This window comes from Barrientosiimonas humi, from assembly GCF_006716095.1.
GTDB lineage: Bacteria > Actinomycetota > Actinomycetes > Actinomycetales > Dermatophilaceae > Barrientosiimonas > Barrientosiimonas humi.
On the sequence record NZ_VFOK01000002.1, the window covers coordinates 56,186 to 113,856 of the forward strand.

At 72.3% G+C, this 57,671-nt stretch carries 51 protein-coding genes and 1 tRNA gene (2 of these 52 running past the window's edge); 35 read left to right on the top strand and 17 right to left on the bottom strand.

Annotation, left to right across the window (positions count from 1 at the left end; translation table 11 throughout):
• Together FB554_RS16020 and FB554_RS16025 are read left to right on the top strand one after the other, a co-directional pair.
• Positions 1-301: the 3' end of an alpha-ketoacid dehydrogenase subunit beta gene (locus FB554_RS16020; protein WP_142007684.1), read on the top strand. Its footprint begins 692 nt before the window's first position; the window shows 301 of its 993 coding nt (coding positions 693-993); the start codon falls outside the window, past its left edge; it ends in the stop codon at positions 299-301.
• A gap of 136 nt (positions 302-437) precedes the next feature.
• The gene (locus tag FB554_RS16025) at positions 438-1,844 is read left to right on the top strand and encodes a dihydrolipoamide acetyltransferase family protein (RefSeq protein ID WP_142007685.1); all 1,407 of its coding nucleotides are present in this window, start codon (positions 438-440) and stop codon (positions 1,842-1,844) included.
• 145 nt (positions 1,845-1,989) lie between these two features.
• On the opposite strand, the gene FB554_RS16030 is transcribed toward FB554_RS16025, so the two are convergent.
• The 3 genes from FB554_RS16030 to FB554_RS16040 all read right to left on the bottom strand — a co-directional run bounded on the left by FB554_RS16030 (position 1,990) and on the right by FB554_RS16040 (position 5,455).
• The gene (locus tag FB554_RS16030) at positions 1,990-3,990 is read right to left on the bottom strand and encodes an MDR family MFS transporter (RefSeq protein WP_142007686.1); all 2,001 of its coding nucleotides are present in this window, start codon (positions 3,988-3,990) and stop codon (positions 1,990-1,992) included.
• On the bottom strand, positions 3,987-4,484 hold the full coding sequence (locus FB554_RS16035; RefSeq protein WP_170206950.1) for a MarR family winged helix-turn-helix transcriptional regulator: 498 nt from the start codon (positions 4,482-4,484) through the stop codon (positions 3,987-3,989). The genes FB554_RS16030 and FB554_RS16035 overlap by 4 nt, the downstream gene beginning before the upstream one ends.
• Positions 4,485-4,597: 113 nt before the next feature.
• A complete protein-coding gene (locus FB554_RS16040; protein ID WP_142007688.1) occupies positions 4,598-5,455 on the bottom strand; it encodes a maleylpyruvate isomerase family mycothiol-dependent enzyme in 858 nt (285 codons plus the stop codon).
• Positions 5,456-5,559: 104 nt separating this feature from the next.
• Here FB554_RS16040 and FB554_RS16045 point away from each other — a divergent pair, with 104 nt between their 5' ends.
• The 3 genes from FB554_RS16045 to aroQ all read left to right on the top strand — a co-directional run bounded on the left by FB554_RS16045 (position 5,560) and on the right by aroQ (position 8,833).
• Positions 5,560-7,524 carry a bifunctional copper resistance protein CopD/cytochrome c oxidase assembly protein gene (locus FB554_RS16045; RefSeq protein WP_236022178.1) on the top strand — a complete coding sequence of 655 codons (1,965 nt, stop codon included), beginning with the start codon at positions 5,560-5,562 and terminating at the stop codon, positions 7,522-7,524.
• A gap of 2 nt (positions 7,525-7,526) precedes the next feature.
• The gene (locus tag FB554_RS16050) at positions 7,527-8,321 is read left to right on the top strand and encodes a carbon-nitrogen family hydrolase (protein WP_142007689.1); all 795 of its coding nucleotides are present in this window, start codon (positions 7,527-7,529) and stop codon (positions 8,319-8,321) included.
• Positions 8,322-8,398: 77 nt separating this feature from the next.
• On the top strand, positions 8,399-8,833 hold the full coding sequence (gene aroQ / locus FB554_RS16055; RefSeq protein WP_142007690.1) for a type II 3-dehydroquinate dehydratase: 435 nt from the start codon (positions 8,399-8,401) through the stop codon (positions 8,831-8,833).
• A 131-nt stretch (positions 8,834-8,964) separates the two neighbouring features.
• Here aroQ and FB554_RS16060 read toward each other — a convergent pair whose 3' ends face one another.
• The 3 genes from FB554_RS16060 to FB554_RS16070 form a co-directional block, all read right to left on the bottom strand.
• The gene (locus FB554_RS16060) at positions 8,965-10,818 is read right to left on the bottom strand and encodes an acyl-CoA dehydrogenase (protein WP_142007691.1); all 1,854 of its coding nucleotides are present in this window, start codon (positions 10,816-10,818) and stop codon (positions 8,965-8,967) included.
• Positions 10,819-10,949: 131 nt separating this feature from the next.
• On the bottom strand, positions 10,950-12,437 hold the full coding sequence (locus FB554_RS16065) for a hypothetical protein (protein ID WP_142007692.1): 1,488 nt from the start codon (positions 12,435-12,437) through the stop codon (positions 10,950-10,952).
• A gap of 93 nt (positions 12,438-12,530) precedes the next feature.
• Positions 12,531-13,904: an amidase gene (locus FB554_RS16070; protein WP_211344688.1), complete on the bottom strand. Its 1,374-nt coding sequence runs from the start codon at positions 13,902-13,904 to the stop codon at positions 12,531-12,533.
• A gap of 91 nt (positions 13,905-13,995) precedes the next feature.
• Between FB554_RS16070 and FB554_RS16075 the strand changes: the two genes are divergently transcribed.
• From FB554_RS16075 to FB554_RS16110, 8 genes are all read left to right on the top strand, one after another.
• Positions 13,996-15,531, top strand: coding sequence for an ABC transporter substrate-binding protein (locus FB554_RS16075; RefSeq protein ID WP_338070579.1), 1,536 nt, complete (start codon positions 13,996-13,998; stop codon positions 15,529-15,531).
• 1 nt (position 15,532) lies between these two features.
• On the top strand, positions 15,533-16,480 hold the full coding sequence (locus FB554_RS16080; protein ID WP_142007694.1) for an ABC transporter permease: 948 nt from the start codon (positions 15,533-15,535) through the stop codon (positions 16,478-16,480).
• Complete coding sequence (locus tag FB554_RS16085; protein ID WP_142007695.1) at positions 16,477-17,352, top strand: ABC transporter permease; 876 nt, start codon at positions 16,477-16,479, stop codon at positions 17,350-17,352. The genes FB554_RS16080 and FB554_RS16085 overlap by 4 nt, the downstream gene beginning before the upstream one ends.
• Positions 17,353-17,528: 176 nt before the next feature.
• Positions 17,529-18,491 (top strand): ABC transporter ATP-binding protein, encoded by a 963-nt coding sequence (locus FB554_RS16090; protein ID WP_142007696.1) that lies wholly within the window; start codon positions 17,529-17,531, stop codon positions 18,489-18,491.
• A complete protein-coding gene (locus tag FB554_RS16095; protein ID WP_142007697.1) occupies positions 18,488-19,330 on the top strand; it encodes an ATP-binding cassette domain-containing protein in 843 nt (280 codons plus the stop codon). Before FB554_RS16090 ends, FB554_RS16095 begins: the two co-directional genes overlap by 4 nt.
• A complete protein-coding gene (locus tag FB554_RS16100; RefSeq protein WP_236022179.1) occupies positions 19,330-20,430 on the top strand; it encodes a P1 family peptidase in 1,101 nt (366 codons plus the stop codon). The genes FB554_RS16095 and FB554_RS16100 overlap by 1 nt, the downstream gene beginning before the upstream one ends.
• Positions 20,427-21,893 carry an aldehyde dehydrogenase family protein gene (locus FB554_RS16105; RefSeq protein WP_142007698.1) on the top strand — a complete coding sequence of 489 codons (1,467 nt, stop codon included), beginning with the start codon at positions 20,427-20,429 and terminating at the stop codon, positions 21,891-21,893. The genes FB554_RS16100 and FB554_RS16105 overlap by 4 nt, the downstream gene beginning before the upstream one ends.
• A gap of 36 nt (positions 21,894-21,929) precedes the next feature.
• Positions 21,930-22,721: an SDR family NAD(P)-dependent oxidoreductase gene (locus FB554_RS16110; protein ID WP_211344690.1), complete on the top strand. Its 792-nt coding sequence runs from the start codon at positions 21,930-21,932 to the stop codon at positions 22,719-22,721.
• Between the two features lie 10 nt (positions 22,722-22,731).
• On the opposite strand, the gene FB554_RS16115 is transcribed toward FB554_RS16110, so the two are convergent.
• The 3 genes from FB554_RS16115 to FB554_RS16125 form a co-directional block, all read right to left on the bottom strand.
• Complete coding sequence (locus FB554_RS16115) at positions 22,732-23,241, bottom strand: GNAT family N-acetyltransferase (RefSeq protein WP_142007699.1); 510 nt, start codon at positions 23,239-23,241, stop codon at positions 22,732-22,734.
• On the bottom strand, positions 23,238-23,795 hold the full coding sequence (locus FB554_RS16120; RefSeq protein WP_142007700.1) for a GNAT family N-acetyltransferase: 558 nt from the start codon (positions 23,793-23,795) through the stop codon (positions 23,238-23,240). The genes FB554_RS16115 and FB554_RS16120 overlap by 4 nt, the downstream gene beginning before the upstream one ends.
• Positions 23,796-23,866: 71 nt before the next feature.
• The gene (locus FB554_RS16125; protein ID WP_142007701.1) at positions 23,867-24,328 is read right to left on the bottom strand and encodes a GNAT family N-acetyltransferase; all 462 of its coding nucleotides are present in this window, start codon (positions 24,326-24,328) and stop codon (positions 23,867-23,869) included.
• 108 nt (positions 24,329-24,436) lie between these two features.
• Here FB554_RS16125 and FB554_RS16130 point away from each other — a divergent pair, with 108 nt between their 5' ends.
• The 3 genes from FB554_RS16130 to FB554_RS16140 are packed head-to-tail and all read left to right on the top strand — an operon-like array spanning position 24,437 to position 26,221.
• Complete coding sequence (locus tag FB554_RS16130) at positions 24,437-24,895, top strand: Fur family transcriptional regulator (RefSeq protein WP_142007702.1); 459 nt, start codon at positions 24,437-24,439, stop codon at positions 24,893-24,895.
• Positions 24,896-24,905: 10 nt separating this feature from the next.
• Positions 24,906-25,547: an SRPBCC family protein gene (locus tag FB554_RS16135; RefSeq protein ID WP_142007703.1), complete on the top strand. Its 642-nt coding sequence runs from the start codon at positions 24,906-24,908 to the stop codon at positions 25,545-25,547.
• Positions 25,544-26,221, top strand: a complete 678-nt coding sequence (locus FB554_RS16140; RefSeq protein ID WP_236022180.1) for a DUF4166 domain-containing protein — start codon at positions 25,544-25,546, stop codon at positions 26,219-26,221. The genes FB554_RS16135 and FB554_RS16140 overlap by 4 nt, the downstream gene beginning before the upstream one ends.
• Positions 26,222-26,239: 18 nt before the next feature.
• Here the strand turns inward: FB554_RS16140 and FB554_RS16145 are convergent, their stop codons facing one another.
• Positions 26,240-27,622, bottom strand: coding sequence for an HNH endonuclease signature motif containing protein (locus FB554_RS16145; protein WP_142007704.1), 1,383 nt, complete (start codon positions 27,620-27,622; stop codon positions 26,240-26,242).
• 317 nt (positions 27,623-27,939) lie between these two features.
• Between FB554_RS16145 and FB554_RS16150 the strand changes: the two genes are divergently transcribed.
• Positions 27,940-28,566: a superoxide dismutase gene (locus FB554_RS16150; protein WP_142007705.1), complete on the top strand. Its 627-nt coding sequence runs from the start codon at positions 27,940-27,942 to the stop codon at positions 28,564-28,566.
• A gap of 134 nt (positions 28,567-28,700) precedes the next feature.
• Positions 28,701-29,171 carry a hypothetical protein gene (locus FB554_RS16155; RefSeq protein WP_142007706.1) on the top strand — a complete coding sequence of 157 codons (471 nt, stop codon included), beginning with the start codon at positions 28,701-28,703 and terminating at the stop codon, positions 29,169-29,171.
• A gap of 62 nt (positions 29,172-29,233) precedes the next feature.
• Here FB554_RS16155 and FB554_RS16160 read toward each other — a convergent pair.
• Positions 29,234-29,307 (bottom strand) — tRNA-Gly (locus FB554_RS16160).
• Between the two features lie 105 nt (positions 29,308-29,412).
• On the opposite strand from FB554_RS16160, the gene FB554_RS16165 reads away from it, so the two are divergent.
• The 10 genes from FB554_RS16165 (at position 29,413) to FB554_RS16210 (ending at position 40,152) form a co-directional block, all read left to right on the top strand.
• Positions 29,413-30,336 carry an AEC family transporter gene (locus tag FB554_RS16165; protein WP_142007707.1) on the top strand — a complete coding sequence of 308 codons (924 nt, stop codon included), beginning with the start codon at positions 29,413-29,415 and terminating at the stop codon, positions 30,334-30,336.
• 36 nt (positions 30,337-30,372) lie between these two features.
• Complete coding sequence (locus FB554_RS16170) at positions 30,373-31,248, top strand: acyltransferase domain-containing protein (RefSeq protein ID WP_142007708.1); 876 nt, start codon at positions 30,373-30,375, stop codon at positions 31,246-31,248.
• Between the two features lie 25 nt (positions 31,249-31,273).
• Positions 31,274-31,849, top strand: a complete 576-nt coding sequence (gene dcd, locus FB554_RS16175; protein ID WP_142007709.1) for a dCTP deaminase — start codon at positions 31,274-31,276, stop codon at positions 31,847-31,849.
• A 6-nt stretch (positions 31,850-31,855) separates the two neighbouring features.
• Positions 31,856-32,503 (top strand): dienelactone hydrolase family protein, encoded by a 648-nt coding sequence (locus FB554_RS16180; RefSeq protein ID WP_211344691.1) that lies wholly within the window; start codon positions 31,856-31,858, stop codon positions 32,501-32,503.
• A 121-nt stretch (positions 32,504-32,624) separates the two neighbouring features.
• Entirely contained in the window at positions 32,625-33,776 is a 1,152-nt protein-coding gene (locus FB554_RS16185) for an ABC transporter ATP-binding protein (protein WP_142007710.1), read from the top strand.
• Positions 33,773-34,432, top strand: coding sequence for an ABC transporter permease (locus FB554_RS16190; protein ID WP_142007711.1), 660 nt, complete (start codon positions 33,773-33,775; stop codon positions 34,430-34,432). Before FB554_RS16185 ends, FB554_RS16190 begins: the two co-directional genes overlap by 4 nt.
• The gene (locus FB554_RS16195; protein WP_170206951.1) at positions 34,429-35,208 is read left to right on the top strand and encodes an ABC transporter permease; all 780 of its coding nucleotides are present in this window, start codon (positions 34,429-34,431) and stop codon (positions 35,206-35,208) included. Before FB554_RS16190 ends, FB554_RS16195 begins: the two co-directional genes overlap by 4 nt.
• Positions 35,205-36,143 carry an ABC transporter substrate-binding protein gene (locus FB554_RS16200; protein WP_142007713.1) on the top strand — a complete coding sequence of 313 codons (939 nt, stop codon included), beginning with the start codon at positions 35,205-35,207 and terminating at the stop codon, positions 36,141-36,143. The genes FB554_RS16195 and FB554_RS16200 overlap by 4 nt, the downstream gene beginning before the upstream one ends.
• A gap of 185 nt (positions 36,144-36,328) precedes the next feature.
• On the top strand, positions 36,329-38,059 hold the full coding sequence (locus tag FB554_RS16205; RefSeq protein WP_142007714.1) for an ABC transporter ATP-binding protein: 1,731 nt from the start codon (positions 36,329-36,331) through the stop codon (positions 38,057-38,059).
• 83 nt (positions 38,060-38,142) lie between these two features.
• Complete coding sequence (locus FB554_RS16210) at positions 38,143-40,152, top strand: ABC transporter ATP-binding protein (protein ID WP_142007715.1); 2,010 nt, start codon at positions 38,143-38,145, stop codon at positions 40,150-40,152.
• 21 nt (positions 40,153-40,173) lie between these two features.
• Here the strand turns inward: FB554_RS16210 and FB554_RS16215 are convergent, their stop codons facing one another.
• The 5 genes from FB554_RS16215 to FB554_RS16235 all read right to left on the bottom strand — a co-directional run bounded on the left by FB554_RS16215 (position 40,174) and on the right by FB554_RS16235 (position 45,244).
• The gene (locus tag FB554_RS16215; protein WP_142007716.1) at positions 40,174-41,694 is read right to left on the bottom strand and encodes a PGAP1-like alpha/beta domain-containing protein; all 1,521 of its coding nucleotides are present in this window, start codon (positions 41,692-41,694) and stop codon (positions 40,174-40,176) included.
• Positions 41,691-42,377, bottom strand: a complete 687-nt coding sequence (locus FB554_RS16220) for a hypothetical protein (protein ID WP_142007717.1) — start codon at positions 42,375-42,377, stop codon at positions 41,691-41,693. Before FB554_RS16220 ends, FB554_RS16215 begins: the two co-directional genes overlap by 4 nt.
• Entirely contained in the window at positions 42,374-42,742 is a 369-nt protein-coding gene (locus FB554_RS16225) for a hypothetical protein (RefSeq protein WP_142007718.1), read from the bottom strand. The genes FB554_RS16220 and FB554_RS16225 overlap by 4 nt, the downstream gene beginning before the upstream one ends.
• A gap of 143 nt (positions 42,743-42,885) precedes the next feature.
• Positions 42,886-44,148 (bottom strand): glycoside hydrolase 5 family protein, encoded by a 1,263-nt coding sequence (locus FB554_RS16230; protein WP_211344692.1) that lies wholly within the window; start codon positions 44,146-44,148, stop codon positions 42,886-42,888.
• A gap of 73 nt (positions 44,149-44,221) precedes the next feature.
• On the bottom strand, positions 44,222-45,244 hold the full coding sequence (locus tag FB554_RS16235; protein WP_142007719.1) for a LacI family DNA-binding transcriptional regulator: 1,023 nt from the start codon (positions 45,242-45,244) through the stop codon (positions 44,222-44,224).
• A 165-nt stretch (positions 45,245-45,409) separates the two neighbouring features.
• Here FB554_RS16235 and FB554_RS16240 point away from each other — a divergent pair, with 165 nt between their 5' ends.
• The 7 genes from FB554_RS16240 to FB554_RS16270 all read left to right on the top strand — a co-directional run bounded on the left by FB554_RS16240 (position 45,410) and on the right by FB554_RS16270 (position 56,737).
• Positions 45,410-46,717, top strand: coding sequence for an ABC transporter substrate-binding protein (locus tag FB554_RS16240; RefSeq protein ID WP_142007720.1), 1,308 nt, complete (start codon positions 45,410-45,412; stop codon positions 46,715-46,717).
• A 1-nt stretch (position 46,718) separates the two neighbouring features.
• Positions 46,719-47,615: a carbohydrate ABC transporter permease gene (locus FB554_RS16245; RefSeq protein ID WP_236022181.1), complete on the top strand. Its 897-nt coding sequence runs from the start codon at positions 46,719-46,721 to the stop codon at positions 47,613-47,615.
• Entirely contained in the window at positions 47,612-48,547 is a 936-nt protein-coding gene (locus FB554_RS16250; RefSeq protein ID WP_211344693.1) for a carbohydrate ABC transporter permease, read from the top strand. The genes FB554_RS16245 and FB554_RS16250 overlap by 4 nt, the downstream gene beginning before the upstream one ends.
• A 5-nt stretch (positions 48,548-48,552) precedes the next feature.
• Positions 48,553-49,746 (top strand): AGE family epimerase/isomerase, encoded by a 1,194-nt coding sequence (locus FB554_RS17450; RefSeq protein WP_211344694.1) that lies wholly within the window; start codon positions 48,553-48,555, stop codon positions 49,744-49,746.
• Positions 49,743-52,886, top strand: a complete 3,144-nt coding sequence (locus FB554_RS16260; protein ID WP_236022182.1) for a GH92 family glycosyl hydrolase — start codon at positions 49,743-49,745, stop codon at positions 52,884-52,886. Before FB554_RS17450 ends, FB554_RS16260 begins: the two co-directional genes overlap by 4 nt.
• Complete coding sequence (locus FB554_RS16265) at positions 52,876-55,950, top strand: alpha-mannosidase (protein ID WP_142007723.1); 3,075 nt, start codon at positions 52,876-52,878, stop codon at positions 55,948-55,950. Before FB554_RS16260 ends, FB554_RS16265 begins: the two co-directional genes overlap by 11 nt.
• Positions 55,951-56,086: 136 nt before the next feature.
• Complete coding sequence (locus FB554_RS16270; protein WP_142007724.1) at positions 56,087-56,737, top strand: thiopurine S-methyltransferase; 651 nt, start codon at positions 56,087-56,089, stop codon at positions 56,735-56,737.
• Between the two features lie 141 nt (positions 56,738-56,878).
• Here the strand turns inward: FB554_RS16270 and FB554_RS16275 are convergent, their stop codons facing one another.
• Positions 56,879-57,671 carry the final stretch of a (Fe-S)-binding protein gene (locus FB554_RS16275; RefSeq protein ID WP_142007725.1) on the bottom strand. 1,490 nt of this gene lie beyond the right edge of the window, so the window shows 793 of its 2,283 coding nt (coding positions 1,491-2,283); its start codon lies beyond the right edge, outside the window; its stop codon occupies positions 56,879-56,881.

The window sequence follows — 57,671 nt, forward strand, 5'->3', positions numbered from 1 at the left end:
GGAGGGACGCTCGCTGGAGGTCGTCGACCTGCGCTCGCTGTCGCCGCTCGACGTCGACACCATCGTCGGCTCGGCCAAGAAGACCGGCCGGGTCGTGGTGGTGCACGAGGCGAGCACGTTCGTCGGGCTCGGCGCCGAGCTCGCCGCCGAGATCCAGCAGGAGTGCTTCTACCACCTGGAGGCGCCGGTGCTGCGCGTCGGCGGCTACAACATCCCCTACCCGCCCAGCCGGTTCGAGGAGGAGTTCCTGCCCAACCTGGACCGGGTGCTCGACGCCGTCGACCGCTCCCTCGCCTACTGACCCACCCAAGCCCACCCAAGCCGGTCGAGTAGCCGCGAGGAACGAGCGGCGTATCGAGACCCACCCAAGCCGGTCGAGTAGCCGCGAGGAACGAGCGGCGTATCGAGACCCCCGCAGCAACAAGGAGACGCACACCATGGCGGTGAAGCTGTTCAAGCTCCCCGACCCGGGCGAGGGCCTCGTCGAGGCCGACATCGTGACCTGGAAGGTCAAGGTCGGCGACCAGGTCAAGACCAACGACATCGTCGTCGAGATCGAGACCGCCAAGTCGCTCGTCGAGCTGCCGATCCCGTGGGAGGGCACGGTCGTCGAGCTGCTCGTGAGCGAGGGCGACACGGTCGACGTCGGCGCGCCCATCGTCTCGATCGACGTGGTCGGGTCCGACCGAGACGACGAGCACGCCTCGGCCCCCGGCGCGGGCGGCGACTCGGTGCCGACCGGTCCCGGCTCGTCCGACGAGGCCGGCGGCGAGCGGGTCGCGAACCTCGTCGGCTACGGACCCTCGGCCGGGTCGACGAGCCGGCGCGCACGCAAGGCCGCCGCGCGTGCAGACGGACAGGAACAACCTCGGCAGGCGCCCGCTCCTGAGCCGGAACCGGTGGCCGAGCCCGACGTTTCTCCTGTCGGTCTGCACGCCGACCGCCCGCTCGCCAAGCCGCCGGTGCGCAAGCTGGCCAAGGACCTCGGCATCGACCTGCGCCAGGTCACAGCGAGCGGCCCCGACGGGATCATCACCCGGGCCGACGTCGAGGGCTTCACCGCCGGCTCCGGCGCCTCCGAGGGCGACGCGTCCGCGGCCCGCCCCGCCCCCGTCGTGCGCCCGGGCGAGCGCGAGACCCGCATCCCGATCAAGGGCGTGCGCAAGATGACCGCGCAGGCGATGGTCGGCTCGGCGTTCACCGCGCCGCACGTCACCGAGTTCATCACCGTCGACGTCACCCGCACGATGGAGCTGGTCGAGCGGCTCAAGGGCGAGCGCGACTTCCGCGACGTCAAGGTCACCCCGCTGCTGGTGCTGGCCAAGGCGCTCACCCTCGCGGTGCGGCGCAACCCCGAGATCAACGCGACCTGGGACGAGCAGGCGCAGGAGATCGTGGTCAAGAACTACGTCAACCTGGGCATCGCCGCGGCCACCCCGCGCGGCCTGGTCGTGCCCAACATCAAGGACGCCGACGCCATGTCGCTGCGTGACCTCGGGGTCGCGCTCGGTGAGCTGGTGAGCACCGCCCGCGACGGACGTACGCCCCCGTCGGACATGGCCGGCGGCACGATCACCATCACCAACGTCGGGGTGTTCGGGGTCGACAACGGCACGCCGATCATCAACCCGGGCGAGGCCGCGATCCTGTGCTTCGGCGCGATCCGCAAGATGCCGTGGGTCGTCACCGACGAGCACGGCAACGACGCGATCGTGCCGCGGCAGGTCACCCAGCTGTCGCTGTCGTTCGACCACCGGCTGGTCGACGGCGACCTCGGCTCGCGCTTCCTCGCCGACGTCGCCGCGCTGCTGGAGGACCCGGCCCGCGCCCTGGTCTGGGGCTAGCCCCATCGTCGACGGCGGCATGTGCGTGCATCGTCGACGGCGGCACAGATCCGACGACGGCGGCCCACGTCTTAAGTGGTCCGCCGTCGTGATTTCTGTGCCGCCGTCGTCGGCCCGGCCGGGCGGGTGAGCCTGCGAGGCCGGGTTACTCCTTCGCCGCGTGCTTGGGCTGGTAGCCGTCGCCGCGCGGGTCGTTCTCGCTGACCTCGTCGAGCAGGTGCCCGGCGCTCACGGCGGCACCGGTGCGGCAGGCGTCGTCGAGCGCCCCGTGCTGCCGTACGTCCTCGTCGGGGGCCGCGTGCCGCGGCCCGTCGGCGTGGGCGGGCTCAGCGCCGACCCCCTCGTCACCAGAACCCGTGCTCGCAGCACCCGCGTCGCGCGCGCGCTCGGCGTGCTCGGCCTGCGCGGCGGTCCCGATCGCCGCGGCGCCACCACCGGTCGTCGCCGCCGCCCCGGCCGCCGCCCCGGCCGCTGCCGAGTCGGCCGCGCGGGCCTGCATCGCCGACTGCTGACGCAGCTCGATCGGCGGCATCATCAGCAGCACCAGCAGGCCGAGGATCGCGATGAACCCGGCGACGAGGAACACCTGCGCCATCGAGTCGGCGAACCCCTGCTGGAACGGGTGGGCCAGCGTGTCGGGCAGCCGGTTGATGACCGAGGAGTCCTTGTCGACCTGACCCAGCCCGGACGCGTGCCCCTGCGGGTCGGCGAGCCCCTGGACGAGGTCGTACGCCGCCTGGTCGGACCGGATCTGCGGGTCCTGCAGCGCCTGCCCGACCGCCTGCCGGAACTGAGGAGACTGGGCCTCGGCGCTCAGCGCGGACTGGATGTTGCCGCCGACCGTGCTGAACAGCAGCGACAGGAACACCGCGACGCCGATCGTGCCGCCCATCTGGCGGAAGAACGTCGCGCTCGAGGTGGCGACACCGATCTCGCGCGGCGACACGGCGTTCTGCACGATGAGGATCAGCGGCTGCATCGAGTTTCCGAGCCCGACGCCGGTCACGAACATCATCAGCATGACGACCCACAGCCGGGTGTCGGCCGAGATCGTCGACAGCAGGAACAGGCCGATCGTCAGCAGTGTCGCGCCGATGATCGGGAACGGCCGCACGATGCCCTTCCGGGCGGTGATCTGACCCGACACGATCGAGGCGAGCATCATGCCGCCCACCATCGGCAGCATCATCAGGCCCGACTGCATGGGCGAGGCGCCGTGCACGATCTGCATGTAGAGCGGCAGCATCATCATGCCGCCGAACATCGCGAGGCCGATCACGACCGAGCCGATGATCGTCACGCTCACCGCGCGGTTCTTGAAGATGCGCAGCGGGATGAGCGCGGCGTCCTTCATCCGCCACTCGGCGACCACGAACAGCGCGACGCCCAGCGCGCCCACCACGAAGCAGGCGATCGAGCGGCCCGACCCCCAGCCCCAGGTGCGGCCCTGCTCGGCGACGGTCAGCAGCGGCACGAGGCCGACGATGAGCGCCGCGGCGCCCCACCAGTCGACCTTGAGGTCGAGACGCTGGTGGTCCAGCTTGAGGGTGCGGGTCACGACCAGCAGCGCGAACAGGCCGATCGGCACGTTGACCAGGAAGACCCAGCGCCAGCCGGTGATGCCGAGGATGCTGTCGTGGCCGGCGAAGAACCCGCCGATGACTGGGCCGAGCACGCTGGAGGTGCCGAACACGGCGAGGAAGTACGCCTGGTACTTCGCCCGCTCGCGCGGCGGCACGATGTCACCGATGATCGCCAGGGCGAGCGACATGAGCCCGCCCGCGCCGACGCCCTGGATCGCGCGGTAGCCGGCGAGGCCGTACATCGACTCGGCGAACGAGCACAGCAGCGAGCCGATGACGAACACCGTGATGGCGAACAGGAACAGCTTTTTGCGGCCGTAGATGTCGCCGAGCTTGCCGTACAGCGGCGTCGCGATCGTCGAGGTGATCAGGTACGCCGTCGTCACCCAGGCCTGTGCGTCCAGACCCTGCAGCTCGTCGGCGATGGTGCGGATGGCCGTGCTGACGATCGTCTGGTCGAGCGCGGCGAGGAACATGCCGAGCAGCAGCCCCGCCAGGATCGTCATGATCTGCCGGTGGGTCAGCTCCCCCGTCCCGCGCTCGTCGGCCGTGGTTGCCGTCACTTCTTCTCCTTCTTGGTCAGGTCGTGGATCACCTGCGGGTCGGTCGCCATCTGGGCGCGCACGTCGAGCACGGAGGCTCGGAACCGGGTGAGCAGCTCGCCGAACGTGTCGACGTCGTCGACGTCCCAGTCGCGCAGGAGGTACTGGAAGTAGGTAGCCCGGCGGGCGCGGGTCGACTCGATGAGCGCGTGGCCGCTGTCGGACAGCTGCACCAGCTGGGCCCGGCGGTCGTCGGGGTCGGGTCGCTTCTGCACCAGCCCGCTGGTGAGCAGCTGCGACACCTGGCGGCTCACGGTGCTCACGTCGGAGCCCACGCGCTCGGCCAGCGCCGACACCCGCAGCGGCTCGGTCGCGAGCGTGAACAGCAGCGGGTAGGCCGCGTGCTCGACCCCGTCGGCCGGCCGGGGCATGTGCTGGCGCATGGAGGTCAGCGCCTTCAGCGTGTGCACGACGTCGGTCGCCAGGGCGTCGGCGCGCGCTTCGTCCACGGCCACGGGATCACCTGCTCTGTCGGGGGGTCGGCTCGGGCAGAGCGCCCGCCGATAAGTTGGTTGTGCCATACAAACATAATCCCGACGTACGTCCGCGGCAAGCCGGGCGCCGGCGCTCAGGGAGTGATGGTCAGCACGTCGAGCACGCGTCGGGCGACGTCGTCGTCGCCCTCGACGCTGTAGTGCACCTCGTCGGCGCGCTTGCGACCGGCGCCGAGACGGGTCAGCGCCTCGGTGGTGAGCCGGATCGTCGTGACCGACTCGGGGTGCCCGTGCCCGTCGGAGTCACCGCTGAAAAGAGGCTCTGCCAAAGGCTTTTCGGGGTCGTCACCCTCGACGATGCGGATGCCCTCGCGGGCGGTGACCGGGCCGGTGCTCTCCAGGATCACGACGGTGCCGACGGGCAGGCCGGCCTTGCGCGCGGCGCGGCCGGGGAAGCCGGCGAGCACCTTGCTGACGAACAGGGCGGCGGCGGGGGAGTCGAGGTTGCCGGGGCGGCCGAGCGCGCCGCGGATGTCCTGCTCGTGCACCCACAGGTCGACGGTGCGCAGCGCGAGCAGGTCGACGGCGGGCATCTCGCCGAGCGGTCCGGTGAGCACGGTGTCGGGCTCGAGGTCCTCGCCGGCGAGCACGGCCAGCCGGTCGGGCAGCAGCCGCTGCAGCTCGGCGACGACCTGCGACCCGGTGCGCGGGCGGCGCACCTCGACGGCCTTCTCGATCTCGCGGGCGAAGTCGTGGCGCAGGTGGGGGTAGTCGGGCACCGACACCTGCGGGTCGTGCACCCCGGCCCCGGCGGCCTCGACGCCGGCGACGTGGGAGAACTGGTCCTTGACGGTCCAGCCGGGGCAGTCGGTCTCGAGGGCGAAGTCCTCGTCGTGGCAGGTGAAGCCGAGGTCGATGACGGCCTTGAAGGTGCCGGCGTACGCCTCGGCGAGGTCGCGCAGACTCTCGGGCGGAAGCGGATGCGTGGCCATACAGGAACCCTACTTACCCTGTCCCAGTGACCCAGCAGTCCTCCACGAGTCCTCCACGATCCGGGCAGCCTCCCCTCCGCAAGGGTGAATCCGCTGGTCTGGGAGTGCCGTTCGTCGGTCTGGTCGTCGTCGCCGGCCTCCTGTTCAGCGCCATGGCGGCGATGTTCGGCGGGGCCGCAGCGCCGATCGAGCTGTCCGACGCCGGGCCCGTCGTCCGGTGGGGCATCCCCCTGCTGCGGGTGGTGCACGACCTGGCCGCGGCGCTGACGGTGGGCATGTTCCTGCTGGGCGGCCTGCTGATGCCGGAGGGCAAGAACACCCAGCGCAGGGCGTACGCCGGGCGCTTGGCCACCGCGTCGGCGACGGTCTGGGGTCTGGCGGGTCTGCTCGGCGGGGTCATGGCGTACTCCGACCTGTCGGGCACCGCGATCGGCTCGTCGGGCTTCTTCTCCGCCTACTGGACCAACACCTGGCAGCTGGAGCTGCTGCGCGCGCCGGCGATCACCTCGTTCGCGGCGCTGGTGATCGCGCTGCTGTCCTCGATCGAGCGCGGCCGCAACGCGATGGCGTGGCTGTTCTTCGCGTCGGTCGTCGCGATCCTGCCGCTGGCGCTGGTGGGTCACGCCGCGGGCTCGGCCGACCACGACTCTGCGGTCAACTCGCTGGCCTTCCACCTGGTCGGCGCCACCATCTGGGTCGGCGGTCTGCTGGCGCTGCTGCTGCTGTGGTCGCGGCTCGGCAAGGGCGCGGCGGCGACGGCCGCGCGCTACTCCAGGATCGCGCTCTGGTGCTTCGTGCTGGTCGCGCTGTCCGGCCTGCTGAACGCGGCCGTCCGGCTCGGCGGCTTCGGGGAGCTCACCAGCGACTACGGCATCCTCGTGCTGGCCAAGACCGCGGCGCTGGTGGTGCTCGGCGGGTTCGGCTACCTGCAGCGCGAGCGCGTCATCCGGGTGCTCGAGCGCAGCCCCGACGAGAAGGCGCCGCGCGGCGCGTTCGCCCGGTTCGCCGCGCTCGAGGTGCTCGTCATGGGCGCCACCGTCGGCATCGCGACGGCGCTGGCCCGCACGCCCCCGCCGGGCGGGGAGGAGATCAGCGCCTCCGACCCGGTGCTCGACCGCACCGGATACCCCACGCCGCCCGACTTCACCGTCACCCGGCTGCTGACGATGTGGCGCACCGAGTGGCTGTTCACGACCGTCGCGGTCATCGCGATCGGCGTCTACCTCGCGTGGATGCTGCGGCTGCGCCGCCGCGGCGACTCCTGGCCGATCCACCGCACCATCTGCTGGGTCGCGGGCTGGCTGCTGTTCGTCTACGTCATCGACAGCGGCATCGGCATCTACGGCCGGGTCATGTTCTCGATCCACATGATCGAGCACATGATCATCTCGATGGGCGTGCCGCTGCTGCTCGTGCTCGGCGCCCCCGTCACTCTCGCGCTGCGGGCGCTGCCCAAGCGCAAGGACGCCACGCTCGGCCCGCGCGAGCTGATCCTCGCCACGGTGCACTCGCGGGCGACCCGCTTCTTCGGCAACCCGGTCGTGGCGGCGGTGCTGTTCTTCTTCAGCCTGGTCGTCTTCTACTACTCGCCGCTGTTCGGCCTGGCGCTGCAGACCCACACCGGGCATGTGCTGATGATCGTGCACTTCCTGCTGACCGGTTATCTGTTCGTCTGGTCGCTCATCGGCGTCGACCCCGGCCCGCCGAAGCTGCCGGCGCCGCTGCGGCTGCTGGTGCTGCTGGTCACGCTCGCCTCGCACGCGTTCTTCGGCGTGGCGCTGATGACCGGCACCACCCTGCTCGTGCCGGAGTTCTTCAACGCCCTGCAGCTGCCCTGGGTCCCCGACCCGCTGGACGACCAGCAGGCCGCCGGCGCGGTCGCGTGGGGCACCGGTGAGCTGCCCACGGTGATCCTCGCCGTGCTGGTGACGGCAGACTGGTTGCGCTCGGACAACAAGGAGGCCCGGCGCCAGGAGCGTCAGGCCGAGCGTGACGACGACGCCGACCTGAAGGCGTACAACGAATATCTGGCCGGCCGCGCCGGCCGTGGTGGACCGCCCAAGGAGTGAGCATGCGCATCGCCGTGATCCAGCTGGCGTACGACGACAGCGAGTCCGTCGCCGAGCGCACCGAGCGCGCGGCCGGGCTCGTGGAGCAGCAGCGCGGCCACGACCTCGTGGTGCTGCCCGAGCTGTGGTCGGCGGGCGGGTTCGACTACCGCTCGTGGGAGGAGCGCGCCCAGCAGGTCGACGGTGACGTCGTGCAGCGCATGGCGCAGGCCGCCCGCGAGATCGGCGCGATGGTGCACGCCGGGTCGATCGTCGAGCGCCCCGGCGACGAGACCGGCCCCGAGGGCAAGGAGCTGTGGAACACCTCGGTCGTCCTCGACGCCACCGGCGAGCGCGTCGCGACCTACCGCAAGATCCACCGGTTCGGCTTCGGCGGCGGCGAGCCCAAGCTGATGGAGGCGGGCGAGGACGTCGTGCTGCTCGACCTGCCCGACGGGTCGCGAGGCGCGCTGTCGACCTGCTACGACCTGCGCTTCCCCGAGCTCTATCGGGCCCAGATCGACCAGGGCGCAACAGTTTTCGTCATTCCCGCCGCGTGGCCGATGGCGCGCGTGGAGCACTGGCGTCTGCTGCTGCGCGCCCGCGCGCTGGAGGACCAGTGCGTCGTCGTCGGCTGCAACACCGCCGGCACCCACGCGGGCACCGAGATGGGCGGCCACAGCGCCGTCGTCTCGCCCACGGGCGAGGTGCTGGCCGAGGCCGGTGCGGGCGAGGAGGTGCTGTCGGTCGAGGTCGACACCAGCACGGTCGCCAAGGCCCGCGAGGACTTCCCGGTGCTGGCCGACCGCCGCCTCTGACGCCTCCGCAAGGAGGGCCAGGGGGCCGGCCATCCTCGCCGTGGGCTGGGAGGGCGGGGGCTGGGATACTGCCGCGCATGGCGATGCGCGTGCTGGTGGTCAACGGCCCCAACCTCAACCTGCTCGGTCAGCGTGAGCCCGACGTCTACGGCGCGGGCACCCTGGCCGACGCCGAGCAGCGGTGCGTCGCCGTGGCCGGCGAGCTCGACTGCGAGCTGACCTGGGTGCAGTCCAACCGCGAGGGCGACCTGGTCGACGCGGTGCAGGGCGCCGCCGGGAGCGCGGACGCGCTGATCGTCAACGCCGCCGGATACACCCACACCTCGGTCGCGCTGCGCGACGCGCTCGCGGCGGTGGCGCTGCCGTTCGTCGAGGTGCACGTGTCCAACGTGTTCGCCCGCGACGCCTTCCGGCACCACTCCTACCTGTCCGACCTCGCCTCCGGCGTGATCGTGGGCTGCGGCATCCAGGGTTACGAGCTGGCGTTGCGCCGGCTGGCCGATTTGGGCTGACCCGACCCCGACGTACGCCATCGCCGGGCCGCTCCCGCCCGCGCGGCTGCGGCGGTCGCGGCCCCTACCTCAAGAATGCGCGAGGCGCACAGGCATGCCTGTACGCCTCGCGCATCTTTGCGCTGCTCGGGTCAGAACGCGGCCTCGGGCAGCTCCATCAGCTCCAGGTTGACGCCCTCGGCGATCACCCGATCGGCGGCGAGGCGCGGGAGGACGGTCTGCGCGAAGAACTTCGCGGCCGCGACCTTGCCGGTGTAGAACGCCTCGTCCTTGCCGGCGTCGCCCGCGTCGAGCCGGGCCTGGGCGACCTCGGCCTGGCGCAGCAGCAGCCAGCCGATGATCACGTCACCCGCGCCCATCAGCAGCCGCACCGAGTTGAGGCCGACCTTGTAGGCCTCCTCGGGCTGGTCCATCGCCGCCATGGCGTGGCCGCCCATGACGCCGAGGATCGCCTGGAAGTCGTCGACGGCCTTGCCGAGCAGCTCGCGCTCGGTCTTCAGCGTGTCGTCGCCGGCGCCGCCCTTGACGGTCGCGGCGATCTCCTGGGCGAGCCAGCCGATGGCCTGACCCTGGTCCTTGATGATCTTGCGGAAGAAGAAGTCGAGCGACTGGATCGCCGTGGTGCCCTCGTAGAGGGTGTCGATCTTGGCGTCGCGGATGTACTGCTCGACGGGGTAGTCCTGCAGGAAGCCCGAACCGCCGAAGGTCTGCAGCGACTCGGTGCCGAGCAGCACCCACGCCCGCTCCGAGCCCACGCCCTTGACGATCGGCAGCAGCAGGTCGTTGACCCGCTGGGCGAGGTAGGCCGGCGAGTCCTGCGCGACCGTCTCGCTGCCGGTGCGCAGCTGCTCGACGTCGACGGTGTCCTGCTGCGAGGCGGTGAAGATCACCAGCGCGCGCAGGCCCTCGGCGTACGCCTTCTGCAGCATCAGCGACCGGCGCACGTCGGGGTGGTGGGTGATCGTGACGCGCGGCGCGTCCTTGGCCGGGGTGGTCATGTCGGCGCCCTGCACGCGCTCCTTGGCGTAGTCGAGCGCGTTGAGGTAACCGGTCGACAGGGTCGCGATCGCCTTGGTGCCCACCAGCATTCGCGCGTGCTCGATGACGCGGAACATCTGGGCGATGCCGTTGTGCTCGTCGCCGAGCAGGGTGCCGGTGGCCGGCTCCTTGTCGCCGAACGTCAGCTCGCAGGTGGTCGAGACCTTCAGGCCCATCTTGTGCTCGACGTTGGTGACGTAGGCGCCGTTGCGCTCGCCCAGCTCGCCGGTCTCCAGGTCGACGTGGAACTTGGGGACGATGAACAGCGACAGGCCCTTGGTGCCCGGGCCGGCGCCCTCGGGGCGGGCGAGCACGAAGTGGATGACGTTGTCGACCATGTCGGACTCGGCCGAGGTGATGAAGCGCTTCACGCCCGTGACGTTCCAGGTGCCGTCGTCGTTCTGCGCGGCCTTGGTGCGGCCGGCGCCCACGTCGGAGCCCGCGTCGGGCTCGGTCAGCACCATCGTGCAGTGCCAGCCCTTCTCGACGATCCACCGAGCCAGCTTCTTCTGCTCGTCGGTGCCGAGGACGTACAGCAGCTTGGCGAAGGCGTAGCTCGCGGCGTACATCGCGATCGCCGGGTTGGCGCCGAGCACCATCTCGTTCATCGCCCACTTCAGCGACGGCGGCGCGACCGTGCCGTCGAGCTCGCCCGGGACGTCGACGGCCCAGAAGCCGGAGTCGATGTAGGCCTGGTAGCTCTTCTTGAAGCTCTCGGGGATCTGTACGTCGGTGGTCGCCGGGTCGTAGACCGGCGGGTGGCGGTCGGCGTCGTCGAACGAGGCGGCCAGGTCGTTCTCGGCCAGGACCGACATCTGCTGCAGCATCTCGCGCGCGGTGTCGGCGTCGAGCTCGGCGTAGGGCCCGGCCCCCAGGACGTCCTCGCGCCCGAAGACCTCGAAGAGGTTGAACTCCAGGTCGCGCACGTTGCTCTTGTAGTGACCCACTGATGGCTCCTTCGGCCGCATGTTACTCGTCGGTACGAATCCCCATATTACTCGCTGGTAAAGGCAGGGTGCGGCGGAGTACGGACTTACCTCGGCGTAGGTCCTGCTGGTCAGGGGAGGGCCGCCCCTCCTCAGCGGGAGGTCAGCAGGCGGAACTCGTTGCCGCAGGTCACCAGCGCCCAGTCCGCGCCCAGCGCCTCCACGTCGCCCAGGCCGGCGCAGGACATCGACGCGAGCTGCTGCCCGGTGCGTGGTGCCAGCAGCTCGACGGTGCGCCCGGGGTTGTCATCCGTGTGCGGCGAGAACGGGTTGTTGCTCGACGGGAGGTCTTGACCGACGCGTACGACGGACTCGCCCACCGTCACGTCGTTGCCGACGTCGGGCGAGGGGGTGAGCGACCAGAGCCGTCGCCCGGTCACGGGGTCGACGGCGACCGGGTCGGAGTCGTCGAGGCTGAGCGCGGCCTGGGGCGTGGTGAGGTCGCCGGTCGCGTAGGGCATCGGTCGCGCGGTGGCGCTCGCGAGGTCGAGCGTCCAGCCGAACCCGGCCTCGCTCCCGTGCTCCCGTGAGAGGAACACCTGGTCGCCGACCAGCGTCCTCGCCGACGAGACCCGGTCGCACGGTCCGGTGGGCACGGTGGAGCGCACTCGGGTGGCGTCGAGGACGAACCACCGGCAGCGGTTGCCGCCGGTGTCGAGCGCCCAGACGTAGCGCCCCTGCGCCACGACCCGCGACATGCGGTCGCCGCTCGGGTCGTCCACGCGCTGGCGGCGCTGGCCGGTGTCGGCGTCCACCAGGGTCACCCGCTGCCGCCCGACCGGGCGCTCGACGACGGGCACCACCGTCGGGAGGGTCAGGTCGGGGCCGCTGGGGGCCTCGGGGTCCCAGATCTCGGCCGGGCTGTCGCGTTCGTACGTCATCGTCCAGCGACGCTCGCCGCGCTGCCCGACGCCTTCGAGGCGACAGCGGTTCGAGGGGTCGAGGGAGCAGGTCTCCAGGACCGTGGTCAGGGCCGTCGCGGCGACCACGTAGCTCGTGGGGCGCTCCCAGCGCAGCGCGCCGTCGGCCGACAGTCGCAGGACCCGTTCTGGTCCGTTGTCCGAGTCGACCTTGAGGATCACCGAGCCGTCCTCGGCGACCTGCAAGCGACCGAGCATCAGATTGCGCGACCAGGGGGCGCGCGCGGGGAACCGGCGTGACCACAGGTGCTTGCCGGAGCGGATGTCGCGCACCTCGAGCCACGAGGGCTCCCCGGCTGTGGCGCTGTCGGTGCGCAGGTACACCCTGTCGCCGACCACGGTCGGCGTCTCGCTGCGGTAGGGCATCGTCCACGCGACGTCCCGGCGCTCGGACTGGTAGGCCAGCCACCACGGCACCCCGACGCCGACGGCGGCCACGAGCACGCTCGCGACGACCGGCAGCACGAGCCGACCGGGGCCCTCGCTGGGCCGCTCCGGCGCGGCCGGGCGCAGCCGGCGGACGAACCAGCCCGCGGCGAACCCGCCGACCGCGCACGCCGCCACGTGGGCCGCCACGCCCTGACTGGTCATCCAGGCCAGCGTGCCCACCACCAGGGCCACGATCAGCCACAGCGTCGGAGCGACGAGTCGGCGGACCACCGTCAACCCTTACCAGGTCCGGCGGTCGCGCTCACGCTCGTCGGCCCGGCGTGACGGCATCCGCCCGCGGGGCGTTCAGGCGGCGGGGCATCGTCAGCGCCCCCGCAGGGCGGACTCGAGCCACCGGGCCGCGCGCAGCACCCCGAGGTCGTCGAAGCGGCGGCCGGCGACCTGCACCCCGACCGTGCGCCCGTCGGCGGTGCGCCCGGCGTCAGCCGTCGCCGCGGGCTGGCCGGACATGTTGAGCGGCACGGTGAACCCGATGTGCGCCATCGCGGTGTCGCCCTCGCCCCACGGCATCGGCCACTCGGCGGGGAAGGCCGCCATGGGCGCGACGGGAGACAGGACGATGTCGTACGCCTGGGTCGCCGCCACCGTGCGCGCCCGGATGGTGTTGGTCGCGGTGTAGCACTGCATCAGCCGGGTGCCCGGGGTGTCGGCGGCCGCCGTGGCCCAGCGCGCGATGAACGGCAGCACCCGCTCGCGCTGCTCCGGCGGCAGGGCGACGAGGTCGACGTAGGACCGCACGCGCCAGAACGTGTCGAGGTCGGCCAGCAGGTCGTCGGTCATCCACGGTTCGAGGGGTACGACCTCCGCGCCGGCGTCGCCGAGCGCACCGGCGGCGCGCTCGACCACCGCCCGCACCTCGGGGTCGACCGGCATGCCGCAGCCGGCGTCGAGCAGCAGCCCCACCCGCACTGATCGAGGCTCGAATCCCGAAGTGTCCCAGTCGATCTCGGCCGGCGGCAGGCTCGCCCAGTCGCGCGGGTCGGGCTGCGCGATGACCGACATGAGCAGCGCGAGGTCGTCCACCGTGCGGGCCATCGGCCCGGCGACGCGGCCGAGGTAGGGCACGTCGATCGGCACCCGCCCGTCCGACGGCTTGAGCGTCGCAAGCCCCAGCCAGGTGCCGGGCAGCCGGATCGAGCCGCCGATGTCGGTGCCGACGTGCAGCGGGCCGAACCCGCCGGCCGCGGCCGCGCCGGCGCCCGAGCTCGACCCGCCCGTCGTGAGCCTCGGGTCGAGCGGGCTGCGGGTGATCCCGTGCAGCGACGAGACGCCGGAGGAGAGCATCCCCCAGTCGGGCATCACCGTCGACCCGAGCACGACCGCGCCCGACTCCAGCACGCGGTCGGTGATCGGGGCGTTGCGGTCGGGCACCACCGGCGTGACCCCGGCGTTGCCCGCCGGCATGGGCACGCCGGCGCGGGCGACGTTCTCCTTCAGCGTGATCGGGACACCGTCGATGGGGCCGAGCGGTTCGCCCACCCGCCAGCGGGCCTCGCTCTGCTGCGCCGCGCGCTCGGACTCCAGCGCGTCGCGCTGCCAGAACGCGTTGACCGTCGGCTCCAGCTCGGCGATGCGGCGCTGCACCGCGCGGTGGACCTCGACCGGGGAGAGGTCACCACCGGCGTACGCCCGCACCAGCTCGGTCGCGCTCAGCCACACCAATCCGTCATCGACCACCGCACCATCTTGGCGGCGCGGCCTGGTGATTTGGGCCAGGATGGGACGCACCGCGGCGCGCAGGTGGCGCCGCCTCGCCCTGGGAGTGCCCGTGACCCGCAAGATCGCCCTCGTCAGCTCGGTCGTCGGGCTGTCGCTGCTCACCGCCGCGTGCAACGCCGGCTCGGGCGGCGGCGCCGGCTCCTCCTCCGCCAGCGGCTCCGGCTCGGGTGCGTCCGGCCCGTCCGGCGAGTCGGTCACGATCGGCCTGGTGGCCGAGCCGGCGAGCCTCGACTTCACCAAGAACGACGGCGCGGCCATCCCGCAGGTCGAGCTCGGCAACATCTACGAGACGCTCGTCAAGCAGGACCAGAGCGGCAAGATCGTGCCCGGCCTCGCCGAGAAGTGGACCGTCTCGCCCGACCGGGAGACCTACACCTTCGACCTGCGGCCGGACGTCACCTTCACCGGCGGCCAGAAGCTCACCGCCGACGACGTCGTGTGGTCGATCAACCAGGTGAAGTCGGCCTGGACCATCGCCATCAAGGCCAAGATGGACCCGGTCTCCAAGGCCGAGAAGGTCGGCGACAACCAGGTGCGCGTGACGCTCAGCCAGCCCAGCAACAGCTGGCTGTTCAACATGACCACCCGGGTGGGTGCGATCTTCAGCCGCACCGCGGCCGACCAGCTCGCCACCAAGCCGGTCGGCACCGGCCCGTACGCCTTCAGCACCTGGCGCCGCGGCGACTCGATCGTGCTGACCCGCAACGAGGACTACTGGGGCAAGAAGCCCTACTTCAAGACCGTCACGCTGAAGTACTTCAAGGACCCGACCGCGCTCAACAACGCGCTGCGCTCCAAGACCATCAACGTCATCGGCACCGTGCAGGCGCCGGAGTCGCTCGGCCAGTTCCCGACGAGCCAGTACCAAGTCATCGAGGGGACGACCAACGGCGAGGTCGTGCTGTCGATGAACTCCTCGCGAGCTCCCTTCAACGACAAGCGAGTTCGCCAGGCCGTGCGATACGGCATCAACCACCGGGCGCTCCTCGACACCTGCTGGGCCGGGCGCGGTCAGCTCATCGGCTCGATGGTGCCGCCCACCGACCCCTGGTACGAAGACCTCACCAAGGTCACGCCGTACGACCAGGCCAAGGCCAAGCAGCTGCTGCAGCAGGCCGGCAAGACCGGCACCACCGTCCGGCTGCGGCTGCCGTCGCTGCCCTACGCGCAGTCGTGCGGGCCGGTCGTGAAGAGCATGCTCGAGCAGGTCGGGTTCAAGGTGCAGACCGACACCCTGGAGTTCCCCGCCGCGTGGCTGACGACCGTCTTCACCAACAGCGACTACGACCTGTCGATGGTGTCGCACGTCGAACCCCGTGACCTGCCAACGGTTTTCGGCGACCCTGACTACTACACCCACTTCAGCAACCCGCAGATGGCCGGGCTGCTCAAGGCCGCCGACACGGGCACCCCGCAGCAGGAGACCGCCAGCATGAAGAAGGCCGCGCGGCTCATCGCCGACGACGCCGGCGCCGACTTCCTGTTCCTGCTCCCGAACCTGATCGTCGCCGACAAGAACATCACCGGCCTCCCCAAGAACGCCATCACCGAGGGCTTCGACCTGTCGACGCTGGGCCGCTCCTGACGTGCTGCTGCGCGTCCTGACCCGCCTCGGGGTGCTGCTGGCGAGCCTGCTCGCCAGCAGCGTCGTCGTGTTCGGACTCATGGCCGTGCTGCCCGGCAGCCCGGCGCGAGTTGCCTTGGGGGTCAACGCAACCGACGAAGCAGTCGCCGATCTGGAGCGCGAGTTCGGGCTGGACGACCCGCTGCCCGTGCAGTACTGGCGCTGGATCACCGGGCTGCTGCGCATGGACCTGGGCGAGTCGTACATCTCCCGTGCGGCGATCGCCCCGCAGATCGCCGACCGCTTCCAGGTCACGCTCTGGCTGGTGGTGTGCGCGATGGTGCTCGCGATGCTCGTGGCCGTGCCGCTCGGCACCCTCATGGCCGTACGCCATCGGCAGCTCTCCGGGCTGGTCCTGTCGACCCTTTCGCAGGTCGGCGTCTCGATCCCCGCGTTCCTCGCCGGCATCCTGCTCGTCGCGGTGTTCGCGGTCGGCCTGGGCTGGCTGCCCTCCGGCGGCTGGACGCCACCGGCGCAGGACCCGGCGCTGTTCCTGCAGCAGCTGATCCTGCCGGTCACCTCGCTGGCGCTGGTGCAGGCGGCGGTGCTCGCGCGCTACGTGCGCAGCTCGGTGCTGGAGGTCATGCGCGAGGACTACATCCGCACGGCGCGGGCCAAGGGACTCAGCCCGATGCGCGCCCTGGTGCGCCACGGGCTGCGCAACGCGGCGATCCCGGTCGTCACCGTGCTCGGGCTGCAGCTGGCGACGCTGCTGGTCGGCGCGGTCGTCGTCGAGCGGGTCTTCGTGATCCCGGGGCTGGGGTCGGGGCTGCTCGATGCCGTCGCCAACCGCGACCTGCTGATGGTGCAGGACATCGTCATGCTGCTCGTCGCGGCGGTGCTCGTCGTGAGCTTCGTCGTCGACCTGCTGTATCTCGTCATCGACCCGCGGCTGCGAGGCGCGCGATGACCGCGGCGATCACCCGGCTGCGCCGGCGAGCCAACCCCAGCGTCGTGGTGGGCGGCCTGCTCGTGCTCGCCGTCGTCCTGGCCGCGCTCGTGTCGTTCGTCTGGACGCCCTACCCGCCGACGCTCGTCACCCCCGAGGACCGGCTCGCCGGGTTCTCCGCAGACCACCTGCTGGGCGGCGACCGGCTCGGCCGTGACGTGTTATCCCAGCTGCTGGTCGGTGCGCGCACGACCCTGCTCGTCGGCATCCTGTCGGTCGGTCTGGCCGCGCTCGTCGGGGTCCCGCTGGGGCTGCTCGCCGCGATGTCGCGCCGGCAGCCCTGGCTCGACGGGCTGGTCATGCGCGCGAGCGACCTGCTGCTGGCCTTCCCGGCCCTGCTGCTGGCGATCATGCTGGCCGCGGTGTACGGCGGCAGCGTCGTCACCGCGATGGTCGCCATCGGCATCGCGACCGTCCCCGCGTTCGCCCGCGTGGTGCGCAGCGGTGCGCTCGTGGTGCTGGAGAGCGACTACGTCCTGGCCGCCCGCGCGGCGGGCCGGCGGCCGTTCGCGATCGCGCTGCGGCACGTGCTGCCCAACGTCATGAACCTGGTCATCGTCCAGGCGTCCGTGTCGTTCGCCATCGCGATCCTCGCGGAGGCGGCGCTGTCCTACCTCGGCCTCGGCGCGCCCCCGGACACGCCCTCGTGGGGGCGGATGCTGCAGGAGCACCAGTCCTACCTCGACCAGGCGCCGCGGCTGGTGGTGATCCCCGGGCTCGCGATCGCGCTGGCCGTGCTGGGGTTCAACCTGCTCGGCGACGGCCTGCGCGACCTGCTCGACCCGCGCCTGGCGAAGCACGTGGCGGGGAGCGACTCGGGGGGCCAACGATGAGCGAGATGCCGAGCGGAATCCCAGACCGGTCGAGCCGGGCGGACACAAGCCGGTCGAGCAGGGCGGGCACAAGCCGGTCGAGCAGGGTGGGCACAAGCCGGTCGAGCAGAGCGGACCCAAGCCGGTCGAGTAGGGGCGAGGCGCTAGCCGAGGCCCGTATCGAGACCAGGCCCGCCGTGCTGGACGTGCGCGACCTGTCGGTGACGGTGGGGCCGGTCGGTCTGGTGCACGACCTGACGTTCGCGATCGGGCAGGGGGAGCGGGTCGGCCTGATCGGGGAGTCGGGGTCGGGCAAGTCGATCACCGCCCTGGCGCTCATGGGTCTGCTGCCGGAAGGGCTGTCGGCGACCGGGGACGTACGTCTGGCCGGGGTCGAGCCGAACCTGCTCACCGCTCCCGAGCGCACCCTCGCGGGGCTGCGCGGACGCACGATGTCGATGATCTTCCAGGAGCCGATGACGGCGCTCAACCCGACGATGCGGGTCGGCGACCAGGTGGCCGAGGCCATGCGGATCCACCGAACTCGCAGCAACCGCAAGGCTGCTCGCGCGGCGGCGGTCGAGCTGCTCGACGACGTGGGGCTGCCCTCTCCGGGAGAGGTGGCGCGGGCGTACCCCCATCAGCTGTCGGGCGGGCAGCGGCAACGGGTCGTCACGGCGATCGCGCTCGCCAACGACCCGGCGCTGCTGATCTGCGACGAGCCGACCACCGCGCTCGACGTGACCGTGCAGGCGCTCGTGCTCGACCTGATCGTGCGCGGGGTCGCGGCGCGCGAGGCGGCGATGCTGTTCATCACCCACGACCTCGGGGTGGTCGCGACGGTGTGCGACCGCGTGCTGGTGATGTACGGCGGGCGCATCGTCGAGGCGGGCCCGGTCGCCGAGGTCTTCGCCCGGCCGCGGCACCGCTACACGCAGGGGCTGCTCGCCGCCTCCGACCTCGCGGTGGGAGGCGACGGGCGGCTGGCCACGATCCCCGGGGCGGTGCCGCAGGCGGGGCAGTTCCCGGCGGGCTGCGTCTTCCGCACCCGGTGCGCCCACGCCGACGCCCGCTGCGAGCAGCAGCCGCCGTGGGTCGGCGACGAGGACGACGGACACGCCTGCGTGCACCCGGCGACCGGTGAGGAGGGGGCGGCATGAGCGAGGCGCCCGCGGTGCGGCTCACCGACGTGACCCGCGACTTCCGGCGGCCACGGCGGTCGTTGCTGCGGCCGGCCCCGGTCGTGCACGCCCTGCGCGGCGTCACCCTCGAGGTGCCGGCGGGGGAGCGGTTCGGGATCGTCGGCGAGTCGGGGTCGGGCAAGTCCACGCTGCTGCGCATCGTCGCCGGGCTCGACCGCCCGACCAGCGGCCGCGTCGAGATCGAGGGGCGCGACATCACCGGTCTGCCCGAACGCCGGCTGGGGTTCGTGCGCGACCGGATGCAGCTGGTGCTGCAAGACCCGATCGGCTCCCTCGACCCGCGCATGAAGGTGGGCGACATCATCGCCGAACCTCTTGTGGCACAAGGGAAACCGCGCCCCCGAGAGCGCATCGCCGAGCTGCTGGAGTCGGTCGGGCTCCCGGCCGACGCGGCGGACCGATTTCCCCACCAGTTCTCCGGCGGGCAGCGGCAGCGCATCTCCATCGCGCGGGCGCTCGCCCCCGAGCCGCGGATCATCGTGGCGGACGAGCCGGTGAGCGCGCTCGACGTGTCGGTGCGGGCGCAGGTGCTCAACCTGCTGCTCGAGCTGGTCGAGCGGCTCGACCTGACGCTGCTGTTCGTCTCGCACGACCTGTCGGTGGTGCGGTACGTCTGCGAGCGGGTCGGCGTGATGAAGGACGGCGAGTTCGTCGAGGTCGGACCGACCGAGCAGGTCTACGAGCGCCCCGAGCACGCGTACACCCGGTCGCTGGTGGCGGCCATCCCGCACCTGTCCGACGCCCTCGCCGGGCGGTCGGCTGCGGACCTGGCCGCGGACGTACGGAAGGAGGGGTGATGGACGGAAGGGTGATGACGGAAACCGTTGCAGGACCGACGAACTCGCTGCACGACGTGACCGGGCTGCGGGTCGGGCACGCGCAACGCATCGGCGACGGCTGGCTGACCGGCACGACCTGCGTGCTCACCGGGCCGGACGGCGCTGTCGGCGGGGTCGACGTGCGCGGCGGCGGCCCGGGCACCCGCGAGACCGACCTGCTCGACCCGCGCAACGCCGTCGAACGGGTGCACGCGGTCGTGCTGAGCGGGGGGAGCGCCTTCGGGCTCGCGGCCGCGACGGGGGTCATGGAGCGGCTCGACGATGCCGGCATCGGCTTCCCGCTCGGAGACATCGTGGTGCCCATCGTCCCGGCCGCGGTGGTCTTCGACCTGGGGCGGGGCGGCGACTTCCGGGCGCGCCCCGACGCGGACATGGGGGCAGCGGCCTACGACGACGCGGTGTCGGTCGACGCGACCGCCGGCGTGGTCGAGGGGAACGTCGGCGGGGGCACCGGCTCGAAGGTCGGTGGGCTCAAGGGCGCGGTCGGGTCAGCGAGCGCGGTGCTGCCCGACGGCACGACCGTGGCAGCCGTCGTGGTCGCGAATGCCATTGGCTCCAGCGCGGATCCGGTCACGGGCGAGCTGTACGCGGCTCGGTTCGGGCTGCCCGGTGACTTCCCGCCGATGAACCCGGCCGACCCGGCCGAGGTTGCCGCAGCTCGCCGGCTGGCCGAGGAGCGCGCGAAGGCGAGCGGTATGCCGCCGTACGCCATGGCCACCACCATCGGCGTCGTCGCGACCGACGCGACGCTCGGCAAGGCGCAGTGCCAGAAGCTGGCGGGCATCGGGCACGACGGGCTGGCCCGGGCGGTGCGTCCGGTGCACACGATGTTCGACGGCGACACGATCTTCGCGCTGGCGACCTGCGCCCGGGACGTGCCGGACGCGTGGAGGTTCCACGCGATCCTCGAGGCCGGCGCCGACTGCGTCACGCGGGCGGTCGGGCGGGCGGTGCTCGCAGCGGAGTCGGTGACCGCGGCGGGCATCACGTGGCGCTCCTACCGCGACGCCCTGCCCTCGGTCTTCCGGGGTCAACCGCGCTTCCAGGACCGCTCGTGAGCGACGACGGCTGGCGTGGCCGGTGGCCCGAGGGCCTGCCGGTAGGCGACGCCTGGGTGGCAGCGGGTGCCTCGCGCGAGGTCGTCTTCCCGTACGACGGCAGCGTCGTCGCGCAGGCGCCCGAGGGTGATCCGGTGCTGGCCGGGCAGACGCTGGACGCCGCGGCCAAGGTGCGGCGCGAGGTCGGCCGGCTCCCGTCGTACGTCCGGCGCGCCGTGCTGCAGGACGTGCACCGCGACGTGGCGGCGAACCGGGAGGACTTCGAGCGGCTGCTGGTGCTCGAGACGGGCAAGCCGCTGGTCGACTGCCGGGTCGAGGTGGAGCGCACGCTGCTGACGCTCGAGACGTCGGCGGAGGAGGTGGCGCGGCTGCACGGCGAGACGGTGCCGCTCGACCTGCTGGCGAGCGGGCGGGGCCTGTTGGGCTTCTGGCAGCGACGGCCGATCGGCGTCGTCGTGGGCATCGCGGGCTACAACTACCCGCTGCTGCTCGCCGCGCACAAGATCGCGCCGGCCCTCGCGGCGGGATGCCCGGTGATCGCGAAACCCGCTGAGCCCACACCGCTTTCGACCCTCTGGCTGGTGCACCTGTTCCGCGAGGCGTTGGCGCGGGCCGGTGCACCGATGGCCGCCGTGCAGCTCGTGACGGGTGACGCCGAGGTGGGGCGCGCCCTGACGACCGACCCGCGGGTGGGGGCGGTGTCGTTCACCGGATCGGCCGCCGTCGGGCACGCGATCGCGCGGGCCGCGGCACCCACGAAGGTGCTGCTCGAGCTCGGGTCCAACGCCGCGCTGGTGGTGAGCGACGACGCCGACCTCGACGCGGCGGCCGCAGCCGTGGTGCGGGGCGGCTACTACGCCTCCGGCCAGGCGTGCATCTCCGTGCAGCGGGTGATCGTGGTGGAGTCGGTGCGCGACGACTTCGTCCGGCTGCTGCGTGCGGCGATGGCGCAGGTCGTGGTCGGGGACCCGCGCGACGAGGCGACCCGCGTCGCGCCGTTGATCGACGCGCGGTCGACCGACCGGGTGCTGGGCTGGGTCCAGGACGCGGCTGCTGCTGGCGCCGAGATCGCCGCGGGCGGGGCGGCGCGCGGCAGGGCGATCGAGCCCACCGTGCTCGTGGACGTGCCTGCGGGACAACGGGTCTGGGACGAGGAGGTGTTCGGCCCGGTGGTCGCGGTGCGGGCCGTGCCCGATCTGGACGCCGCGCTCGAGGCCGTCAACGAGTCTCGCTACGGGCTGCACGCCAGCGTCTTCACCCGCTCGCTCGCCACCGCGTTCCGGGCGATCGAGGAGATCGAGGCGGGAGGGGTCGTGATCAACGAGGTGCCCGGATTCCGGTCCGACGTCATGCCGTACGGCGGGGTCAAGGACTCCGGCATCGGGCGCGAGGGCCCACGGTTCGCGATCGAGGAGCTCACGGTGACTCGGATGGCCGTGATCCGGCCGGGCGAGCCGGAGTGAAGAGCCTGAGTGAAGAACCGGAGTGAAGGAGCAGGGATGGACGACTCGGGCCACAGCAATCTGGACTACCGCAACCTGTTCGACCTCACCGGCAAGCGGGCGGTGGTCGTCGGCGGAGCCGGCGGCATCGGCCGCGAGCTGGTCGCGGGACTCGTCGCGTTCGGCGCCGAGGTGGTCGTGGCCGACCGCGACCTGGCCGCCGCGCAGGACGTGACGTCGACGCTCGAGGGGGCGAGGGCGTACGAGCTGGATGTGCTTGCCCCGCAAGCGATCCCGCGAGCGGCGGAGGCGCTCGACCCGGTCGACGTGCTGGTGCTCACCGCGGCCACCAACATCCGCAAGCGGATGGTCGACTACGCACCCGAGGAGTTCGAGCGGGTCGTGGCGCTCAACCTCCGGAGCAGCTTCGAGCTGATCAGCGCGTTCGGCGCGCGCATGGCGCAGCGCGGCAGCGGCAGCATCGTCGCGTTCACCTCGATCCGTGCGGTGACCGTGGAGCCGGGGCAGGGGGCGTACGCCGCGACGAAGGCGGGCCTGATGCAGCTGGTGCGCACCGCCGCCGCGGAGCTCGGGCCGGACGGGGTGCGCGTCAACGCCGTCGCGCCGGGCGTGGTCGAGACCCCACTGACCGAACAGATCCGCGCGAATCCCGAATGGGGCCAGGCGTATTCGGACAAGAGCGCTCTCGGCCGCTGGTCCCGCCCTGACGAGCTGGTCGGTGCGGTCGTCTATCTCGCCAGCGAGGCGTCGTCCTTCGTCACCGGCTCGCAGCTGTTCGTCGACGGCGGCTGGACCGCCATCGACGGCCGCTACACCCCACCGACCTGACGGCGAAGCCCTACTCCTCCAGGGTGCGTGGCGCGGCGAGGTCGAGGCTGAGCGTCGTGAGCCCCTCTACGGTCACGAATCCCAGGCGGCGGTAGAGATCGAGGGCAGCGTGATTGTCGTGCTCTGTCACCAAGGACAGGCGACTCGCTCCAGCGGCCGACGCCGCGTCCCGAACCGTGGCGACCAGGGCAGCCGCGACTCCCCGGCGGCGAGCATCGGGGCGCACGTACAGGTCGCGCACCTGCCAGAACCGACCGCGCCCGAGGGAAGCGGGGACGGCGTGGGCGGTGGCCAGGCCGACCGGCACAGGCGCCGACGGGTTCACGGACGCGGTCAGCACTGTGAGCATCCGTGACTCGACCATCTCGGTGAGCCAGACGAGCGTTCGCTCGGCGTTGTCCCGGGGCATGCCGTAGTGCTGCCGGTACTGGTCGAACAGGCGACCGGCGGCCGCGAGCGAGTCTCGGGTCTCGCACGTGATGACCCGCACGACCGGCTCGGTGCCCGCGTCCCCGCTCACTGACGCTCCCACGCGGAGCGGCTGATGGCGTACAGCACCTCGCCCTCGTCGGCGCCGGGCACCGGCTCGTCGAAGTCGAGCAGGTAGGACCGCCAGTGCGTCATGCCGATCGAGCGCATCACGGCGCGGGAGCCGGCGTTGACGGCCATCGTCTCGGCGGTGATGCGGGGCAGCCCGAGGTCGGCGAAGCCGTAGCGCAGCACCTCGCGCGCGCCCTCGCTGGCGAAGCCGCGGCGCCACGCGCGGCGTATCAGTCGATAGCCGAGCACGCCGTCACCTGGGTCGCCCTCCTGTGGCTTGCCCACCGGCAGCAGCGCCCACCACCCGATGAACTCCTCGCCCGCGAAACCGGCCCAGTAGCCCATGCCACGCTCCTGGTGCGCCGGGTTCGTGCGGCGCACCATCGACTCCTCGACCTCGGCGCGGGTGCGCGGCCGCGCGAACAGGTAGCGCAGCACCTCGGGGTCGCTGTCGAGCTCGACGAGCTGCTCCAGGTGCTCCGGTCCGAGCGGGTCGAGGCGCAGGCGGTCGGTGCGCAGCGGTGGCAGAGGCATGTCTCGGATGCTGCCACCCGGCGGCGGCTGGCGGTGAGTGGTCACGGGTCGCCCGGTGCGCGCGACCGTGCTCAGCCCGTCTGCGCAGCGGGTGGCCGGGCGCCCAGGTGCCACTCGGCGTACGTCATCGCGTACTCCACCGTGCACGGGTCGGCGTCGTCCTCGACGGGCCGGCACAGGTGGAACGCGCGCACGTAACGCATGCCCAGCCGCTCGGCGAGACCGCGGGCGGCGTCGTCGTCGGCGGGGGTCTCGGCGAAGACGCGGAGCAGGCGGCGGGTGGCGAAGGCGTACGCCAGCACGGCCTCGGCGCCCTCGCTCGCCAACCCCTCGAGCCGGCACCGGCCCTCGACCTCGCAGGTCAGCTGCGCCTCGACCCCGGCGCGGCCCTGGTCGATGCGGCTCGGCCAGGCGAGCGCCCAGGTCGCGACGGGGCCGCGGTCGTCGTGGGCGAGCCAGCGGCCGACGCCCGGTCGGCCGGTCATGGTCGGGAGCAGGCGCAGTCGGGGAGTCGTCAGCACGGGAAGGTCCACCTGCCGGACGCTGCCAGGCGCGCGGGAGCCCGCGGCCGGGCTTGACGCGGTCTTGACGCAGGTCGACGGGATCCTGACGCGGGCGCCGCCGGTGCATACCCTGGGGCCATGATCGAGCGGCGTTCCGAGCGGGTGACGGCGGCCCTCGCCGCGCTGCGCGAGCGGGGCGAGCGCGTGACACCCGGCCGATCCGCCGTGCTCGAGGTCGTCGACTCCTCCGCCGAGCACCTCGACGCCGAGTCGATCGCCACGGCCGTCGCCCGCCGGGTGCCGGGGGTGCACCGCGCCACGATCTATCGCAGCCTCACCTCGCTCTCCGAGCTGGGCATCCTCACCCACACCCACGTGCCGGGCTCCGCGACGATCTATCACCTCGCGCCCGCCGGCGAGAGCCACGGCCACACGCACCTGCAGTGCACGACGTGCGAGCGGTTCTTCGACCTCCCGGTGAGCGAGCTGGAGCAGCTGCGCGAGTCCGTGCGCGAGAGAGCGGGGTTCGAGATCGACCCCCGCCACGCAGCCCTGCTCGGCACCTGCGAGGAGTGCGCCCAGGACCAGCAGGCCTGAGGCCGGGCGCATGGGCAGGCAGATCCACGGCGAGCAGATCTACGTCGAGACGCTCGTGCGCGCCCCGATGGAGCGACTCTGGGAGCTGACGCAGGACCCCGCCCAGCACACCCGGTGGGACCTGCGCTTCACCGAGATCAGCTACCTCCCGCGGCCCGATCCGCAGCAGCCGCAGGAGTTTCGGTACGCCATCCGCCTGGGCCCGTTCTCCGTCGCCGGGGTCGGTCGCACCCTCGGCGAGACCGAGCGGCCCGACGGAACCCGCACCTCCGCCCTGGGCTTCGGGTCGCGAAACCCCTTGTCCCCCATCAGGATCGGCCGCGGCTACTGGAGATACGTGCCGACCGAGGACGGTGTCCGCTTCCTCACCGGCTTCGACTACGACACGCGCTGGGGCCCGGTCGGCCGCCTGGTCGACCGCGCCTTCCGCCCGGCGATGGGCTGGGCCACGGCCTTCAGCTTCGACCGGCTGCGGTTGTGGCTGGAGGAGGGAACACCCCCGGAGCGCAACGGGATCCGGGCGGCGGCGAAGGCGTACGTCTTCGGGTCGAACCGGGTCGTGCCGCACGCGCGGCGCGCCCTGCGCACCCCGCCCGACCGCACGTCAGGCACCGCGCCCCGCACGATCGAGCACGTCGAGGTGGCGGTGTGAGCATCTTCGCGACCGCGATGGGGCCCGACTTCGAGCGGCTGCACCCCATGATGCGCAAGCGGTTCGGTGTCAGCGTGGCCGGCGGGCAAGCGTGCATCGGTCGCGGCGTGATGGACGAGGTGTGGCACGGGCCGTCGTGGACGCTGCCCTTCCTGCGCCTGGGGTCGTGGCGCAACATCCTCGTGCCGGTGCAGGGGCGCGACATCCCGTTCATGATCGAGAACTACCCCTACGTCGACTCCCTCGGCCGCGAGACGGTCTCGTTCAACCGCACGTTCGAGGTGCCGCCGCGGCGGGCGCGCTTCGACGCCCAGATGGTGCTCGACCCCGGCCGCAACCAGGTCGTCGACTTCCTCGGCACCCACCAGCACCTCGCGACGCCGCTGTCGTTCGAGGTCACCCCCGAGGGCGGCCTGACGATCCGCTCGCACGACCAGGTGTTCCAGGAGGGGCCGCTGCGCTTCCGCTTCCCTGACCAGCTCACCGGGCAGGCCGTGCTGCACGAGCGGTACGACGAGTCGATCGAGCGGTTCCGCATCGAGGTGAGCGTCAGCAACCGGCGGTTCGGCCGGCTCGCGGGCTATCGCGGCACGTTCACCTGCACCTGGCCCGCGATCGGTGACGAGGGCGTGCCGGCCTCGGTGAAGCCCCGTCGCGAGGATCCACGCCTGTGAGCCGAACGGCGCCAATCCCTATGTGCGCCGGTGGAACTGGACGGTCTTGACGCCGGTCCCGGCGTGGGTGCGGATCGTGGCTTCGGTGCCGGGCAGGTGGTAGGCGCGGTGGTGCCAGCCGCACATCGGGACGGCGTGGGCAAGGTCGGTCGGACCGCCGGCGGCGTAGGGAGTCTCGTGGTGCAGCTCGGTCCAGGCGTAGGGCCGGTCGCACCCGTCGACCGCGCACGCGGAGTATCGGGTGGCCAGCGCGGTGCGCTGCGCCTCGGTGAAGAACCGCCGCGTGCGGCCCAGGTCGAGCGGCAGGGACGGCCCGTCGAGCACCGCGGGCAGGATCCCGGCCCCGCACGCCAGCCGCCGCGCGTCCCCGGACGAGATGTCGTGCCCGGTGTCGAGGCCGGCCGCGGCGAGGTCGGCGAGCAGCTGCTCCCGGGTCATGGTGACCACGACGGTGGCAGCGACCTTGCCGTGCAACCGGTCGGTCGGCAGGTGCTCGAGCAGCTGCGCGAAGGCCAGGCCGTACTGGTGCGGCCAGTCGACCTCGGCCCAGGTGACGGTCTTGTCCCCGGGCGCGCCGACGCTCCTGGCCGAGCGGGCGCTGCCGCCCTGGTGACCGTCATGGTCGAAGGCGTCGTCGGCGTCGCCAGCGTTGCGCTGGCGACGGGGCGAGGCGAGCTGTTGCACGGTCTTGCGCAGGATGTCCCCGGCGAGGCGGGGCACGACGAACGACCCGGAGACGGTGCCGTCGTGGTTGTCGTGCATCGTGAGGCGGCACCGGTCCAGCGCCGAGCTCTCCTCGTCGCGCAGGACCCGGTCTTCGTGCTCATCGACCTTGCGCTGGTCGCGCTCGACGACCGAGAGGGCGCGCCTGGCCGCGGTGCGCAGTCTCGGCGCCGACATCCGGGCCGCGTCACCCACCAACGACTCCTCGACCCGTGCGACCTGGTCCGGCGACAGCCCCTCGGGCAGCTGCGTGATCGCCCACGCGATCACCCCCGCGTGCTCGGGCGAGACGCGGCCCTGGGACATCGCGGTGCCGGTCGCGGGAAGCCGCTCGTCGAGCTGCTCGGCGAGGTCGGCCTCCCGGGTCGCAGCGCCGCCGGTGCTGTTGGTCTGCCGCGCCAGCCAGGCCCCCGTGGTGGAGAACCCGCCCTGCGCGGCGACCTTCGACCGGTTCGCGCACGCCACCAGCCGCAGCTTCAGAGAGGCCACGCGCCGCGCCAGCCGCTCGGTCTCGGCCACCGCGCGCTCCAACGCGTCGGCATCGGCGAGCACTCCCGGGCCGGGCTCGTCACCCAGCGCGTCCAGCACCGCGTGCAGCTCGTGCAGGGTGGACGCCACGGTGACGCCGCCCGCGACACGCGGCCGGCTCGCCGTGCTGGTCGCTGTGCTCACCGCCATGCCCCCCTCCCCGGGTGACGCTCGCCCCACGACGGGCGAACTGGTGTTCGACTGAGGAGCACGCTACGACCGACCACTGACAGGCCCCCGGAGCCGCGGAACGCCAACAGATCCGCGGGGTTCGGCGTCGCCCGTGCCGGGTCTCGATACGGCCTCGTTCCTCGGCCTACTCGACCGGCTTGTGCCGGCGTACGCGACCGGCTCGGCGCCGGCGTACTCGACCGGTCGGCACCGGCCCGGGGGCCTCCAGCGGCCCGGACTAGGGTTGGGCTACATGCGACAAAGTCGCATGTAGCCGATCCGAACCGGAGGTGCACATGGCCGACTACCAGCTCCCCGAGCTGCCCTACGACTACGACGCGCTCGCCCCGCACATCAGCGGCGAGATCATGGAGCTCCACCACGACAAGCACCACGAGACCTACGTCAAGGGTGCGAACACCGCGATCGAGCAGATGGCGGAGGCGCGCGACAAGGACGACCTGAGCACGGTCAACCTGCTCGAGAAGAACCTCGCGTTCAACCTCGCGGGGCACGTCAACCACTCGGTGTTCTGGCCGAACATGTCGCCCGACGGCGGCGACAAGCCCGACGGTGAGCTGCAGCAGGCGCTCGACGACCAGTTCGGCTCGTTCGACGCGTTCCGCTCGCACTTCACCGCCAACGCGCTCGGCATCCAGGGCTCCGGCTGGTCGATCCTCGCCTGGGACTCGGTGGGCCAGAAGCTGCTGATCTGCCAGCTGTACGACCACCAGGGCAACCTGCCGGTCGGCCTCACCCCGCTGCTCATGCTGGACATGTGGGAGCACGCGTTCTACCTCGACTACAAGAACGTCAAGGCCGACTACGTCAAGGCCTGGTGGAACGTCGTCAACTGGGCCGACGTCATCCGCCGGTTCGAGGCCGCGCGCACCGCGACGAACGGACTCATCGTCCCGGCCTGATCGTCAACCCCCGGAGAGACATCTCTCGCAGACGGGCCCTCACCCGCCTCACCCCTTGACCTCGCGCCGGACGCGCAGGAGGTTGGGCCGAGACGGGCGGGGGCCCGTCGTGCACCGCACAAGGGGGAAACACCATGAAGATCAAGACCGTTCGTCGTACGGCCGCGGCAGCTGCTGTCGTCGGCGCCGCCGCCACCGGGATCGCCCTGGCGCCCGGGGCCAAGGCCGACAGCAGCTTCACCGGGCCGAACGGCTACATCAGCAGCTCGTGCAGCGGTTCGCTGATCAACTCGGGCCGGCTCTACAGCAGCAACGGGACCCGGCACTCGACCGCGCAGTGGCGGCTGTACTACAGCAGCAGCAACGGTGGCACGAACTGTCTGGTCCTGAACGACAACATCTGGGGCTCGCACGACATGACCGCGGCCATCCGCTACGCCTACAACTACAACGACGGCGCCAAGGACAGCGGCGTGTTCGCGAACTACGCGGGCGCGTCGAACCTGAAGAACGCCGCCGGGCGCTGCATCGGCATCACCGTGTCGCTCACCGAGCACGACGGGACGGTCTACAGCTACAACCGTGAGTCGTTCCACTGCGGCTGACCCCGCGCCAGCAGCACGCGAAAGCCGCCGGATCCCGTTGGGGCCGGCGGCTTTTCGCTGTCTGGAGCGGGCGACGAGAATCGAACTCGCGTATTCAGCTTGGGAAGCTGATGTTCTACCATTGAACTACGCCCGCGCGGCCGCTCGTCCGGTCTGGACCGGTCTGCAACGGCACGGCGCCACGGAGTCTAACCGACACCCGCCCGCACTCCCGAACTCGCCCGGCGAGAGCATGTGACTCGTGACAGCGGTGCTCGAGGGATTCGCCACGATCGGCCTGGTCATCGCCCTCGGCGCGCTCCTCGCCCACATCCGCCTCGTGGACGACCAGGCCCGCGTGATCCTCTCCCGGCTGGCGTTCTTCGTCGCCTCGCCGGCGCTGCTGGTGACCACCATCGCCGACACCGACGTGCACGGTGTGCTCTCCGGCAACCTCGTGGCCACCGCCGCCGGCGTGCTCGTCCCGGCCCTGACGTACGCCCTCGCCGCCCGGTTCGTCTGGCGGCGCGGCAGCGGAGACACCGTCATCGGCGCGCTGTCGAGCAGCTATGTCAACGCCGGCAACCTCGGCCTGCCCGTCGCGGCGTACGTCCTCGGCAACGCCTCCTTCGTCGCGCCCACGCTGCTGCTGCAGCTGCTCGTGCTGCAGCCGCTCGCGCTCGCGGTGCTCGACGCCGACCGCGGCGGGCGCCGGGTGTCGCTGCGCGACATCCTGCTGCGCCCGTTCACCAACCCGCTGACCCTCGGCACCCTGCTCGGCCTGCTGCTCGCGGTCACCGGCTGGCGGCTTCCGGAGTTCGTCGGACGCCCCATCGAGCTCGTCGGCTCGATGGCCGTGCCCGGCATGCTCATCGCGTACGGCATCGCGCTGCGGCTCGGACCCGGCCTCGGCGGCGGCATCCCGAAGGCGGAGCTGGCGCTCACCACCGCGCTGAAGCTGGTCGTGCAGCCGCTCGTCGCCTATCTCGTCGCGCACTTCGCGCTCGGCCTCGACGGCCACCCGCTGCTCGCCGTCGTGGTCTGCTCGGCGCTGCCGACCGCGCAGAACATCTACGTCCACGCCAGCCGATACGACCGGGCCACCACCCTCGCCCGCGACACCATCCTGCTGACCACCGCCGGTGCCGTGCCGGTGATCCTGCTGATCGCGTACCTCCTCGGCTGAGGCGGAGCCGCGGGCCACCTCGTAGTGTCGAGGCCCGTGACCCCTGAGCAGATCGCCGACCGGCTGGCCCTGGACGTGGTGCGCCCGTTGCTCGACCCGCTCGCGGTCGAGCCCGACGACGCCGCCGAGCTGATGCGCTGGCTGCCGACCCTCGACACCGCCGACCACGCGCGGGTCGCGACGGCCGCGGACGCGGTGCTCGGGCACCTCGGCGTCTACCGGATGCCCGACCCCGACCTGTTCGCGGCGGTGCCCGACGAGGCGGCGCGCCCGCCGGGGCTGCTGCGCCTGGCTGCGCTGCTCGCGACCGTGCCGGAGGTGCGCGCCTTCCACGCCGGCCGCGGCATCCCCGACGCCGACTCGTGGACGGCGCTGAGCCTGTTCGGCGTGCAGCTGCGCATCGACCGCGCGGCCTACGACGGCACCTTCGGGCTGCGCACCGCCCTGTGGCTCACCGCTCCCTGGTCGGGCGCGCTCTACTGGCTCGGCCGGCTGCAGCTCAACCTGCTCGACGTGCCCGAGCAGGGGCGCTGGCTGTCCGCCCACATCCCCCGCACCGGACCCCTCGACCCGGGTGCGGTCGACGCGTCGTTCGCGCGGGCGTACGCCTTCTTCGACCGGCACTTCCCCGACCTGCCGGTGCGCGGGTTGCACTGTCGCTCTTGGCTGTTGGACCCCCAGCTGCTCGAGACGGTCGCGCCGGAGAGCAACATCGCCCGCTTCCAGCAGCGGTGGCGGCTGACCGACGAGCTGGCCCCGGGGAACGCCGACGCGCTCTACTTCACCTTCGCGCTGCGCGGCGACCTCGACCTGGAGCGGCTGCCCCAGGAGACCTCGCTGCAGCGCGGCATCGTGGGGCGGGTGCGGGGCGGCGGCGAGTGGCACGTGCGCACGGGCACGATCCCGCGCTGAGCGGCGGGTCGTCTAGTTTGGCGTCGTGCTGCTCTCCGACCGCGACATCCTCGCCCAGATCGACGCCGGCCGCGTGGCCCTCGATCCCTACGACCCGGCGATGGTCCAGCCGTCCAGCATCGACATCCGCCTCGACCGGCACTTCCGGCTGTTCGACAACCACAAGTACCCCTACATCGACCCCGCCGAGGAGCAGCCGGAGCTGACCCGCGCGTTCGAGGTGCGCGGCGAGGAGCCATTCGTGCTGCACCCGGGGGAGTTCGTCCTGGGCTCGACGTACGAGCAGGTCACCCTGCCCGACGACGTCGCCGCCCGCGTCGAGGGCAAGTCGAGCCTCGGCCGGCTCGGGCTGCTCACCCACGCGACGGCGGGCTTCGTCGACCCCGGCTTCTCCGGCCACGTCACCCTCGAGCTGTCCAACGTCGCGACCCTGCCGATCAAGCTGTGGCCGGGCATGAAGATCGGTCAGCTGTGCTTCTTCCAGCTCAGCTCGCCGGCCGAGAACCCTTACGGCAGCGAGAAGTACGGCTCGCACTACCAGGGCCAGCGCGGTCCCACCGCGAGCAAGTCGTTCTCCCGCTTCCACCGCAGCGAGGTCTGAGCACCGGTGCCGCGCGAGGAGGCGCCCGAGGTCACCGCGGCGCACCGGCCCCACCTGAGCCTGCCGCGCGGTCGACGGCCGGGCGCCGTGGCGCTGGTGCTGCACGGCGGCGAGCCGACCAGCACCCTCCCGGTCACCCGGCTCGACCCCGCCCTGCTGCGGATGATCCCCTTCGCGCGCGACGTACGCCTGCGCAGCCGCGGGCGGGTCGGCCCGGCCGTGCTGCGCAACGCCGTGCGCGGCTGGAACGGCGACGCCAAGTCGTCGGTCGCCGACGCGGAGTGGGCGCTCGGGCGGCTGCGCGAGCGCTTCCCCGACGTGCCGATCGGCGTGATCGGCCACTCGATGGGCGGGCGCACCGCGTTCGAGCTGGCGGGCCACCCGGAGGTCAGCAGCATCGTCGCGCTCGCCCCCTGGCTGTCCGACGCCTATGCCGCCGAGCCGTTCGTCGGCACCCCGCTGCTCGTGGTGCACGGGCTGCGCGACCGGCGCACCGACCCGGCCGCGGCCCGCGACCTGGTCGAGCGGGTCGCGGCGGCCGGCGGCGACGCGCAGTTCGTGGGGTTGGACGACGCCCACGCGATGCTGCACCGCGCGCCCGCCTGGCACCGGCTCGCCTCGCGGTTCACCATCGACCGGCTGCTCGCCCGCTGAGCGGGATGCGCTGGAGGCGTACGCCCGGCTCGCCGGCCCGGGGGAGGGGCGGCTCACCCCTACGGCGGGGCGGCGGGCGTACGTCCTGACACCTGTCGGTCCGTGCCCATAGGTTGGGGCCATGATCACGTTCGACGAGGTCACCAAGTCCTACCCCAGCGCGCGGGGCGGTGAGCCGACGATCGCGGTCGACAAGCTGTCGCTGGAGGCCCCCACCGGCAAGATCACGGTGCTGGTCGGCCCCTCCGGCTGCGGCAAGACCACCTCGTTGCGCATGGTCAACCGGATGACCGACCCGACGTCGGGCACGATCGCGATCGACGGGCAGGACATCATGTCCACCGACGCGGCGACCCTGCGCCGGGGCATCGGCTACGTCATCCAGCACGCCGGCCTGTTCCCGCACCGCACCGTCGTCGACAACGTCGCGACCGTGCCGCTGCTGCTCGGCTGGTCCAAGGACAAGGCGCGCTCGCGGGCGCGCGAGGTGCTCGAGCTCGTGGGGCTGCCGGGGGCCTACGCCGACCGCTACCCCGCCCAGCTGTCCGGCGGTCAGCAGCAGCGCGTCGGGGTCGCCCGGGCGCTCGCGGCCGACCCGCCGGTGATGCTCATGGACGAGCCGTTCAGCGCCGTCGACCCGGTGGTGCGCGACCAGCTGCAGGACGAGTTCCTCCGGCTGCAGGACGAGCTCGGCAAGACCATCGTCTTCGTCACCCACGACATCGACGAGGCCATCAAGATGGGCGACCAGGTGGCCGTGCTGCGCGTCGGCGGCGTGCTCGCCCAGGTCGCGACGCCCGAATACCTGCTGGCCCACCCGATCGACGACTTCGTGGCCGACTTCGTCGGGCGCGACCGCGGCTATCGCTCGCTCAGCTTCCAGCCCTCCCCGCAGCTGCCGCTGCGCGAGGAGGTCGTGGTGCCGATGGGCGCCGAGCCCGACGCCGTGCGCGCGGCGACCAACGACCCCTGGGTGCTGGTCGTCGACGACGAGGCCCGGCCGCAGGGCTGGGTCGAGCCGCAACGCATCCAGGCCGCGATCGAGCCGTCGATGCTGCACCGCGGCGGCACCGTCGCCCGGGCCGACGGTCCGCTGCGCGCGATGCTCGACGCGGCGCTGTCCTCGCCGAGCCGGCGCGGGGTCGTGGTCGACGACAAGGGCCGGCTGCTCGGGTCGGTGCGGGCGCACGAGGTGCTCGCCGCCATCGAGGCCACCGACCGCCCCGAGGCCGACCCCGACGACGTCGCACCCACCGAGGACCGATCGGCATGAAGGCGCTCGACGCGTCGTTCGTCTCCGACAACCTCGGCGACATCGCCTACCGCACCTTCCTGCACGCCGAGATGGCCGGCATCCCGCTGCTCATCGGGCTCGCGCTCGCGCTGCCGCTGGGCTGGCTCGCGCGCCGCGCGTCCTGGCTGCGCACCGGGCTGCTCACCGCCTCGGGCCTGCTCTACACCATCCCCTCGCTGGCGCTGTTCGTCGTGATGCCGCTGATCCTCGGCACCCCGATCCTCGCGGGCTGGAACGTCGTGGCCGCGATGACGCTCTACACGCTGGCGCTGCTGGTGCGCACCGTCGTCGACGGGCTCGACGCGGTGCCCGAGACCGTGCGGCAGGCGGCGACGGCGATGGGATACACCCCGTTCAAGCGGTTCGTGTCGGTCGAGCTGCCGCTCGCGGTGCCGGTCATCGGCGCCGGGCTGCGGGTCGCGGCGGTGAGCAACGTGAGCATCGTCAGCGTCGCCGCGCTGCTGGGCATCCCGCAGCTGGGCGTCTACCTGACCAACGGCTACAACCGCACCTACTGGACCGAGATCTGGGTCGGCATCGTCGCGATCCTGCTGCTGGCGCTGGTCTTCGACCTCGTCATCCAGGCCATCACGCGGTTGCTCACCCGGTGGCAGCGAGCGGGGGCGACGGCATGATCCTCTCCGAGGTCTGGACCTGGCTGACCAGCTCCGAGAACTGGTCGGGCGACGCCGGCATCGCCAACCGGCTGCTGGAGCATCTCGGCTACACCGGCCTGACGATGCTCTTCGCGATGCTGATCGCGCTGCCGCTCGGCACCTGGATCGCCCACACCGGCCGCGGCGCCTGGATGATCACCGTCGCCAACGCCGCCCGCGCGATCCCGAGCCTGGGTCTGCTGCTGGTGCTGGTGCTGTGGTTGCAGCCGAAGTTCCAGGGCGACACCAACCTCGGCTTCCTGCTGCCCTCGATCGTCGCGCTGGTGGTGCTGGCGCTGCCGCCGCTGCTGGCGGGCGCGTACTCCGGCGTCAGCGAGGTCGACCCGGCCGCGCGCGACGCGGCCAAGGGCATGGGCATGACCGGCCGCGAGGTCTTCTTCAAGGTCGAGCTGCCCAACGCGCTGCCGCTGATCCTGTCCGGCGTGCGCAGCGCCACGCTGCAGGTCGTGGCCACCGCGACCATCGCGGCGTTCACCGGGCTCGGCGGGCTGGGGCGCTACGTCATCGACGGCCGGCAGACCAGCCAGTCCGACGAGATGATCGGCGGCGCGCTGCTGGTCGCGGCGCTCGCGCTCGTGCTCGACCTGGTGCTCGCGCTCGTGCAGCGCAGCATCGTCTCGCCCGGGCTCACCGGGCGCACGTCCCGACGGCGGCTGCGCCCCGCGCGGTCGGCCGCCGACGCCGACACCGGATCCGCCACCCCCAACGCCACCAGAGAGCAGGCCACGGCATGACCACCCGACCCACTCGACGCGCAGCCCTCGCCGCCGGCGCCTGCGCCGTGCTGCTGACCGGGTGCGGGCTCTCCGGAGACCCGCTCGAGGCAGCCGGCGGAGGCGGGGAGGCGTGCTCCACCGAGCAACCGCAGGCCGGCCCCATCAAGGTCGGCGCCGCGGACTTCCCCGAGTCGCAGCTGATCGCCGAGCTGTATGCCGGCGCGCTCAAGGCCAAGGGCGTCAACGCCTCGACGACCGACCCGATCGGCGCGCGCGAGGCCTACCTGCAGGCGCTCGGCGACGGCTCGGTGCAGGTCGTCCCCGAATACACCAACTCGCTGCTGAACTTCCTGCAGCCCGACACCAAGGTCAAGGGCACCGAGCAGATCTACGCCGCGCTGCGCACCGCCGTGCCGTGCAGCCAGGTCGTCGGCGCGAAGTCGACCGCCGAGGACTCCAACGCGATGGTGGTCACCAAGGAGACCGCGCAGAAGTGGAACCTCAAGACCGTCTCCGACCTGGCCAAGCGGGCGAACGAGGTCACCATCGCCGCGCCGCCGGAATTCCGCACCCGCGAGCAGGGGCTGGTGGGGCTGAAGTCGACCTACAACCTGACGCCCAAGGCGTTCCGGCCGATCAGCAACACCGCCACCCTCGCGGCCGCGCTGAAGAACGGCCAGGCCACGGCCGCCAACATCTTCTCCACCGACCCCTCGATCACGACCAACGGATTCGTGGTGCTGCGCGACGACAAGCAGCTGTTCGGCTCCGACAACGTCGTGCCGCTCATCGCCCGCTCGTCGGCCACCCCCACCGTGCAGGTCACGCTCGACCAGGTGTCGGCCAAGCTGACCACCGCCTCGCTCGCGCAGATGCTCAAGCAGGTCGTGGTCGACAAGCGCGACGCCGCCACCGTCGCCCAGACCTGGCTGCGGCAGAACAAGCTGGCCTGACGCGACGGAGCGCGCACGCTCCGGCGGTTGACCGTGGGTGCGTGCGCTGGGGCGCACGGGTCGGCGGTGGTCCGCGAGGGCGTACGTCGGTGGCCGGTTCGGCGGGAACCCACCCGGGCGGGTCCCCAGCGGCGAAGATGGTGCCGAGGGCGTGAGGTCTGGCTCGCGTCCCGGAAGGAGACCCGATGCTGCTGCGCCTGGTGCGCTCCGGGCTGGCGTCATACCGACCCTGGGTCGCGCTGCTGGTCGTGCTGCAGCTGATCAGCGTCGTCACGTCGCTCTATCTGCCGAGCCTCAACGCCGACATCATCGACAACGGCCTGGCCCGCGGCGACATCGGATACATCTGGCGGGTCGGCGGCGTGATGCTGCTGGTCAGCGTCGTGCAGATCATCGCCGCCGCGGCCGCGACGTTCACCGGCGCACGCACGGCCATGAGCTTCGGGCGCGACGTGCGCGCTGCGATCTTCGACCGGGTCACCCGGTTCTCGGGACGTGAGGTCAACGAGTTCGGCGCCCCGTCGCTGATCACCCGCACCACGAACGACGTGCAGCAGGTGCAGATGCTCGTGCTGATGAGCGCGACGCTGGCGGTCAGCGCCCCGATCATGATGATCGGCGGGGTCATCATGGCGCTGCGCGAGGACGTCGGCCTCTCCTGGCTGATGGTCGTCGCCGTGCCGGTGCTCGCGGTCTCCATCGGGCTGATCGTGCGGCAGATGGTGCCGCAGTTCCGGCTGATGCAGACCCGGCTCGACGGGGTCAACCGGGTGCTGCGCGAGCAGCTGATGGGGCTGCGCGTGGTGCGGGCGTTCGTGCGCGAGCCCTACGAGATCGACCGCTTCACCGACGCCAACACCCAGCTCACCGACGTGGCGCGCATCGTCGGCCGGCTGATGGGCGCGATGTTCCCCGTCGTGATGCTCGTGATGAACCTGTCGACCGTCGCGGTGGTGTGGTTCGGCGGCCAGCGGGTCGCGAGCGGTGACATGCAGGTCGGGGCGCTGACGGCGTACATGACCTATCTGGTGCAGATCCTGATGTCGGTGATGATGGCGACCTTCATGTTCATGCTGGTGCCCCGCGCCTCGGTCGCCGCCGAGCGCATCCAGCAGGTGCTCGACACCGACAGCTCGGTGGTGCCGCCCGCCGACCCGGCGCCGCTGCGCGAGCTGCAGGGCGTGGTCGACCTGGTCGACGTGGGGATGCGCTACCCGGGCGCCGACCAGCCGGTGCTGACCGGCGTCGACCTGCACGCCGAGCCGGGCCAGACGGTGGCGATCATCGGCTCGACCGGCGCGGGCAAGACCACGTTGCTGTCGCTGGTCGCGCGGCTGTTCGACGCCACCGCGGGCGAGGTGCGCATCGACGGGGTCGACGTGCGCCGGATCGAGCCCGACGTGCTGTGGGGGCACCTTGGGATCGTGCCGCAGAAGCCGTTCCTGTTCAGCGGGACGATCGCGAGCAACCTGCGCTACGGCCGGCCCGACGCCACCGACGAAGAGCTGTGGCAGGCCCTCGAGATCGCCCAGGCGCGCGACTTCGTCGAGCGGATGCCGGGCGGGCTCGAGGCGCCGATCTTCCAGGGCGGCAGCAACGTGTCGGGCGGGCAGCGGCAGCGGCTGTGCATCGCCCGGGCGCTGGTGGCGCGGCCGCGCATCTATCTGTTCGACGACTCCTTCTCGGCGCTGGACCTGGCCACCGACGCCCGGCTGCGGGCCGCGCTGGAGCCGATCACCCGCGACGCGACGGTGCTCGTCGTCGCCCAGCGGGCGGCCAGCGTGCGCGACGCCGACCGGATCCTGGTGCTCGAGGACGGCCGGGTCGTCGGCGACGGCCGGCACGACGACCTGCTCCAGACGTGCGAGACGTATCGGGAGATCGTGGAGAGCCAGGCGGGGGCGGGGGTTCCATGAGCGGCGAGGAGCGCGCAGCGCAGGGTGCGGGTGAGGGACGAGCACGCGGCCGGAGCGGAGTGCGATCGAGCGCGACAGAAGACATGACGGATGAGCAGCAGGAGAGGGAGACACCGGCCGCGCCGGTGCGCGGCGGCGGGCGCGACCCGCTGTCGGCGATGCCGCCGGTGGGGAAGTCGCTGAACTTCGTGCCGTCGGCGAAGCGGCTCATCGGTCTGCTGCGCCCCGAGCGGGGGCGGATGGTCCTGGTGGTGGCGCTGGCGGTGGTCTCGGTGACGCTGTCGGTGATCGGTCCCCGGGTGCTGGGTCAGGCGATCGACCTGGTGTTCGCCGGCGCGGTGGGCCAGCAGCTGCCGGCGGGGCAGAGCCTCGAGACGGTCGTCGCGGGCATGCGGGCGGCCGGTCAGAACGACATGGCAGACATGGTCTCGCGGCTGGACGTGGTGCCGGGGGCCGGCGTCGACTTCGGCGCGGTCGGGCGGGTGCTGCTGATCGTCGTCGCGCTGTACGCCTTCGCGGCCCTGGCACAGTTCGTCCAGGCCTGGCTGCTCAACGACGCGGTCCAGGCGACCGTGCGACGGCTGCGCCAAGAGGTCGAGGACAAGATCCACCGGCTGCCGCTGTCCTACCTGGACGGACAGCCGCGCGGCGAGCTGCTGTCGCGGGTCACCAACGACGTCGACAACATCTCCCAGTCGCTCAGCCAGACGCTGAGCCAGCTGCTGATCTCGCTGCTCACGGTCATCGGCGTCATCGTGATGATGCTGAGCATCTCGCCGCTGCTGACCCTGGTGGCGCTGGTGTCGATCCCGCTCGCGCTGCTGCTGACCCGGCAGGTCATGAAGCGCAGCCAGCGGCTGTTCATGCAGCAGTGGCAGCACACCGGCGAGCTCAACGCCCAGATCGAGGAGGCCTACACCGGCCACGAGCTCGTGACCGTCTTCGGCCGTCGCCGCGAGGTGGGCGCGCGGTTCGCCGAGAAGAACGCCGAGCTCACCGACGTGAGCTACAAGGCGCAGTTCGTCAGCGGGCTGATGATGCCGATCATGATGTTCGTCGGGAACCTCTCCTACGTCGTCATCTGCGTGGTCGGTGCGCTGCGGGTCGTGAGCGGGCAGCTGTCGCTCGGCGAGGTCACCGCGTTCGTGCAGTACTCCCGCCAGTTCACCCAGCCGCTCAGCCAGCTCGCGTCGATGGCCAACCTGCTGCAGTCCGGCGTCGCGTCGGCCGAGCGGGTCTTCGAGCTGCTCGACGCGCCCGAGCAGACGCCCGAGCAGGCCGCGCGTCTGCCGCGCCCGACGCGCGGGCGGGTGGCGTTCGAGGACGTGTCGTTCGGCTACGGCGAGCGGCCGCTGATCGAGCACCTCGACCTGGTCGCCGAACCGGGCCAGACCGTCGCGATCGTCGGCCCGACGGGCGCCGGCAAGACCACCCTGGTCAACCTGCTCATGCGCTTCTACGAGCTCGACGGCGGGCGCATCACGCTCGACGGCGTCGACATCGCCTCGGTCCCGCGCGAGGAGCTGCGCGCCCGGATCGGCATGGTGCTGCAGGACACCTGGCTGTTCGCCGGCACCATCCGCGACAACATCGCCTACGGCAACCCCGACGCGACGCCCGAGCAGATCCAGCAGGCGGCCGAGGCCACCTTCGTCGACCGGTTCGTGCACTCGCTGCCCGACGGTTACGACACGCTCATCGACGACGAGGCCAGCAACCTCAGCGTCGGCGAGCGGCAGCTGGTGACCATCGCGCGCGCGTTCGTCGCCGACCCGTCGCTGCTGATCCTCGACGAGGCCACCAGCTCGGTCGACACCCGCACCGAGCTGCTGCTGCAGCAGGCCATGGCGGCGCTGCGCACCGACCGCACGAGCTTCGTCATCGCCCACCGCCTCTCCACGATCCGCGACGCCGACGTGATCCTCGTGATGGAGGACGGCGGCATCGTCGAGCAGGGTTCGCACGACGAGCTGATCGCTGCCGAGGGTGCGTACTACCGCCTCTACCAGGCCCAGTTCCGAGGCGCCGCAGTCGATCTCGACGAGGAGGAGGCGGTCGAGCAGACCCAGGGCACGGGGGCCGCCACCTCCTGACGAGACGCGGCCGACGCGGCATCACGGTCTCTCCGGCGGTCGACGGATCATGAAGTCGTACGTCGTCGTCCGGCCGCGCAGGAACCCGTCGTTGTCGAGGTACCACAACACGAGCTGGGGGTCGCGCACGCTGCCGCGTGCGAGCTGCTGGGCGGCGCTGCGGGCGTAGCGGTCGGAGTCGTGCACGCCGATCACCGACTCGGGCGCGCAGCCCGGCAGCGGCGAGGGATCGAGCACGACCCGGACCCGGTTGACGGTGTCGGGGTCGGCCTTCTGGTCGAGCCGGGGCACCAGGTCGCTGCGGTGCTCCAGCGACAGCACCCGCACGTCCTTCGGCACGTCGACGCGCGACACCGGCGACCCGGCCGTGAGCACCGAGGTGACCCGGAAGCGCCGGCGAAACGCGGGGTCGGCCGCGAGCCGGGTGGCGACGAGGCCGCCCTGGCTGTGCCCGCTCAGCAGCACCGGCTCGCTGCCCGGCCGCACGCCGGCCGAGCGCATCGCGGCGGCGACCGCCTGGGCGATCGCGGCGTAGAGCCTCGGGGCCACGCCGCCGACCGCCGCGAGGTTGGTCGGGCCGTCGCTGGGGTTGGTGGGGGAGCCCAGGCTCCAGTCCTGGGTGCCGGGGATGTTGACCACCCACCGGGCCTGTCCGTCGCCGCCGACGACGCGCTGCACGCGCACCCGTGAGCCCGCCGCCCCGGCCGCGGACGGCGCGGCGATCGCCGACTGGGTCTGCAGCAACCCCGACAGGTCGCCGGGTGCGTCGGTCGCGACCCCGAGGGCCGGTGGATCGTCAGCGGCACCAACGCTTCTCGCGGCCTTCCCTGCCTGCGGCAGGGGCACGGACGTGACGGTGAGCGGCCGGTCGTCGCGGGCCAGCCCGCCGGTGCGCAGCAGCACCAGCAGCTGCCCGGCCTGCTGCTCGAGCGGCCCCGGCGGCAGCATCCACCGGCCGCCGGCGACGGCGAGGTCGACGATGCCGGGGTTGGCGTAGACCGTGGCGTCGAGCCCGCGCAGGAATCGGGCGACCACGTCGGCGACCGGGTCGCCCTCGCGCGGGAACCCTTGGGGCGTGAACCAGCTCGCGGGGTGCTCGGTGACCGACTGCACCACCGAGGTGACGGCCGTGCCGCTGACGACGGTCAGCACGACCGGCACCCCCACCGACAGCTGCAGCGCCTCGAAGGCCGCCGACCGGCGCCGCTCGACCGCCTCGTAGGCGCCGGCGCCCAGCCGCACCCCGCGGGCGACCAGCTCGATGCGGATGCCGAGGCTGTGCAGCCCGCGCGGGCCGTACGCCAGCGCCTGCATCTGCAGGTTGACCGCCCCCGCGGTGAAGGGGGACAGGAACGAGGAGCGCAGCGGGATGCCGTCGACGTGCATCACCTGCCGCCCCAGGTCGCGCGCGGTGTCGCCCGAGCGGTCGAGCCGCCACGCCACCGACCGCATGTCGCCCAGGTCGGCCTCGATCGACACCGCCCCGCCGGTGACCTGCGGTCGCCCCGGGCCCGGGCCGCACCCCGGCGGGGTCTGGCTCATCCGGTCACGGCCCGCGCGCCGGCACCGGTCGGGCGCGTGAGGACCACGGCCGCGTCGAGCAGCTCGTCACGCAGCATCGCGGCTGAGAGCGGCGCCGCGCTGATCTGCTCGTGCGGGTGCGCCGCGAGCCGCCACCATCCGTCGGCCGTGGCCAGCGCCGAGACGATCGTCAGCGGACGTCGGTCGCCGCCCGGGTCGACTGCCACGGTCACCCCGCCGGTCGTCGAGGTCGCCGCGCTGCGCACCCACCGCGGGACGTCGGCCAGCCCCAGGTCGTCGAGGGCCACCGCGAGCACCTCGGTCTCGTCGCGGCGCAGCATGTCGCACAGCACCAGCAGGTCGCCGAACTCCACGCACGGCGCCGGCAGCGGCTCCTCGTCGGCGAGGTCGTGGTCGGCCGGCTCGAGCACCGCGTCGGCGCTCCCGGCCGTGGGCACCAGCCGCCACAGCTCGTCGACCAGGGCCCAGGCCGGGCCGGTGCTGCGGCCCTGTGCGGCGACGGCCGCCTCGTGCACGAAGGTCACCGACAGCACGAACCGCTCGCCGTCGAGCGCGGCGGCGGCGGTGAGCTGCCGGTCGCCCTGCCACGACGACAGCAGCAGCTTCGGCCGCAGCGGGTCGCGCAGCGGCGCCAGCTCGGGCCCGTCGGGGTCGGGGTCGATGACCCGCCGCACGCCGCTCACGGCAACCGCCCCACGGCCCGGACCGCGGTGCCGCCCGGCAGCCAGGGGGCGATCTGGTCCAGCGTCGCGCCGGTGGCCGTGACCGTCGCGCCGACCTGCTGCCCGACCCGCGCGAGCATGCGCTCCTGGTGGTCGACCGCGATCGCGTGCATCAACAGCTTGCGCTGCAGCAGCGCGAGCCCCTCGGCGCACCGGTCCATCTCGCGGGCGCGCTCCTCGAGCCGCCGGCGGTATGCCGTGGCCCCCAGGCTCTGCCAGGTCACCCCGTCGGCCCGGCGCAGCGCCGTCGCCGCAGCCCGCGCCTCGAGGGCCATCCGCCCGGCCCGGCCGGCCGCCCGCCTGATCTGTTCGACGTCCTCCGACATGCGGCGAGCCTCACCCGGCCCGGCGCCCCGCGCGAGACCCGAGCCCCGGCCTGTGGACACCACCCGGCCGACGCGCCGGGCTGTGGAAAGCAGCCCCGCAGCCCCGCAGCCCCGCAGCCCTGCGCGCAGGGCTCGCACGAGGGTCAGTCGCGCGCGTCCACCCAGGTCGGACGTACGTCCTCGGCCGGCACGGTGCCGACCACGCCGCGCTCGCGCAGCACGTCTGCCGAGCGCCCGGCGGGCACGATCGCGACCGTCCCGGCCGACCGCGCCTGCACCCACGCGCGGTGGAAGTCGCTGCCCGGGGCGACCTCGGCGCGCCGCTGCGGCTGGCGCAGCAGGTCGACGTCGCACACCAGGCCCGGCCGCTCGGCGACGACGGGCCGGCGCAGCGCCGGGATGCACTCGGCCAGCGCCAGGGCCGCCGGCTTCGGCCGGTGGTCGACGGTGAACAGGCCGAGGTCGTACTCCCGGTCGGGGAAGTCGAGCAGGTCGCGCGACAGGTCGTGCGAGCACCACCAGGTCACGCCCCACAGGGCCGGGTTGGCGCCGACGTGCTCCAGCGTGCGGCGCACGAACGCGTCGGCCTCGCCCGCACCGATGTCGGGCAGCGGTGCGCCGATCTCCTGCAGCCACACCGGCCTTCGCGGGTCGGTCGCCGTCGCGGCGGCCAGCTCGACGAGGTAGTCGGCGTGCGTGGTCGTCGCGTCACCGAGCGGCCCGTCGATGCGCGAGACGCCGTTGAACACCCACGAGTGCACGGTGCTGAGGTCGCCGATCTCGGTGACGTCGGACGGCACGAACGGGTGGTCCGGGGCGTAGAACGCGTCGTCGAACAGCGAGTGCAGGACCAGCAGCTCGGGCGCGGCGGCCTTCGCGGTCGACACCAGCTCGCGCGCCCAGTCGGTCGAGGTCGCCGCGGTGGTCGCGTTGGCCGGCCACAGGTTGTTGACCTCGTTGCCGAGGGTCACCGCGAACACGTTGGGCCGCGTCGCGACCGCGCGCGTCACCGTCTCGACGTACGTCCGCAGCCCCGCTCGCACGTCGCGGTCCTCGAACACCGAGCGGCGGTGCCAGGTGAGCACCCACGAGGGCAGGAAGTCGAAGCTGGACAGGTGTCCCTGCAGCAGGTCGACGGACACGTCGAGCCCGGCCTCGGCGGCCAGGTCGATCACGGTGAGCAGGTCGTCGATCGCCCGCTGGCGGATCAGCCCGCGGTTGGGCTGCACCCACGGCCACACGGGGAAGACGCGCACGTGGTCCAGCCCGATGCCCGCCAGGTCGGCGAGGTCGCGGCGCACCGCGTCGGGGTCGAGGTCGAGCCAGCTGTAGAACCAGCCGCGCGAGGGCACGTAGTTCGCGCCGATCCGACGCGGGGCCGGGTCCGACGTGCTCGGAGGTGTCACGGGGGCTGCTCTCGTCCGGGGCTGGTGAACGCCCGAACCCTAAACCGCTTAAGCGGAGCGTGGCAACGGGTGCTCAGGAACGGCGTACGCGCGCGGTGCTCTCGCGCACCACGAGCGTGGGCGTGGGGTGCTGGTGCACCACCCGCTCGCCGGGCTCGTCGACCAGGCGCAGGATCAGCTCGCCGATCTCGCGGCCCCAGGCCTGAGTGTCGCGCGACAGCGCGGTCAGCGCGGGGTGGGTGAGCCGGGTCAGCAGCGAGTCGTCGAACGAGACGATCGAGACCTCGCCCGGCACGTCGACGCCCATCTCGAGCGCGACGCCGAGACCGGCCACGGCCATCACGTCGCTGTCGTAGACGATCGCCGTCGGCCGCTCGCGCGAGGCGAGCAGCCGGCGGGTGATGGCCGCTCCCTCGGTGTCGCTGAAGTCGGTGGGGATCGAGCGGCAGCGCAGGTCGAGCCGCTCGCGCGAGGACTCCAGCGCGGCGATCCGCCGCTGGGTGTGCCGGAACTGCTCGAGCCCCGCGACGTGCACGATGTCGTGGTGGCCGAGGGCTGCGAGGTAATCGATCGCCGACAGCATCGCCTCGGCGTCGTCGATCCAGGCGTACGACAGTGTCTCGCTGGGTTCGAGCGGTCCGCCGAGCACGAGCGAGGGCACCGACAGCTCGCCCAGCACGGCGGGGCGCGGGTCGTCGACGGTCAGGTCGAGCACCACGAAGCCGGCCACCCGCTGCTGCGCGGCCCAGTCGCGGTAGACCTCGATCTCGGCCTCGAGGCTGTCCACGATGAGCAGCTGCAGCGCGGTGCCGCGGGTCGACAGGCCCGCCTGCAGCCCGGAGAGCAGCTCGCCGAAGAACGGCTCGACGCCGAGGGTCTGCGCGGGGCGGGAGAGCACCAGGCCGACGGCGTCGGGGGCGGCGCGGCCGAGCGCGCGGGCCGCGCTGTGCGGGCGCCAGTGCATCTCGTCGGCGACCGCGAGGATGCGCGCGCGGGTCTGCTCGCTGACGCCCGGGCGGCCGTTGAGCGCGAACGACACCGCACCCTTGGACACGCCGGCGCGCGCGGCGATGTCGGCGATGGTCGGCCTGGCCACTCGTCCTCCCCGGGGTCGTGCTGGTCCAGTGCTGCAGGTGGCTGCGGCGAGCTCGCGGATCGGCGAGCGGTTTTGCGTGAAGTCCTTGACGGCGTACCGCGCTGTGGGGATAGTAGCGGACGACTAAACCGCTTAAGAACAGCGGACGACGAAGGAGTGGCCATCATGGGCGCAGGACGCCGGCACGGCATCGCGGCAGGGGCGATCGGGGTGGCGCTGGTGGCCACCGGTTGTGGCATCGGAGGCGGCGACGCGGGCAGCTCGGCGCAGCCGACCAGCAGCGTCACCGGCGAGGTCAAGGGCACGGTCTCGATCCAGACCTGGGCGCTGAAGCCGAAGTTCACCAAGTACATGCAGGGCGTGATCAGCGGCTTCGAGAAGGAGTACCCCGGGGTCAAGGTCAACTGGCTCGACCAGCCCGGCGACGGCTACTCCGACAAGGTGCTCAGCCAGGCCAGCTCGGGCACCCTGCCCGACGTCGTCAACCTGCCGCCCGACTTCGCGCTGCCGATGGTCAGGCAGAACATGCTGCTGGACGTCTCGACCCAGGACAGCAACCTCACCCGCGACTTCGTGCCCGGCGGGCTCGAGGCCTACCAGTACGCCGGCACCAAGGGCACCTTCGGCTACCCGTGGTACCTCGGCACCGACGTGAACTACTGGAACACGGCGATGCTCAAGCGCAACGGCATCAACACCGACCAGCTGCCGACCGACCTGGACAGCCTGATCAGCGCGGCCGGCACGGTGAAGACCAAGTCCGGCGGCAAGGACTACCTGATGAGCCGCAAGCCGGGCGTCGGCGACCTCGCGCAGGAGGGCATCCCGATCCTCAGCGAGGACGGCAAGAAGTTCGTCTTCAACACCCCGCAGGCGGTGGCGCTGCTGGACAAGTACCGGAAGGCGTACAGCGACGGGCTCATGCCGCGCGACGTGCTGTCCAGCAAGTACCTCGGCAACAGCGAGCTGTTCAACCAGCAGAAGGTCGGCTGGACCACCGGCGGCGGCAACACCATCCCGAGCATCGCCGAGTCGAACCCGACGCTGGCCAAGCAGGTCGTGCCGAGCAAGGCGTTCGGCACCGGCCCGCTGTACGTCCAGGGCCTGTCGGTCTCGTCCAAGAGCAAGAACCTGCCGGCCGCGATCGCGCTGGCGCGGTGGGTCACGAACCCGCAGAACCAGGCGCAGTTCGCCAAGGAGGTGCCCGGCGTCTTCCCGAGCACGACGGCCTCCAGCAAGGACCCGTTCTTCAGCAAGAGCGACGGCACGCCCGCGGGTGACGCCAAGGTCATGGCGTTCAACACCCTCAAGACCGCCAAGCTGCTGCAGCCGGTCGTCGTCGACTCGGCGATGGCCACCTTCATCGACCAGCAGTTCGCGCTCGCGATCTCGGGCAAGGTCAGCTCCAAGAAGGCGCTCGACGACGCCGTGAAGAAGTGCAACGAGCTGCTGAACAACGGCCAGGGAAGCTGAGGTGCGCTCCGGCTCGACCATCCAGCAGCAACGCTGGTTCACCCCCTGGCTGCTGGTCGCACCCGCCGTGGTGTGGCTGGTGGTGTTCAACATCTGGCCGGCGATCAACACCGTGTTCCTGGCGTTCACCGACGCCAAGCCGCTCGGCGGCGGTCAGCTCGTCGGGCTGGCCAACTTCGAGCGGATGCTGGACGACACCCAGCTCGCCCACGCCCTGCTCAACAGCGTGGTCTACATGCTGGTGTGCGTCCCGCTGCTGACCCTGCTGCCGCTGCTGCTCGCGCTGCTGGTGGAGAAGAAGCTGCCCGGGATCACCTTCTTCCGGACCGCGTTCTACACCCCGGTGATCGCCTCGGCCGTGGTCGTCGCGCTCATCTGGAACTGGATGCTCGACGACCGCGGCGCGATCAACTCCATCGCTCAGCAGCTCGGGATCCTCTCGGGCCCGCTGCCGTTCCTCAGCGACCGGTGGCTGCTGCTGCTCAGCGCGATCAGCCTCACGGTCTGGAAGGGCCTCGGCTACTACATGATCATCTACCTGTCGGCGCTCGGGAACGTGCCGCGCGAGCTGCACGAGGCGGCCGCCGTCGACGGCGCCGGCCCGGTCCGGCGGTTCCTGTCGGTCACCCTCCCCGGCGTGCGCGGCACGATGCTGCTCGTCACGATCCTGATCACCGTGTCGGCGCTGCGCATCTTCACCGAGCTCTACGTCATGACCAACGAGACCGGCGGCCCGGGTGGCTATGTCAGCTCGGTCGTCATGCTCATCCAGCTCTACAGCCGCGGCTTCAACGGCAACCTCGGCTACGCCTCGGCGCTGAGCCTGCTGCTGTTCTTCATCACGCTGGTGCCGATGCTGCTGCTGGCCCGGCTCAACCGGAAGGAGGGGCAGGCATGAGTGCCCCCACCGGCGTCGCCACCGTGACGCAGGGCGCCGAGCCGACCGAGCCGGGCACCGGCGGGGGCGGCGGACGCGCGAGCCGGCGACGGTCGTACTCCTTCAGCCGGATGTCCGGCAAGGAGATGGCGATCCGCTACGTCCTGCTCGTGGTGGTGCTGCTCATCACCATCGGGCCGTTCCTGTGGCAGCTGTCCACGTCGCTGAAGAGCCCGACCGAGGACGTCTACACGGCGACGCCGCGCTTCCTGCCGGAGTCGCCGACGCTGACCAACTACAGCGCGGTGGCCGAGACCATCCCGGTCTGGAACTACGCGCTGAACTCGATCATCGTCGCGGTGCTGGTCGTCGGCGGCAACGTGATCGGCGCGACCTGCGCGGGATACGCCCTCGCCCGGCTGGAGTGGAAGGGGCGCAAGCTGGTCTTCGGGCTGCTGCTCGCCACCCTGATCCTCCCCGGCGAGGCGACGATCATCGCGCAGTACGTCACCGTCCGCTCGATGGGTCTCGCCGACACCCTGCTCGGGGTCGCCCTGCCCGGGATGATCGGCATGCTCAACGTGCTGCTCATGCGGGTGGCGTTCGCGGCCATCCCCGAGGAGCTGGAGATGTCGGCCAAGATCGACGGGGCCAACGCCTGGCAGCGGCTGCGCTACATCGGGCTGCCGTCGGTGCGCGGGATGCTCAGCGTGATCTGCATCTTCGCGTTCATCGGGGCCTGGGACGACTTCCTGTGGCCGCTCATCGTGCTCACCGACCCGCAGAACTACACGCTCACCGTGGGCCTGCAGTACCTCTCCGGCGCGTTCACGCTCAACCCGCGGGTCATCGCCGCCGGCACGATGATCGCCTTCATCCCGATCGCGGTGCTGTTCGCCGTGCTGCAACGATTCTTCTTCAAGGGAGTCGAGGAAGGCGCGGTGAAGGGATGACCGGGATGACGCTGCCGGACACGCACTGGTTCGACGACGAGGGGCGCCGGCTGCTGGCCCTGGTGGGCCGCGCGGTCCACCCCGACGGCGGCTTCGGCTACCTCGACGACGCCAGCGAGCTCGACCCCTCCCGGCCGGTCGCCACCTGGATCACCTCCCGGATGACCCACGTGGCCGCGCTCGGCGCGCTGCACGGGTCGGGCGAGGCGCAGGACCTGGTCGACGTGGGCGTACGCGCGCTGACCGGGCCGCTGCGCGACGCCGAGCACGGGGGCTGGTTCTCCGACACCAGCCGCCCCGACCTGAAGGAGGCCTACGCCCACGCGTTCGTCGTGCTCGCGGCCGCGTCGGCCACCGGCGCCGGCCACCCCGACGGCCAGGCGCTGCTCGACGAGGCGCTGGCCGTGCTCGACCAGCGCTTCTGGGACGAGCAGGCCGGCATGTCGGTCGACGAGTGGGACGCCGCGTGGACCCGGCTCGACGACTACCGCGGCGTCAACGCCAACATGCACACGGTCGAGGCGCTGCTGGCCGCGGCCGACGTGACCGGCGACGCGGGGCTGCGCGAGCGGGCCGCGCGCATCACCGAGCGGGTCGTGCACGGCTTCGCGCGCGAGCACGACTGGCGCCTGCCCGAGCACTTCGACACCGGGTGGCGCCCGATCCTCGACTACAACGTCGACGAGCCGGGCCACCCGTTCCGCCCCTACGGCGTGACCATCGGGCACCTGCTGGAGTGGTCGCGGCTGGCGCTCGCGGTGCGCACCGCCCAGGGCGACGCGGCGGCCGACTGGCTGCTGCCCGACGCGATCAGCCTCTACGACGCCGGCGTGCAGCGCGGCTGGGCGGTCGACGGCGCCGACGGGTTCGTCTACACCACCGACTTCCACGACCGGCCGGTCGTGCGCGAGCGGATGCACTGGGTGCTGGCCGAGGCCACCGCCACCGCCGCGGTGCTGCACCGGGCGACGGGGGAGCAGCGCTACCTCGACGACGGCGCCCGCTGGTGGGACTACGCCCGCACCCACCTCATCGACCCCACCGACGGGTCGTGGGTGCACGAGCTCGGCCCCGACAACCAGCCGTCGGCCACGGTCTGGCCGGGCCGGCCCGACATCTATCACGCCTACCAGGCGTCGGTGCTGCCGCTGCTGCCCGACGCCGCCAGCTTCGTCGGCGCGGCTCGGCCCCGGTGGTGACGGCGGCGACCCGCGGCTCCGGTCCCGCGGCAGCGGTCGCGGCGCGCCCGGGCACCGGCCTGACCCGCCCCGACCCGTGGCTGGTCGAGGTCCCGCCCGGCGAGGGCGTGCAGCGCGTGCTGCTGCCCGGCGTGCTCGCCGGGACCGAGCTCGAGGCCGGCACGCAGCTGTGCTGGACGGTCTTCCCCGAGGGGACCGATGATCTCGAGTCCCGTTGGGACGCAACGGCTCTCGCGGTCGACCTGCTGCTCGACGACGGCACCTGGCTGAGCGCGTCCGGTGCGCTGGACCAGTACGCCGGCGCCGTCGACCCGGCCGCGCAGGCCGCCGCGCGGCGCACCTGGGTCGACCAGTGGAACCTGCGCCGGGTCATGCTCGACCCGGTGGCCGGTCGCCGGGTGCGGGAGGCGTACGCCGTCGTGGTGGCCTCGCCGCGGCGCGCGCTGCGCTCGCACGTCGACGAGGTGGCGGTGCGGCCCGTGCCCGCGATCGAGCCCGGGCTCGGCAGCGTCGACACCCGTCGCGGCTCGCACTCCTCCGACCGGTTCTCCCGCGGCAACAACGCGCCGCTCGTCGGACTGCCGCACGGCGGGGTCTTCGGGCTGCCGACGACCGACGCGACGAGCCGGTCCTGGCCCTACTCCTGGGCCGGCCACCTGCGCGACGACGCGCGACCGGCACTGCAGGCGTTCGCCACCTCGCACCTGCCGAGCCCGTGGATGGGTGACCGCGGGGTGTTCCAGGTGATGCCGAGCGCCTCGACCGACCCCGACGTGTCGCCGCAGGGGCGGGCCCTGGGGTTCGACCACGCCGACGAGCACGCCGGGCCGCACCGCTACGCCGTGCGGCTCGACGGCGGTGTCACCGCCGAGCTCACCGCCGGCGAGCACGCCCTCGGCATGCGGTTCGGCCTCCCCGGCGAGCAGGGGTCGCTGGTGCTCGACCACCACGGCACCGTGACCGAGGTGCAGGTGGCGGTGCGCGACGGCGTGGCCGTCGTCGAGCTGCGGCTGGACGACCGCGAGGGCACCCCGCCGCACTTCGTGCACCTGCGCGTCGCGGGCGCGGTCGCCGAGCGGCTGACGGTCGAGGACGGCCGGCTGCAGGGCTCCGTCATGGTGCGTCCCGACGCCCGCGGCCAGGTGGAGGCCGGGCTCGGCATCTCCACCGTCGACGTCACCCAGGCCCGCGAGAACCTTTCTGCCGCAGGCGATTTCGACCAGATGTGCGGTGCCGCCGAGGCCGCGTGGCGCGAGCGTCTCGCGACGGTCGAGGTCGCCGGCGAGACCGCCGACCAGCAGGTGTCGCTCGCCTCCGGGCTCTACCGGTCGTTCCTCTATCCCAACCGGATGGGCGAGCGGGCCGGCCGCGACGAGCCGGCCTTCGCCTCGCCCTATCCGCCGTTCGAGGTCACCGCGGGCGAGGTGAGCACGACCAACGGGTTCTGGGACACCTACCGCACCGAGTGGCCGCTCCTCGCGCTGCTCGAGCCCGGCACGGCCGGCGAGCTGGCGCAGGGTTTCGTGCGGCACGCCGACCTGTGCGGCTGGACGCCGCGCTGGAGCGCGCCCGGCGCCGAGGACTGCATGACCGGCACGACCCTCGACGTGGTCCTCGCCGACCTCGCGCTCAGGGGGGTGCCCGGGATCGACCTGCGGGCGGCGTACGACACCGTGCTGAAGAACGCGACCGTGCCCGCCGACGACCAGCGCGTGGGCCGAAAAGGCTTGTCGTGCGGGATCTTTCGCGGCTACATCGACACCGCCACCCACGAAGGCATGTCGTGGACGCTCGACAACGCGATCAACGACTGGGGTGGTGCGCAGCTGGCGGCCCGGCTCGTCGGTGACGGCGCGACCGACGACGCCGACCACGACTGGGCCGCCGAGCACGAGTACCTCGCGCGCCGGTCACTGTCGTACGCCCTCGTCTTCGACCAGGACAGCGGATTCTTCCGCGGGCGCGAGGCCGACGGGGCCTGGCGACCGGGCTTCGACCCGGCCGAGTGGGGCCACGACTACACCGAGACCAACGCGTGGGGCACCCGGTTCACCGCGCCGCACGACGGGGCGGGGTTGGTGCGGCTCTACGACGGCGAGGAGCGGTTCGGTGCGGCGCTCGACGCGCTGCTCGCGACCCCCGAGACGGCCGCCGAATCCCTCTCCGGTCACTACGGATTCGTGATCCACGAGATGGCCGAGGCGCGCGACGTGCGCCTGGGCATGCTGGGGCTGTCCAACCAGCCGGCGCACCACATCCCGTTCATGTACATGTTCGCCGGACGCCACGACGACGCCCACGCGGTCGTGCGCGACTGTCTCGACCGCCTCTTCGTCGGGTCCGACCTGGGCCAGGGATACCCCGGCGACGAGGACAACGGCGAGATGAGTGCGTGGTGGACCTTCGCGACCGTCGGCCTCTACCCGCTGGTCCCGGCCACCGGCACGTTCGTGCTGCTGCCGCCCGCGGTGCCGCAGACCCGCATCCGGCCGCTCGGCGGCGACGCGGTCACCACGATCACGGTGCCCGACTTCGACCCGGCGGCGCGGTTCGTGCGCGCGGTGCGCGTCGACGGCGAGCCGTGGCACGAGATCACCCTCCCGCACGAGGTGCTGGCCCGCGGCTCGCGCATCGAGTTCGACCTGGCACGCACCCCGCAGGGCTGGGCGCGCGACAGCCGCCCGCCGTCGGCCTCCCAGCTGCACGGCTTCCGCACCCCGCCGGCCGACCTCGCCGCGGCGGCCTCCGGGGTGGCGGGCGCAGCGGCGCTCGTCGACGACGCAGCCGACCACGACGTACGCCTTCGCCCGGGTGACGCGGTCACCGTGCGTCTGTCCGAACCGTCGCCGATCTCGTTGCTGTCGTTGACGATCGGCGAGCCGGCGACGATCTCGCTCGCCGTGGAGGTGCTCGCCGGAGACACCGTGGTGCAGCGCACCGAGCTGCGTGACGCCCGCTTCCGCTGGACCCGTCAGACGCGGGTCTTCTCCCTGGACGGCGCGGGCGGCGCCGCCACGGGCGTACGCCTGACCGCCCTGGAAGACTGCAGCCTGCGACAGGTCGAGGTGCTCGCCGCCGACCCGTCGCGGGCGGACAACCCCGACCTCGACACCACCCAGGAGCAGCACCGTGCACGATGACATCTCGCTCACCGTCGGCCGCGTCCGGCGAGTCCTGACCGAGCGGGTGTGGCCCGCGGTGCACCCCGAGTCGCAGCCGCTGACCGTCGAGGTGCACCAGCTGCCCGGCGAGCCCGTGCCGCCGGCCGAGGGTCTCGAGCTGGACTACGAGCCCTACTCCGTCGGCATCCCGTGGGGCCCGGCGTGGGGCACCACCTGGTTCCGGCTCACCGGCACCGTCCCGCAGGAGTGGGCGGGCCGGCGCGTCGAGGTCGTGGTCGACCTCGGCTTCGACACCAACATGACCGGCTTCCAGTGCGAGGGTCTGGTCTATCGCCCCGACCTGACGCCGGTGAAGTCGCTGAACCCGCGCAACCAGTGGGTGCTCGTGGCCGACCCGGCCGAGGGCGGCGAGACCGTCGAGCTGTTCGTCGAGGGCGCGAGCAACCCGGTGCTGCTGGACTACCACCCCTTCCTGCCGACGCAGGAGGGCGACGTCCAGACCTCCTCGCCGAAGCCGCTCTACACCACGCGCCGGATGGACCTGGCCGTCTTCGACGCCGAGGTGCACGAGCTCGCCCTCGACCTCGAGGTGCTCTTCGAGCTGCAGGCCGAGCTGCCCGAGGGCCCGCGCCGCATGCGCGTCCTCCAGGCGCTCGACGACGCGCTGGATCGCCTTGACCTGCAACGCATCTCGCAGACCGCGCCCGACGCGCGCGCCGCGCTGCGCGGGGTGCTCGACCAGCGCTCCGACGCCAGCGCCCACCAGATCTCGGCCATCGGCCACGCGCACATCGACTCGGCCTGGCTGTGGCCGGTGCGCGAGACGATCCGCAAGGTCGCCCGCACCACCTCCTCGATGACCGCGCTCATCGACGAGACCGACGACTTCCGCTACGGCATGTCCAGCGCCCAGCAGTACGCCTGGATCAAGGAGCACCGCCCCGAGGTCTGGCAGCGGGTCAAGGACGCCGTGGCCGCCGGCCGGTTCGTGCCGCTCGGCGGCATGTGGGTCGAGAGCGACACCGTGATGCCGTCGGGCGAGTCGCTGGTGCGCCAGTTCCTCTACGGCCAGCGGTTCTTCGAGACCGAGCTCGGCGTGCGCACCCACGGCGTGTGGCTGCCCGACAGCTTCGGCTACTCGCCGGCGCTGCCGCAGCTGGTGCGCCGCGCCGGCTTCGACTGGTTCTTCACCCAGAAGATCTCCTGGAACCAGGTCAACAAGTTCCCGCACCACACGTTCTGGTGGGAGGGCATCGACGGCTCCCGGGTGTTCAGCCACTTCCCGCCGATGGACACCTACAACTCCCAGCTGTCCGGCTCCGAGGTCGCCAAGGCCTCGACCCAGTTCCGCGAGAACCGGGTCGCCACCGGCTCGATCGCCCCCGTCGGCTGGGGCGACGGCGGCGGCGGCACCACCCGCGAGATGGTCGGCAAGGCGCAGCGGCTGGCCGACCTCGAGGGCAGCGCGCAGGTGCGCTGGGAGCACCCCGACGACTTCTTCGCCCGCGCCCGCGAGGAGCTGGCCGACGCGCCGGTCTGGGTGGGCGAGCTCTACCTCGAGCTGCACCGCGCCACCCTCACCTCGCAGCACAAGACCAAGCAGGGCAACCGGCGCACCGAGCACCTGCTCGTCGAGGCCGAGCTGTGGGCGGTGACCGCCGCGGCGCGCGCCGGGCTGGACTACCCCCACGACGAGCTCGACGCCCTGTGGCACCAGGTGCTGCTGCAGCAGTTCCACGACATCCTCCCCGGCACCTCGATCGCCTGGGTGCACCGCGAGGCCGTGGCGCAGTACGCCCGGGTCACCGCCGCCGCCGAGGCGATCGTCGCCCGCTCGCTCGAGGCGCTCACCGGGGCAGGCGAGACCGCGCTGCTCGCCAACGCGAGCTCGTACGCCATCGACGGCACCCCCGCCGGCGGCGTCGGCCTGCTCGACGCGCCGGCCGCGGACGGCACCGCGCTGGAGGAGCGCGACGGCGGGTTCGTGCTCGACAACGGCGTCGTGCGCGTCGTCGTCACGGGCGAGGGGCTGATCACCTCGGCCGTCGACGTGGCGACCGGCCGCGAGGCGATCGCGCCCGGCGGCGAGGCCAACCTGCTGCAGCTGCACCAGGACTTCCCGAACCTGTGGGACGCGTGGGACGTCGACCGCTTCTACCGCAACCGGGTGACCGACCTGCGCGACGTCGAGAGCATCGCCGGGGAGGTCGTCGACGGCGTCGCCACCGTGACCATCGAGCGGGCCATCACGCCGGAATCTACTGTGCGACAAGCACTTTCGCTGGCGCCCGGCAGCCGCACGCTGACCGTCGACCAGACCACCGACTGGCACGAGACCGAGAAGTTCCTCAAGGTCGCCTTCCCGCTCGACGTGCGCGCCGAGCACACCGCGGCCGAGACCCAGTTCGGCCACCACAAGCGCGTCACGCACACCAACACCTCGTGGGAGGCCGCGAAGTTCGAGGTGTCGATGCACCGCTTCGTGCTGGTCGAGGAGCGCGGCTTCGGGGTGGCGCTGGTCAACGACTCGACCTACGGCTACGACGTGACGCGCGACGTCACCGACGACGGACCGACCACCACGCTGCGGCTGTCGCTGCTGCGCGCGCCGCGCTTCCCCGACCCCGAGACCGACCAGGGCGAGCAGACCCACCGCTACGGCCTGGTCGTCGGCGCCGACGCCGCGATCGCCGCGCGCGAGGGCGAGGTGCTCAACACCCCGGCCCGCGAGATCACCGGCGGCGAGCCGGTCGCGCCGATCGTCGAGGTCGACGGCGAGGGCGTGGTCCGCACCGCGGTGAAGCAGGCCGCCGACCGTTCCGGCGACCTGGTCGTCCGGGTGCACGAGGCCCTCGGTGGTCGCACGCGCGGGCGGGTCCGGTTCGCCGTGCCGGCCACGGACGTACGCCGGGCGAACCTGCTCGAAGAACCGCTCCCCGACGCCGGCCTCGAGCCCGACGCCGACGGCTGGGTCTCCTTCGACCTGGGCGCCTTCGAGGTCGCCACCCTGCGCGCCACCCCGCCCCCCCACGACCTGACCCAGCCACCCCCGGCCCCCCACCACCTGACCCCCACCACCTAACCCCCCCGTCGGGCATGAAACCGGGTTACGTGCATCTGACCCCAATGCATTGAGGTCAAACGCACCTAACCGGGTTTCATGCGCCGGTCAGGGCCTGCTGGCCGGCCCCCGCGACCTCACCCGCGAGGATGGCGTCATGGACGCGCAGATGTGGGAGCAGCGGTGGGCCGAGGGACGGATCGGCTTCCACCAGCAGACGGTCACGCCTCAGCTCGAGCAGCACTGGCCCAGGCTCGGCGTGCCGGCCGGCGCGCGGGTCTTCGTGCCGCTGGCCGGCAAGAGCCTCGACATGGTCTGGCTGGTCGAGCACGGCCACCCGGTGCTCGGCGTCGAGCTGTCCCAGCTGGCGATCGACCAGTTCTTCGCCGAGCGTGGGCTGCAGCCCGACGTGCACGAGTCGGCGTACGGCGTGCACCACGTCGCCGGGCACTACGAGCTGATCCGCGGCGACGTCTTCGACCTCGACGTGGCCGGCCTCGGCAGTTGCGCGGCGGTCTTCGACCGGGCGGCGCTCATCGCGCTGCCCGCCGACGAGCGGCCCCGCTACGCGCGGCTGTTCGATCACCTCGCGCCCGGCACCCGCGGCCTGGTCGTCACCCTCGACTACGACCAGTCCCGCATGGACGGCCCGCCGTTCTCGGTGCCCGAGCCCGAGGTCGACCGGCTGTACGCCCCCGCCTGGCAGGTGGACCGACTCGAGCGGTCCGTGGACGAGCCCGAGCCGCGCCTCGCCCGGGCCGGCCTGACCGAGCTGGCGACGACGACGTACGCCCTCACCCACCACTGACCGGCTACGCGCCCCCCGTCGGGCATGAAACCGGGTTACGTGCATCTGACCCCAATGCATTGAGGTCAAACGCACGTAACCCGGTTTCATGCGTTGGTCTCGATACGGCCCACTCGTTCCTCGCGGGCCTACTCGACCAGCTCAGCCGCGCTTGACCGCCGCCAGCAGCATGTTGGCGACGTCGACCACCTCGACGTCCTCACGCGCCTGCCCGTCGGACTGCTGGGCGGTGAGGCCGTCGGTGAGCATCACGCGGCAGAACGGGCAGCCGATGGCGATCCGGTCGGCGCCCGTCGCGACCGCCTCGGCGGTGCGGTCGAGGTTGATGCGGTTGCCGAGCTTCTCCTCCATCCACATGCGCGCGCCGCCGGCGCCGCAGCAGAACGAGGTCTCGCCCGACCGCTCCATCTCGCGGTACTCCACCCCCGGCAGCGCGCCGATCAGCTCGCGCGGCGGGGCGTACACCCCGTTGTGCCGGCCGAGGTAGCACGGGTCGTGGTAGGTCACGCTCGGCGCGGTCGAGGCGGCGCCGGAGGTGTCGGCCTCGTCGGGGCGCGCGACCGGCGTCAGCTTCTTCTCGCGCACGAGGCGGTTGAGCAGCTGCGTGTGGTGCACGACCTCGTAGGACCCGCCGAGCTGGGGGTACTCGTTCTTGATCGTGTTGAAGCAGTGCGCGCAGGTCACGACGATCTTGGTCGCCCCGACCTCGCCCAGCGTCTCGACGTTCTGCTGCGCGAGCATCTGGAAGAGCATCTCGTTGCCCGCGCGCCGCGCCGGGTCGCCGGTGCAGGTCTCGCCGTCGCCGAGCACCGCGAACTCCACGCCCGCGGTGTGCAGCAGCTCGGCCACCGCGCGCGTGGTCTTCTTCGCGCGGTCCTCGTACGCCCCCGCGCACCCGACCCAGAACAGCCACTCGACGTCCGTGGCCGACTCG

Coding starts and splice junctions, on each gene's coding strand:
- FB554_RS16025 (WP_142007685.1), top strand. CDS start 438: ATGGCGGTGAAGCTGTTCAAGCTCCCCGACCCGGGCGAGGGCCTCGTC.
- FB554_RS16040 (WP_142007688.1), bottom strand. CDS start 5,455: ATGGCCACGCATCCGCTTCCGCCCGAGAGTCTGCGCGACCTCGCCGAG.
- FB554_RS16050 (WP_142007689.1), top strand. CDS start 7,527: ATGCGCATCGCCGTGATCCAGCTGGCGTACGACGACAGCGAGTCCGTC.
- aroQ (WP_142007690.1), top strand. CDS start 8,399: ATGGCGATGCGCGTGCTGGTGGTCAACGGCCCCAACCTCAACCTGCTC.
- FB554_RS16085 (WP_142007695.1), top strand. CDS start 16,477: ATGACCGCGGCGATCACCCGGCTGCGCCGGCGAGCCAACCCCAGCGTC.
- FB554_RS16095 (WP_142007697.1), top strand. CDS start 18,488: ATGAGCGAGGCGCCCGCGGTGCGGCTCACCGACGTGACCCGCGACTTC.
- FB554_RS16100 (WP_236022179.1), top strand. CDS start 19,330: ATGGACGGAAGGGTGATGACGGAAACCGTTGCAGGACCGACGAACTCG.
- FB554_RS16110 (WP_211344690.1), top strand. CDS start 21,930: ATGGACGACTCGGGCCACAGCAATCTGGACTACCGCAACCTGTTCGAC.
- FB554_RS16120 (WP_142007700.1), bottom strand. CDS start 23,795: ATGCCTCTGCCACCGCTGCGCACCGACCGCCTGCGCCTCGACCCGCTC.
- FB554_RS16130 (WP_142007702.1), top strand. CDS start 24,437: ATGATCGAGCGGCGTTCCGAGCGGGTGACGGCGGCCCTCGCCGCGCTG.
- FB554_RS16135 (WP_142007703.1), top strand. CDS start 24,906: ATGGGCAGGCAGATCCACGGCGAGCAGATCTACGTCGAGACGCTCGTG.
- FB554_RS16145 (WP_142007704.1), bottom strand. CDS start 27,622: ATGGCGGTGAGCACAGCGACCAGCACGGCGAGCCGGCCGCGTGTCGCG.
- FB554_RS16150 (WP_142007705.1), top strand. CDS start 27,940: ATGGCCGACTACCAGCTCCCCGAGCTGCCCTACGACTACGACGCGCTC.
- FB554_RS16155 (WP_142007706.1), top strand. CDS start 28,701: ATGAAGATCAAGACCGTTCGTCGTACGGCCGCGGCAGCTGCTGTCGTC.
- FB554_RS16185 (WP_142007710.1), top strand. CDS start 32,625: ATGATCACGTTCGACGAGGTCACCAAGTCCTACCCCAGCGCGCGGGGC.
- FB554_RS16190 (WP_142007711.1), top strand. CDS start 33,773: ATGAAGGCGCTCGACGCGTCGTTCGTCTCCGACAACCTCGGCGACATC.
- FB554_RS16195 (WP_170206951.1), top strand. CDS start 34,429: ATGATCCTCTCCGAGGTCTGGACCTGGCTGACCAGCTCCGAGAACTGG.
- FB554_RS16200 (WP_142007713.1), top strand. CDS start 35,205: ATGACCACCCGACCCACTCGACGCGCAGCCCTCGCCGCCGGCGCCTGC.
- FB554_RS16205 (WP_142007714.1), top strand. CDS start 36,329: ATGCTGCTGCGCCTGGTGCGCTCCGGGCTGGCGTCATACCGACCCTGG.
- FB554_RS16210 (WP_142007715.1), top strand. CDS start 38,143: ATGACGGATGAGCAGCAGGAGAGGGAGACACCGGCCGCGCCGGTGCGC.
- FB554_RS16215 (WP_142007716.1), bottom strand. CDS start 41,694: ATGAGCCAGACCCCGCCGGGGTGCGGCCCGGGCCCGGGGCGACCGCAG.
- FB554_RS16225 (WP_142007718.1), bottom strand. CDS start 42,742: ATGTCGGAGGACGTCGAACAGATCAGGCGGGCGGCCGGCCGGGCCGGG.
- FB554_RS16240 (WP_142007720.1), top strand. CDS start 45,410: ATGGGCGCAGGACGCCGGCACGGCATCGCGGCAGGGGCGATCGGGGTG.
- FB554_RS16250 (WP_211344693.1), top strand. CDS start 47,612: ATGAGTGCCCCCACCGGCGTCGCCACCGTGACGCAGGGCGCCGAGCCG.
- FB554_RS17450 (WP_211344694.1), top strand. CDS start 48,553: ATGACGCTGCCGGACACGCACTGGTTCGACGACGAGGGGCGCCGGCTG.
- FB554_RS16270 (WP_142007724.1), top strand. CDS start 56,087: ATGGACGCGCAGATGTGGGAGCAGCGGTGGGCCGAGGGACGGATCGGC.